The sequence below is a fragment of the Streptomyces sp. NPDC033136 genome (genome assembly GCF_055578235.1).
On sequence record NZ_JBVIPD010000006.1, the window covers coordinates 43,759 to 100,225 of the forward strand.

At 72.5% G+C, this 56,467-nt stretch carries 49 protein-coding genes and 4 pseudogenes (1 of these 53 cut by a window edge); 28 read left to right on the plus strand and 25 right to left on the minus strand.

All coding sequences use genetic code 11. The features are described 5' to 3' along the window. Positions 1-287 precede the first annotated feature (287 nt). On the plus strand, positions 288-503 hold the full coding sequence (locus tag ACZ5TL_RS13040; protein WP_468589603.1) for an I78 family peptidase inhibitor: 216 nt from the start codon (positions 288-290) through the stop codon (positions 501-503). A 125-nt stretch (positions 504-628) separates the two neighbouring features. Here ACZ5TL_RS13040 and ACZ5TL_RS13045 read toward each other — a convergent pair whose 3' ends face one another. Then, positions 629-1,612, minus strand: coding sequence for a phosphatase PAP2 family protein (locus ACZ5TL_RS13045; RefSeq protein WP_468589605.1), 984 nt, complete (start codon positions 1,610-1,612; stop codon positions 629-631). A 227-nt stretch (positions 1,613-1,839) separates the two neighbouring features. Then, positions 1,840-3,018, minus strand: coding sequence for a glycosyltransferase family 39 protein (locus ACZ5TL_RS13050; RefSeq protein WP_468589606.1), 1,179 nt, complete (start codon positions 3,016-3,018; stop codon positions 1,840-1,842). Between the two features lie 262 nt (positions 3,019-3,280). On the opposite strand from ACZ5TL_RS13050, the gene ACZ5TL_RS13055 reads away from it, so the two are divergent. Next, on the plus strand, positions 3,281-4,882 hold the full coding sequence (locus tag ACZ5TL_RS13055) for an MFS transporter (protein WP_468589607.1): 1,602 nt from the start codon (positions 3,281-3,283) through the stop codon (positions 4,880-4,882). A 289-nt stretch (positions 4,883-5,171) separates the two neighbouring features. Continuing rightward, positions 5,172-6,362 carry an acyl-CoA dehydrogenase family protein gene (locus ACZ5TL_RS13060; protein ID WP_468589608.1) on the plus strand — a complete coding sequence of 397 codons (1,191 nt, stop codon included), beginning with the start codon at positions 5,172-5,174 and terminating at the stop codon, positions 6,360-6,362. Between the two features lie 50 nt (positions 6,363-6,412). On the opposite strand, the gene ACZ5TL_RS13065 is transcribed toward ACZ5TL_RS13060, so the two are convergent. Continuing rightward, entirely contained in the window at positions 6,413-6,850 is a 438-nt protein-coding gene (locus ACZ5TL_RS13065) for a cell division protein SepF (protein WP_468589609.1), read from the minus strand. 290 nt (positions 6,851-7,140) lie between these two features. Between ACZ5TL_RS13065 and ACZ5TL_RS13070 the strand changes: the two genes are divergently transcribed. The 4 genes from ACZ5TL_RS13070 (at position 7,141) to ACZ5TL_RS13085 (ending at position 11,460) form a co-directional block, all read left to right on the plus strand. Next, positions 7,141-8,316 carry a DUF5685 family protein gene (locus tag ACZ5TL_RS13070; protein WP_468589611.1) on the plus strand — a complete coding sequence of 392 codons (1,176 nt, stop codon included), beginning with the start codon at positions 7,141-7,143 and terminating at the stop codon, positions 8,314-8,316. A 202-nt stretch (positions 8,317-8,518) separates the two neighbouring features. Next, a complete protein-coding gene (locus ACZ5TL_RS13075; RefSeq protein WP_468589612.1) occupies positions 8,519-8,779 on the plus strand; it encodes a hypothetical protein in 261 nt (86 codons plus the stop codon). A 263-nt stretch (positions 8,780-9,042) separates the two neighbouring features. Next, the gene (locus tag ACZ5TL_RS13080) at positions 9,043-9,948 is read left to right on the plus strand and encodes a S1 family peptidase (protein ID WP_468589614.1); all 906 of its coding nucleotides are present in this window, start codon (positions 9,043-9,045) and stop codon (positions 9,946-9,948) included. Between the two features lie 429 nt (positions 9,949-10,377). Continuing rightward, positions 10,378-11,460, plus strand: coding sequence for a S1 family peptidase (locus ACZ5TL_RS13085; RefSeq protein WP_468589615.1), 1,083 nt, complete (start codon positions 10,378-10,380; stop codon positions 11,458-11,460). Between the two features lie 335 nt (positions 11,461-11,795). On the opposite strand, the pseudogene ACZ5TL_RS13090 reads toward ACZ5TL_RS13085, so the two are convergent. Next, positions 11,796-12,138: pseudogene (locus tag ACZ5TL_RS13090) on the minus strand (DUF3533 domain-containing protein); the annotation flags it as partial. A 152-nt stretch (positions 12,139-12,290) separates the two neighbouring features. On the opposite strand from ACZ5TL_RS13090, the gene ACZ5TL_RS13095 reads away from it, so the two are divergent. Both ACZ5TL_RS13095 and ACZ5TL_RS13100 read left to right on the plus strand, forming a co-directional pair. Further along, positions 12,291-15,824 carry a DNA polymerase III subunit alpha gene (locus ACZ5TL_RS13095; RefSeq protein WP_468589617.1) on the plus strand — a complete coding sequence of 1,178 codons (3,534 nt, stop codon included), beginning with the start codon at positions 12,291-12,293 and terminating at the stop codon, positions 15,822-15,824. After that, complete coding sequence (locus tag ACZ5TL_RS13100) at positions 15,821-16,804, plus strand: DNA polymerase Y family protein (RefSeq protein ID WP_468589618.1); 984 nt, start codon at positions 15,821-15,823, stop codon at positions 16,802-16,804. The genes ACZ5TL_RS13095 and ACZ5TL_RS13100 overlap by 4 nt, the downstream gene beginning before the upstream one ends. A gap of 16 nt (positions 16,805-16,820) precedes the next feature. Here ACZ5TL_RS13100 and ACZ5TL_RS13105 read toward each other — a convergent pair. After that, positions 16,821-16,934 (minus strand): annotated as a pseudogene (locus tag ACZ5TL_RS13105) (cupin domain-containing protein); the annotation flags it as partial. On the opposite strand from ACZ5TL_RS13105, the gene ACZ5TL_RS13110 reads away from it, so the two are divergent. From ACZ5TL_RS13110 to ACZ5TL_RS13120, 3 genes are all read left to right on the plus strand, one after another. Further along, complete coding sequence (locus tag ACZ5TL_RS13110; protein WP_468590024.1) at positions 16,915-17,256, plus strand: MarR family transcriptional regulator; 342 nt, start codon at positions 16,915-16,917, stop codon at positions 17,254-17,256. The pseudogene ACZ5TL_RS13105 and the gene ACZ5TL_RS13110 overlap by 20 nt on opposite strands. 172 nt (positions 17,257-17,428) lie before the next feature. After that, entirely contained in the window at positions 17,429-18,289 is an 861-nt protein-coding gene (locus tag ACZ5TL_RS13115) for an esterase/lipase family protein (RefSeq protein ID WP_468589619.1), read from the plus strand. A 221-nt stretch (positions 18,290-18,510) separates the two neighbouring features. Further along, on the plus strand, positions 18,511-18,960 hold the full coding sequence (locus tag ACZ5TL_RS13120) for a GNAT family N-acetyltransferase (RefSeq protein WP_468589620.1): 450 nt from the start codon (positions 18,511-18,513) through the stop codon (positions 18,958-18,960). Between the two features lie 30 nt (positions 18,961-18,990). Here the strand turns inward: ACZ5TL_RS13120 and ACZ5TL_RS13125 are convergent, their stop codons facing one another. After that, on the minus strand, positions 18,991-19,125 hold the full coding sequence (locus ACZ5TL_RS13125) for a hypothetical protein (protein ID WP_468589621.1): 135 nt from the start codon (positions 19,123-19,125) through the stop codon (positions 18,991-18,993). 139 nt (positions 19,126-19,264) lie between these two features. Here ACZ5TL_RS13125 and ACZ5TL_RS13130 point away from each other — a divergent pair, with 139 nt between their 5' ends. Continuing rightward, positions 19,265-19,924, plus strand: a complete 660-nt coding sequence (locus ACZ5TL_RS13130; protein WP_468589622.1) for a class I SAM-dependent methyltransferase — start codon at positions 19,265-19,267, stop codon at positions 19,922-19,924. Here ACZ5TL_RS13130 and ACZ5TL_RS13135 read toward each other — a convergent pair. Together ACZ5TL_RS13135 and ACZ5TL_RS13140 are read right to left on the minus strand one after the other, a co-directional pair. Continuing rightward, on the minus strand, positions 19,883-20,383 hold the full coding sequence (locus ACZ5TL_RS13135) for a ribonuclease FAU-1 family protein (protein WP_468589623.1): 501 nt from the start codon (positions 20,381-20,383) through the stop codon (positions 19,883-19,885). The genes ACZ5TL_RS13130 and ACZ5TL_RS13135 overlap by 42 nt on opposite strands. Continuing rightward, positions 20,364-21,290 (minus strand): GNAT family N-acetyltransferase, encoded by a 927-nt coding sequence (locus tag ACZ5TL_RS13140; RefSeq protein WP_468589624.1) that lies wholly within the window; start codon positions 21,288-21,290, stop codon positions 20,364-20,366. The genes ACZ5TL_RS13135 and ACZ5TL_RS13140 overlap by 20 nt, the downstream gene beginning before the upstream one ends. A 71-nt stretch (positions 21,291-21,361) precedes the next feature. Here ACZ5TL_RS13140 and ACZ5TL_RS13145 point away from each other — a divergent pair, with 71 nt between their 5' ends. Then, a complete protein-coding gene (locus tag ACZ5TL_RS13145; RefSeq protein ID WP_468589625.1) occupies positions 21,362-21,730 on the plus strand; it encodes a GntR family transcriptional regulator in 369 nt (122 codons plus the stop codon). Between the two features lie 159 nt (positions 21,731-21,889). On the opposite strand, the gene ACZ5TL_RS13150 is transcribed toward ACZ5TL_RS13145, so the two are convergent. The 5 genes from ACZ5TL_RS13150 to ACZ5TL_RS13170 all read right to left on the minus strand — a co-directional run bounded on the left by ACZ5TL_RS13150 (position 21,890) and on the right by ACZ5TL_RS13170 (position 26,507). Continuing rightward, a complete protein-coding gene (locus ACZ5TL_RS13150; protein ID WP_468589626.1) occupies positions 21,890-22,660 on the minus strand; it encodes a DUF72 domain-containing protein in 771 nt (256 codons plus the stop codon). Positions 22,661-22,693: 33 nt separating this feature from the next. Beyond that, positions 22,694-23,788, minus strand: a complete 1,095-nt coding sequence (locus ACZ5TL_RS13155) for a DUF5925 domain-containing protein (protein ID WP_468589627.1) — start codon at positions 23,786-23,788, stop codon at positions 22,694-22,696. Positions 23,789-23,863: 75 nt separating this feature from the next. Then, positions 23,864-24,664 carry a polysaccharide deacetylase family protein gene (locus ACZ5TL_RS13160; protein ID WP_468589628.1) on the minus strand — a complete coding sequence of 267 codons (801 nt, stop codon included), beginning with the start codon at positions 24,662-24,664 and terminating at the stop codon, positions 23,864-23,866. Next, positions 24,661-25,689 (minus strand): glycosyltransferase family 2 protein, encoded by a 1,029-nt coding sequence (locus ACZ5TL_RS13165; protein WP_468589629.1) that lies wholly within the window; start codon positions 25,687-25,689, stop codon positions 24,661-24,663. Before ACZ5TL_RS13165 ends, ACZ5TL_RS13160 begins: the two co-directional genes overlap by 4 nt. After that, on the minus strand, positions 25,686-26,507 hold the full coding sequence (locus ACZ5TL_RS13170) for a glycosyltransferase family 2 protein (protein WP_468589630.1): 822 nt from the start codon (positions 26,505-26,507) through the stop codon (positions 25,686-25,688). The genes ACZ5TL_RS13165 and ACZ5TL_RS13170 overlap by 4 nt, the downstream gene beginning before the upstream one ends. Positions 26,508-27,302: 795 nt before the next feature. On the opposite strand from ACZ5TL_RS13170, the gene ACZ5TL_RS13175 reads away from it, so the two are divergent. Beyond that, positions 27,303-28,109: an SGNH/GDSL hydrolase family protein gene (locus tag ACZ5TL_RS13175; RefSeq protein ID WP_468589631.1), complete on the plus strand. Its 807-nt coding sequence runs from the start codon at positions 27,303-27,305 to the stop codon at positions 28,107-28,109. Positions 28,110-28,113: 4 nt separating this feature from the next. Here the strand turns inward: ACZ5TL_RS13175 and ACZ5TL_RS13180 are convergent, their stop codons facing one another. The 4 genes from ACZ5TL_RS13180 to ACZ5TL_RS13195 all read right to left on the minus strand — a co-directional run bounded on the left by ACZ5TL_RS13180 (position 28,114) and on the right by ACZ5TL_RS13195 (position 34,741). Beyond that, on the minus strand, positions 28,114-29,739 hold the full coding sequence (locus ACZ5TL_RS13180) for a serine/threonine-protein kinase (protein ID WP_468589632.1): 1,626 nt from the start codon (positions 29,737-29,739) through the stop codon (positions 28,114-28,116). Positions 29,740-29,818: 79 nt separating this feature from the next. Continuing rightward, positions 29,819-31,486, minus strand: coding sequence for a nickel transporter (locus ACZ5TL_RS13185; protein ID WP_468589633.1), 1,668 nt, complete (start codon positions 31,484-31,486; stop codon positions 29,819-29,821). After that, positions 31,483-33,108, minus strand: coding sequence for a tetratricopeptide repeat protein (locus ACZ5TL_RS13190; protein WP_468589634.1), 1,626 nt, complete (start codon positions 33,106-33,108; stop codon positions 31,483-31,485). Before ACZ5TL_RS13190 ends, ACZ5TL_RS13185 begins: the two co-directional genes overlap by 4 nt. Positions 33,109-33,208: 100 nt before the next feature. Next, positions 33,209-34,741, minus strand: coding sequence for a DUF4331 domain-containing protein (locus ACZ5TL_RS13195; RefSeq protein WP_468589635.1), 1,533 nt, complete (start codon positions 34,739-34,741; stop codon positions 33,209-33,211). Between the two features lie 227 nt (positions 34,742-34,968). Here ACZ5TL_RS13195 and ACZ5TL_RS13200 point away from each other — a divergent pair, with 227 nt between their 5' ends. The 3 genes from ACZ5TL_RS13200 to ACZ5TL_RS13210 all read left to right on the plus strand — a co-directional run bounded on the left by ACZ5TL_RS13200 (position 34,969) and on the right by ACZ5TL_RS13210 (position 36,719). Next, positions 34,969-35,511 (plus strand): sigma-70 family RNA polymerase sigma factor, encoded by a 543-nt coding sequence (locus ACZ5TL_RS13200; RefSeq protein WP_468589636.1) that lies wholly within the window; start codon positions 34,969-34,971, stop codon positions 35,509-35,511. Further along, on the plus strand, positions 35,508-36,326 hold the full coding sequence (locus ACZ5TL_RS13205) for an anti-sigma factor (protein WP_468589637.1): 819 nt from the start codon (positions 35,508-35,510) through the stop codon (positions 36,324-36,326). Before ACZ5TL_RS13200 ends, ACZ5TL_RS13205 begins: the two co-directional genes overlap by 4 nt. Before the next feature lie 126 nt (positions 36,327-36,452). Then, positions 36,453-36,719 carry a hypothetical protein gene (locus tag ACZ5TL_RS13210; protein WP_468589638.1) on the plus strand — a complete coding sequence of 89 codons (267 nt, stop codon included), beginning with the start codon at positions 36,453-36,455 and terminating at the stop codon, positions 36,717-36,719. 180 nt (positions 36,720-36,899) lie between these two features. Here ACZ5TL_RS13210 and ACZ5TL_RS13215 read toward each other — a convergent pair whose 3' ends face one another. Next, positions 36,900-37,676: an ABC transporter permease gene (locus ACZ5TL_RS13215; protein ID WP_468590026.1), complete on the minus strand. Its 777-nt coding sequence runs from the start codon at positions 37,674-37,676 to the stop codon at positions 36,900-36,902. Positions 37,677-37,678: 2 nt separating this feature from the next. Then, the gene (locus ACZ5TL_RS13220) at positions 37,679-38,644 is read right to left on the minus strand and encodes an ATP-binding cassette domain-containing protein (RefSeq protein WP_468589639.1); all 966 of its coding nucleotides are present in this window, start codon (positions 38,642-38,644) and stop codon (positions 37,679-37,681) included. Positions 38,645-38,707: 63 nt separating this feature from the next. On the opposite strand from ACZ5TL_RS13220, the gene ACZ5TL_RS13225 reads away from it, so the two are divergent. Beyond that, positions 38,708-39,448: a TetR/AcrR family transcriptional regulator gene (locus tag ACZ5TL_RS13225; RefSeq protein ID WP_468589640.1), complete on the plus strand. Its 741-nt coding sequence runs from the start codon at positions 38,708-38,710 to the stop codon at positions 39,446-39,448. On the opposite strand, the gene ACZ5TL_RS13230 is transcribed toward ACZ5TL_RS13225, so the two are convergent. From ACZ5TL_RS13230 to hmgA, 3 genes are read right to left on the minus strand one after another with little or no spacing between them, the layout of a single operon-like run. Then, positions 39,445-40,602 carry a type ISP restriction/modification enzyme gene (locus ACZ5TL_RS13230; protein ID WP_468589641.1) on the minus strand — a complete coding sequence of 386 codons (1,158 nt, stop codon included), beginning with the start codon at positions 40,600-40,602 and terminating at the stop codon, positions 39,445-39,447. The genes ACZ5TL_RS13225 and ACZ5TL_RS13230 overlap by 4 nt on opposite strands. A 55-nt stretch (positions 40,603-40,657) precedes the next feature. After that, positions 40,658-41,407, minus strand: a complete 750-nt coding sequence (locus ACZ5TL_RS13235) for a GntR family transcriptional regulator (RefSeq protein ID WP_468589642.1) — start codon at positions 41,405-41,407, stop codon at positions 40,658-40,660. A 26-nt stretch (positions 41,408-41,433) separates the two neighbouring features. Further along, positions 41,434-42,819 carry a homogentisate 1,2-dioxygenase gene (gene hmgA / locus ACZ5TL_RS13240; protein WP_468589643.1) on the minus strand — a complete coding sequence of 462 codons (1,386 nt, stop codon included), beginning with the start codon at positions 42,817-42,819 and terminating at the stop codon, positions 41,434-41,436. A gap of 150 nt (positions 42,820-42,969) precedes the next feature. On the opposite strand from hmgA, the gene ACZ5TL_RS13245 reads away from it, so the two are divergent. The 9 genes and pseudogenes from ACZ5TL_RS13245 (at position 42,970) to ACZ5TL_RS13285 (ending at position 54,215) form a co-directional block, all read left to right on the plus strand. Continuing rightward, entirely contained in the window at positions 42,970-43,650 is a 681-nt protein-coding gene (locus ACZ5TL_RS13245) for a hypothetical protein (RefSeq protein WP_468589644.1), read from the plus strand. After that, complete coding sequence (locus ACZ5TL_RS13250) at positions 43,647-44,267, plus strand: TetR/AcrR family transcriptional regulator (protein ID WP_468589645.1); 621 nt, start codon at positions 43,647-43,649, stop codon at positions 44,265-44,267. Before ACZ5TL_RS13245 ends, ACZ5TL_RS13250 begins: the two co-directional genes overlap by 4 nt. A 93-nt stretch (positions 44,268-44,360) precedes the next feature. Then, positions 44,361-46,628 carry a molybdopterin oxidoreductase family protein gene (locus ACZ5TL_RS13255; protein ID WP_468589647.1) on the plus strand — a complete coding sequence of 756 codons (2,268 nt, stop codon included), beginning with the start codon at positions 44,361-44,363 and terminating at the stop codon, positions 46,626-46,628. Between the two features lie 99 nt (positions 46,629-46,727). Further along, positions 46,728-48,230, plus strand: coding sequence for a CitMHS family transporter (locus tag ACZ5TL_RS13260; RefSeq protein WP_468589648.1), 1,503 nt, complete (start codon positions 46,728-46,730; stop codon positions 48,228-48,230). Between the two features lie 31 nt (positions 48,231-48,261). Continuing rightward, positions 48,262-49,542: an MFS transporter gene (locus tag ACZ5TL_RS13265; protein ID WP_468590028.1), complete on the plus strand. Its 1,281-nt coding sequence runs from the start codon at positions 48,262-48,264 to the stop codon at positions 49,540-49,542. Positions 49,543-49,654: 112 nt separating this feature from the next. Further along, positions 49,655-49,983, plus strand: a pseudogene (locus ACZ5TL_RS13270) (sugar ABC transporter ATP-binding protein); the annotation flags it as partial. Positions 49,984-50,112: 129 nt separating this feature from the next. After that, the gene (locus ACZ5TL_RS13275; protein ID WP_468589649.1) at positions 50,113-51,501 is read left to right on the plus strand and encodes an aldehyde dehydrogenase family protein; all 1,389 of its coding nucleotides are present in this window, start codon (positions 50,113-50,115) and stop codon (positions 51,499-51,501) included. 20 nt (positions 51,502-51,521) lie between these two features. After that, complete coding sequence (locus tag ACZ5TL_RS13280; RefSeq protein WP_468589650.1) at positions 51,522-52,604, plus strand: Zn-dependent alcohol dehydrogenase; 1,083 nt, start codon at positions 51,522-51,524, stop codon at positions 52,602-52,604. Positions 52,605-52,847: 243 nt separating this feature from the next. Then, a complete protein-coding gene (locus ACZ5TL_RS13285) occupies positions 52,848-54,215 on the plus strand; it encodes an MFS transporter (RefSeq protein WP_468589651.1) in 1,368 nt (455 codons plus the stop codon). Between the two features lie 7 nt (positions 54,216-54,222). On the opposite strand, the gene ACZ5TL_RS13290 is transcribed toward ACZ5TL_RS13285, so the two are convergent. The 3 genes and pseudogenes from ACZ5TL_RS13290 to ACZ5TL_RS13300 all read right to left on the minus strand — a co-directional run. Then, positions 54,223-55,209 carry a DMT family transporter gene (locus tag ACZ5TL_RS13290; protein ID WP_468589653.1) on the minus strand — a complete coding sequence of 329 codons (987 nt, stop codon included), beginning with the start codon at positions 55,207-55,209 and terminating at the stop codon, positions 54,223-54,225. Between the two features lie 75 nt (positions 55,210-55,284). Then, positions 55,285-55,997: pseudogene (locus ACZ5TL_RS13295) on the minus strand (ArsR/SmtB family transcription factor). Positions 55,998-56,053: 56 nt separating this feature from the next. Beyond that, a protein-coding gene (locus ACZ5TL_RS13300) for a TetR/AcrR family transcriptional regulator (protein WP_468589654.1) crosses the window boundary here: on the minus strand, positions 56,054-56,467 show its 3' portion. 228 nt of this gene lie beyond the right edge of the window; only the last 414 of its 642 coding nucleotides appear in the window; its start codon lies off the right edge, out of view; the stop codon is at positions 56,054-56,056.

Consider the following 56,467-nt stretch of genomic DNA (forward strand, 5'->3'; position numbering starts at 1 on the left):
CCTCTCACGGCGGGTTTGTGGGGTGGTGGGGGTTAGGTGGGGTGTTTTTTTTTCCCGGGCCCGGCATTTCACCCGGCGCTTTCCGCCGGGCCTTTCCATGAGCTCACGCAACCCGCGGGAATGACGATCGAATACCTGCGGAAGGCGTAGGGAACCCCTCGTCCGTGTGACGGGCCGTGCCGGAAACGCCTGTCGTTGTCTTGTGACAGAAGCGTGACCGGAGGCGGAGAGTGACGAGGCGACGGCCCGGACTTCCGCGGTAGCCGGGCAGGACATAGCGTGGCGCCATGGCACCGACTCCGACACCTTCCGCGGAACCCGACGACAGCCCGGACACCTATGTCGGCCTGGAGGCCGACCGGGCCGAACGCCTCGCGCGTGAGCGCGGCTGGCCGACGGTGCGCTCGCTGCCGCCGGGGGCGATCATCACGATGGAGTACCGCGTGGGCCGGCTGAACTTCGAGGTCAGGGGTGGCCGGGTGGTGCGGGCCTGGAAGGGCTGAGACAGGGCGAGGGCCCCGGTTCCGCTCCGGAACCGGGGCCCTCGCCCGTGCCGGGACGGGATGTGCGCACCTCGGACGGGATGTGCGCGCCGTTCACGCGGCTGTCCGCCGTGGTCAGCCGCCTCTCAGGGGCGGACCGACGACGTCGTGCCGCGCGGGTGGCGCTCCGGGTGCGGCGGGCGGCGGCTGCCGGCCGGGGCGGTCGGCGTGCGCTCCGCGCGGGATGTGTGCGGGCCCGGCGCCAGGCAGACCGGAGTACGGGGCGAGCGGGCCGCGACGTCCTCCCGGTCGGAGGGCAGCGGCGTGACCACCACGGGCGGCGCGCTGACGGGGGCGGTGGCGGCACGGCTCCAGCGCTCCCGCAAGTGGTCGCGCAGGTCGAAGATCCGGGCCTCGGCACGGGCGATCAGCGGCTCGAACCACGGCAGGGCGAGCAGGATCAGCAGCCCCGCGGCCCACCCCAGCAGCACATCGCTCAGCCAGTGCGTACCGAGGTAGACGGTGGCCATACCGACGCCGAGCGAGGTCACCGCGGACACGGCGGACAGCCAGCGGCGCGCTCTCGGGGTGGAGGCCATATAGGCCAGGATTCCCCAGGTCACCACGGCGTTGGCGGTGTGACCGCTCGGAAATATATCGCCGCCGCGCCACATCTCGTTCGAGCCGATCACGGTCGCGTAGTGCGGTCCCAGCCGGCCCATGCCGTACTTGGCGGCGCCGACCGTGACGTTCAGCAGCAGCAGCGAGACGCCGAGGGCGAGCAGCGGACGCAGGGTGTGCTGGCGCCAGGAGCGCCAGCCCAGCCAGGCCGCGACCATCACGGCGGTCGGGCCGCGCTGTCCGAGGACCACGTAGTAGTCGACGAACCAGTGGATCTCCGACCACTGCTGGTAGGGCCGGAAGAACATGACCTGCCAGTCGAGCCGGACCAGCCAGGACGTGATCACCACGGCCCACACGATCGCGCCGTAGAAGGCCAGGGTCGCCGCGAAGAGCACGACGCGGTGCCTGCTCATCTCCGGCGCATCGATGTGGGCCGGTCGTTCCGGCTCACGGTCCAGCCGGGCGAACACCCGGTCCAGACGGGTGAGCTTCGGTTCGGTACGCACCCGATCGACGTTACAGCGAGTGAGCTGGGATCCCGGTCGAATCAACGGCTTTGTGATGACGATGTGATGTGGGATTCCCCTCAGGAGCAGGATTATTTCCGGCGAATCTGCAATCCCCGGCCGCTGTGGCCTTCAATTCCTTTGATCATTCCGGATGCGGGTTTTGTTGACCTTTTGAATTCGTTCACCGGGGCATGGTGCGGAATTCTCCCGGCGCTCACAGCGGGTCAGGGCGGACCGGACCCGTTCAGCCAGAACGCCCCGTACCCCGCGCAGACGACCGCCACGCCCCCGAGCACCGCCGCTGACCTGCGGGGACGCAGCCCGGCCAGGGCCAGCGCGAGGGGCAGCAGCAGGGGGAAGGCGGGCAGCAGCAGACGCGGTTTCGAGCCGAAGTAGCTCGACGCGCACAGGGCGAGCGCGGTGACGACGCCGGTGTAGACCAGCAGCGGCAGCGGCTGGCGCTGACGTACGCCGGTCGCATACAGCCAGACGACTGACGCGACCCCGAGGACCAGCCCCACCCCGGCCAGGGCCGACGGGAACGACGTGAACTTCTCGGCGACGAACCGGGCGAAGGAGTAGCCACCGTCGAAGCCGTTGCGCCATCCGGCCTGCACGTCGAGATAGCCGAGCGGGCCCCGGCCCGTGTAGTGGCCGACCCAGAGCACGTAACCGGCGGTGCCGAGGGGGGCGAGGAGCATGCCGAGGACGCGGCGGTCCCGGGGAGCCGGGCCGGGCAGGCCGTCCGCCGAGGCCGCACGCCCGTCCCGCGTGAAGGAGCAGGCCGCCGCCACCCACACCGCCGCCACCACCGCCATCCCCACCGGACGGGTCAGGCCCGCCAGCAGGGCCAGCGTGCCCGCCGTCACCCAGCGGCCGGTCAGCACCGCGTACAGCGACCACGCGGCGAGGGCCGTGAACAGCGACTCGCTGTACGCCATCGACTGCACGATCCCGACCGGCAGGACGGCCCACAGCAGGACCGCGCACACTCCGGCCCGGCGGCCGTACACCCGGTCCGCCACCGCGAAGATCCCCCACGCCGCGGCGAGCGAGGCCAGCAGACTGACGAGGAAGCCCCCGTCCGCGTACGACAGCGGCGACACCGCCGCCACCAGCCGCTCCAGCCAGGGCAGCAGCGGGAAGAACGCCAGGTTCGAGTGGACGTCGCCGTTCGCCAGCCGCACCTCGTAGCCGTAGCCGAGCTCGGCGATCCTGACGTACCAGAGCGCGTCCCAGCGGGCGGTCAGCAGTGTGTACGCGCTCTTGTCCCGCGCCGCGCTCCACAGGAACAGGACCAGCAGGCCCAGGGCGCGGACGGCCGCGTACCCGAGGAGCGCCGGGGCCGCCCGGCGCAGCGCCCCGGCGCGGATCGGGGCCACGCGTGTCTCAAGATCGGTCACGGGCCCGATTATCGACCGGGGCGGGAACCGGCAGGCCGGCCAGGGCGTGACCGGGAGAGGGGAAAGTGACGCACACCACACCTCTGGGTCGAACGTGTGAGAGGTCCGCCACTGGGCTCCGGCGTGGATTCGCGTACGCTGACGTGTCACTCGCTGTTCGTTTGCGCGGGCCGGAGACCACCGCTCCTCTCCGGCCGAGTCGCGGGGGCGTCCCCCACTCCGTGAGCCCGCCGATCGCGAGGAACATCTGGGAGGTACGTACATGTCCGGGACGACCACGGCCGCCGCCGGGCTGCGCCGTCGGGCGGCCGGGGCCGGTGCCAACCGCTGGGTGGTTCTGGTCGTCCTCTGCGTCAGCCTGCTGCTGGTCGCGGTCGACGCCACCGTGCTGCACGTGGCGGTCCCCGCCGTCACCGAGGACCTCAGGCCCGGCGGGATGGAGCTGCTCTGGATCGTCGACGTCTACCCGCTGGTCTGCGCCTCACTGCTGATCCTGTTCGGCACGCTCGGCGACCGCGTCGGCCGCAGAAGGGTCCTGCTCCTCGGATACGCGCTGTTCGGCGTCGCCTCGGGGCTCGCGGCCCTGGCGGACAACGCGCAGCTGCTGATCGTGGCGCGGGCACTGCTCGGTGTCGGCGGCGCGATGATCATGCCCGCGACGCTGTCGATCCTGCGGCAGGTCTTCCCCGACCGGCGCGAGCGGGCGCTCGCGATCGGCATCTGGAGCGCCGTGGCCGCGGTGGGCGCCGCGGTCGGGCCGCTGCTCGGCGGCTTCCTGCTGGAGCACTTCTGGTGGGGCTCGGTCTTCCTCGTCAACATTCCGTTGATGCTGGTCAGTCTCCCGGTGGGGCGGCTGCTGCTGCCCGAGTCGAAGGGCGAGGGCGACGGGCCCTGGGACGTGGTCGGCGCGCTGATGGCGGCGGCCGGCCTGTTCGGCGTGGTGCTGGGTGTCAAGCGGCTCGGGAGCGGCGAGTCGGTGGGGAGCCTGCTCACCGTGCTGCCGCTGGTGGGGGGCGTGGTGCTGCTGGTCGCCTTCGTGCGGCGGCAGCGGCGGCGGACGCATCCGCTGGTGGACCTCAGGATGTTCGCGCGGCCGGCGTTCAGCACGTCCGTCGGGTGCATCGTGCTGGCGATGCTCGCGCTGGTGGGGCTCGAACTGATCGCGGCGCAGTACCTGCAGCTGGTGCTCGGGCTGTCGCCGCTGGAGACCGGTCTGCGGCTGCTGCCGCTGACGTTCGCGGCGATGGCGGCCGGGCTGGCCGGGGCGCGGATGCTGCGGCGGTTCGGGCCGCGGCGGATGGTGTGCGCCGGGTTCTGCCTGACCGCGTTCGCGGTGGTGCTGCTGACGGCGCTGGGCCGGACGGACGACTGCGCGCTGATGCTGAGCGGGTTCGTGCTGCTGGGCTTCGGGCTGGAGACGACGCTGTTCGGGGCGTACGAGTCGATGCTGAGCGAGGCGCCGCAGGAGCAGGCCGGTGGGGCGGCGGCGATCGGGGAGACCTCGTACCAGCTGGGAGCGGGCATCGGGATCGCGCTGCTCGGCACGGTGATGAACGCGGCGTACGCGCCCGGGTTGTCGGGTGTGCCGGGGGTGCCGGAGTCGGCGTCCTCCGCCGCGGGGCATTCGCTGGGGGAGGCGTACGAGGTCGCCGCGCAGCTGGGCGGCGCCGCCGGGGCCGCTCTGCGGCATGCCGCGCGGGACGCGTTCGTGCACGGGCTGCATGTGACGCTGCTGGTGAGTGCGGGGTTGTTGCTGCTGGGTGCGGTGATGGCGCTGCGGTTGCCGCGGGTGATGCAGTGCGAGCCCGGGGCGGTGGAGGTGCCTGCACCGAGGGACGCTGCGGAGTCGCGCGTCTCGGTGTGATCCTTCGCCCACTCACGCGCCACACTCACGCGCCACACCCGCGCGCCACCCGTGACTGTCGCTCGCGGGGTCAGGGTCGCCTGCAGGGGCGAGGCGCCGTCGGTGGCCTGCGGTTCGCGGATTGCGGTTCGCGGATGGCGGCGGGCCCGCGGGCAGCCGCCGATGGCGCGGTGCCGCCCGTGAGCGAGCCTCGCCTCTCAGTTCGTGGCTACGGGTGGTGCGTGGGTGTGCGGAGCCGTAGCGTCTTGGGCTAGCGGTGCTAGTTGAAGAGTCTCGGAGGATGTCGTTCATGTCCGGTTCGTCCAAGCTGCCTCCCTTCGATCCCGCCGATCCCCTCGGCCTGGACGACCTGCTGGAGCCGGAGGACCTCGGGATCAGGGACACCGTGCGGTCCTGGGCCGCGGACCGGGTGCTGCCGTACGTCGCCGAGTGGTACGAGAAGGGGGAACTGCCCGGGATCCGGGAGCTGGCCCGGGAGCTCGGGAGCATCGGCGCCCTCGGGATGTCCCTGGAGGGCTACGGCTGTGCCGGCGCGTCCGCCGTGCAGTACGGGCTCGCCTGTCTGGAACTGGAGGCCGCCGACTCCGGCATCCGCTCCCTCGTCTCCGTGCAGGGCTCCCTCGCCATGTACGCGATCCACCGCTTCGGCAGCGAGGAGCAGAAGCGGCACTGGCTGCCGCGTATGGCCTCCGGCGAGGTCATCGGCTGCTTCGGGCTCACCGAGCCCGACCACGGATCCGACCCGGCCTCCATGCGGACGTACGCCAAGCGCGACGGCACCGACTGGGTCCTCAACGGCCGCAAGATGTGGATCACCAACGGCTCGGTCGCCGGCGTCGCCGTCGTGTGGGCGCAGACCGAGTACGGGATCCGCGGGTTCGCCGTGCCGACGGACAGCGCCGGGTTCACCGCCCCCGAGATCAAGCACAAGTGGTCCCTCAGGGCCTCCGTCACCAGCGAACTCGTCCTCGACGACGTACGGCTGCCCGCCGACGCCGTCCTCCCGGACGTCACCGGCCTGCGCGGACCGCTCAGCTGTCTGTCCCACGCCCGGTACGGGATCGTCTGGGGCGCCATGGGCGCGGCCCGCAGCTCGTTCGAGGCCGCGGTCGACTACGCGAAGTCACGGGAGCAGTTCGGGCGGCCCATCGGCGGCTTCCAGCTCACCCAGGCCAAACTCGCCGACATGGCGGTGGAACTGCACAAGGGGATTCTGCTCGCCCACCATCTGGGGCGGCGGATGGACGCCGGCCGCCTGCGTCCCGAGCAGGTCAGCTTCGGCAAGCTCAACAACGTGAGGGAAGCGATCGAGATCTGCCGCACGGCCCGCACGATTCTCGGGGCCAACGGGATCTCGCTCGAATACCCCGTGATGCGGCACGCGACCAACCTCGAGTCGGTGCTCACCTACGAGGGCACCGTCGAAATGCACCAGCTCGTGCTGGGCAAGGCGCTCACCGGACTCGACGCTTTCCGTTAGGCCCTGTCCGGTGACCCCGCGCGGGGGCAGGGCCGGTGAGCGGTCCTGCCTCAGCTCTGGTTGAAGAAGCCGTCCGTGCGGTGCGCGGCCGGGTCGCCGTTCACGATCTCCGTGTTGGCGGGGGTCAGCAGGAACACGCGGGTCGACACTCTCTCGATCGAGCCGCGCAGGCCGAAGATCAGCCCGGCCGCGAAGTCGACCACGCGCTTGGCGTCGGCCGCCTCCATGGCCGTGAGGTTCATGATGACCGGCACGCCGTCGCGGAACAGCTCGCCGATGGCGCGGGCGTCCCGGAAGCTGTCGGGGGTCACCGTGCCGATGCGGCGGCCCTTCTCCTCGGCGACGTCCGAGGCCACCTTGACGCGCGGATCGGTGACCCAGGCCTCCCCGGGCTCGGTCCCGTCGGAGTAGTCGTCGTCGTAGTAACGCTCGTCTTCGTTGTCGTCGACGAGGCCAAGCCAGGCACTTGCCTTGCGTACCGATCCCATGGACGCCTCCTCTCACAGCGGTCTTTCTGCTTTCCGCATCCCTATGGTCGTCCATGATGCGGATGGCGCGCCAAGTGGATAGACGCCGCGCGGGGGGTTTGTGACGGTACTGGTGCACAGCGAATCCGTCGAGAGTCCGTATGTCCCAAGGGCCGTTTCCCAAACGGCTGCTGACTGTGAGTGAAATATGATTCTTCTCGGCGTACGGGTGACGGCCGGGGCGTACGGGTGAATGCGCGGCCCGATACGATGCCGCAGCTCAGCGTCGTAACGAAGCTCGGGGGAGCGCCGTGTTCGGAATCGTCAGGCCCTGCAGGCACCGTCTCGGAGAGAAGCTCAGCAGTCAGTGGATGGCGCATTTGTGCGGCCTGTGCCTCGCGCTGCGCGGAGAGCACGGACAGTTCGCTCGCATAGTGACGAACTATGACGGCCTTCTCATATCCGTTTTGACGGAGGCTCAGGCCGCGTCCGGCGGGGCCGCGCGGCGTACGGCCGGGCCGTGCCCGCTGCGCGGCATGCGCACCGCCTCCGTCGCCCAGGGCGAGGGGGCCCGGCTGGCGGCCGCCGTGTCGCTGGTACTGGCCTCCGCAAAGGTACGGGATCACGTCGCCGACGGCGACGGGCTGATGGCCCGCAGGCCGGTGGCGCGCGCCGCTCGCCGGGTCGCCGCTCGCTGGGACTCGGCCGGTGCCCGTGGCGGCACCGCTGTGGGGTTCGACACCGCCCTCCTGGTCGACGCCGTGGACCGGCAGACCGGGATCGAGGCGCTGGCCGGGCCCGGGACGCCGATCCTGACGGTCACCGAACCGACCGAGACCGCCACTGCCGCGGCCTTCGCGCACACCGCCGTCCTCGCCGGCCGGCCGCACAACGCCGTACCGCTCGCCGAGGCCGGACGGCTCTTCGGGCGGCTGGCCCATCTGCTGGACGCCGTTCAGGACCGGCACGCCGACGCCGCGTCAGGCGCCTGGAACCCGATCGCCGCGACCGGCACCTCCCTCACCGAGGTCCGGCGGCTGGCCGACGACGCGGTGCACGGCGTCCGGCTGGCACTGCGGGAGGCGGAGTTCACCGACGGGCGGCTGGTGCACCGGCTCCTCGTGCACGAGCTGCGCACCTCCGTCGACCGCGCCTTCGGTGTGGCCGCCTGCGCCCACGCCGCCGGTCCCTACGCACCGCCCGGCACCGGCGCCCCGGGCGGTCCCGGCGCTCCGCCGCCCCCCGAGCCGCCGCGCGGCAACCGGCGCGGGCTGCTCGCCGGGTGCGCGGTGTGGCTGGGGCTCGCCTGTACGTGCCAGATGTGCTGCGGCACGTATCACGATCCGTGGACGGGCGAGCGCAAGGAAGGGCAGTGCGGCAACTGCGACTGCGGCGGATGCGGGGACTGCTGCAGCTGCTGTGACTGCTGCGGCAAGTGCTGCGACAACTGCGGCTGCGACGGCTGCGACTGCGGCTGCAGCTGCTGAGGCACCGTCAGGCGAGCCGGCCGTCGTGGCCTCGGCCCTCTTCGTCCTCACGGCCGCTCCCTGCTGGTGCTCTACGTCGGCGCCCCGCTGGCACGGCGCGGGGCCCCAGGACCGAGGGTGATCCGGATGGTCGACTTCCGGACATCCCCGGGCTCTGGCGGGCCGACGGCGACGCGGTTTCTTGCCGACCACCGCCGAAGTCGTGCTGAGCACCACCGAAACGGACGACCTCGCGGTGGGCGGACGGCCTTTCGGCGGTGAGGTGCGGCTCGCGGCCGAGCCGGGCCCGGCGGGCGGGGCGCGGGTGGCGTACGGCGAGCGAAGGCCGGTTGCGCTGGTGCGCGAGGGGGCGTGGGGCGTACACGACTTCGACCCGGAGTCCGCCCGCGCGCCGGGGGTTCCGCGGCCTCCGGGGCACGCCGTACGCCCCGCGCCGGGCGGTGCCGGGGCGCTCGGGCCCTGAAGTGAGGCGGCTTCCGGGCCGGCGGGGCAACTGAGCCTGGCGGTGGGGCCGTGAGGCGCGGACGAGGGCACTCACGCACAGAACGCTCGAAGGGTGACGGCCGAAAGGCACCCTTGCGCCGACCGGCCGTTCGGCCGAATACTCCCCCTCAGCGCTTGTCAGGGGCACGACGTGTTCGGAATCCGAGCACCCGGTCCCAGGCTGCGCCTCACGGGCCTGAAACCCCACGAGGGCCCCCTACTTCCTTTGTGGAGGAACGAAAAGTGAGGATCAAGCGCACCACCCCCCGCAGCGGCATTTCGAGACGGACCCGGCTGATCGCCGTTTCCACCGGCCTGGTCGCCGCCGCAGCGATCGCGATCCCCAGCGCGAACGCGTCCGAGACCCCCACCGCCTTCAGTGCCGCCGAGCTCAAGAGCGCCAGCGGGTCCATGCTGAAGGCCGACATCCCGGGCACCGCCTGGGCTGTCGACAGCAAGACCAACCGGGTGCTCGTCACCGTGGACAGCACGGTCACCCAGGCCGAGATCGCGAAGATCAAGCAGCAGGCCGGCGGCAACGCCGACGCGCTCACGATCAAGCGGACCCCCGGCACGTTCAGCAAGCTCATCCAGGGCGGCGACGCCATCTATGCGAGTAGCTGGCGCTGCTCCCTCGGCTTCAACGTCCGCGCCAGCAACGGCACCCAGTACTTCCTGACCGCCGGTCACTGCACCGACGGCGCGGGCACCTGGTACTCCAACTCCGGCCGCACCTCGGTCATCGGCTCGACCGCCGGCTCCAGCTTCCCGGGCAACGACTACGGCATCGTCCGGTACTCGGGGTCCGTCAGCCGGCCCGGCACCGCGAACGGCGTGGACATCACGCGCGCGGCCACGCCCAGCGTGGGCACCACCGTCATCCGTGACGGTTCCACGACCGGTACGCACAGCGGCCGGGTCACCGCCCTCAACGCCACCGTCAACTACGGCGGCGGCGACATCGTCTCCGGCCTGATCCAGACCACCGTCTGTGCCGAGCCGGGCGACTCCGGCGGCCCGCTCTACGGCAGCAACGGCACGGCGTACGGTCTGACCTCCGGCGGCAGCGGCAACTGCTCCTTCGGTGGTACGACGTTCTTCCAGCCCGTCACGGAGGCCCTGAGCGCCTACGGCGTCAGCGTGTACTAGGCCTTCCCGGGCAGTAGTCCGAAGGGCTTCGAGCCCCCGCACGCACCGCGTGCGGGGGCTTTCCTTTTGGGTTGGGTCGAAGTGTTCGGTGGGGACTTCGTGGAGATGGTGCGATGGTCCATCAATGTACTTTTTCTGAGCATGAGTTGGGGTTGGCCGGAGGGAAGGTTTTCGGCCACGGTCAGACCTCTCGGAGTGCGCACATATTACTCGTGCGTAATGTTTGCAGTGTGAACGGGTGTTGGTTGAGCCCGATTTGACCGTGCGCGGTCAAAATGAGGGCCGTACGTCGCGTCATCTACGCGCGTCCTGAACTCGACCTTGTGTGCTCCCCGTTGTCCTCGGAATAGTGACGCTCGTCAACGAAGCCTTCCGGTCCGGTGAGGTCCCCACAACCTCCCGCACCGACCCCCCACAGGAGGACAGAAGTTGAAGCACCGACGCATACCCAAGCGGCGTGCAGCCGTGGCAGGTGCGGGCATCGCCGCACTGGTCGCCGCGGGAGTGACGTTCCAGACCGCGAACGCCAGCGAAACCCCTGAGGCGTCCGCACCCCGGACCCTGTCGGTCGCGGCGGCCGGAAAGCTCGCCTCGACGCTGGCGAAGGATCTGGGAGCCGACTCGGCCGGGACGTACTACGACACCAAGAGCAAGAGCCTCGTGGTGAACGTGCTCGACGAGGCCGCCGCGCAGGCCGTCGAGAAGGCCGGCGCCAAGGCGAGAATCGTGGCGAACTCGCTCGCGGAGCTGAAGAGCGCCCGCAGCACGCTGAAGCAGGACGCGACGATCCCGGGCACCTCCTGGGTGACCGACCCGACGACGAACAAGGTCGTCGTGACCGCCGACCGTACGGTCTCCAAGGCCGAGTGGGCGACGCTGACGAAGGTCGTGGACGGGCTCGGGGCGAAGGCCGAACTGAAGCGGACGAAGGGGGAGTACAAGCCCTTCATCGCCGGTGGCGACGCGATCACCGGCGGCAGCGGCCGCTGCTCGCTCGGCTTCAACGTGGTCAAGGGCGGCGAGCCGTTCTTCCTGACCGCCGGGCACTGCACCGAGGGCATCTCCACCTGGTCCGACTCCAGCGGCAACGAGCTCGGCACCAACGTGGACTCCAGCTTCCCGGGCGACGACTACGGGCTGGTCAAGTACACCTCGGAGGTCGCGCACCCCAGTGAGGTGAACCTGTACAACGGGTCGACCCAGAAGATCTCCGGTGCCGCGGAGGCGACCGTCGGCATGGAGGTCACGCGGAGCGGGTCGACGACGCAGGTGCACGACGGGAAGGTCACGGGGCTGGACGCCACCGTGAACTACGGCAACGGCGACGTCGTGAACGGGCTGATCCAGACCGACGTGTGCGCCGAGCCGGGTGACAGCGGCGGGTCGCTGTTCTCGGGGAGCAGCGCGATCGGGCTCACGTCCGGCGGTAGCGGTGACTGCACGTCGGGCGGGGAGACGTTCTTCCAGCCGGTGACGGAGGCGCTGTCCGCCACGGGGACGCAGATCGGCTGAGGCGGATCGGCCGGCCCGGATCAGCTGACCCAGCGCGGCCGGCTCGTGAGCTGGTGAGCCCCGCCCCTCGTGTGAGGGGCGGGGCTTTCGCCTGCGGGTGTGCGCCTGCGCCGGGGTGGCCTTCTTGTCGTACGGAGGTGCGGCCCGTCCGTGCGGCGGGGCTGCGGGGTCCTGCGGCGGGCTGCCGCTGCCACCGTGATGGCCGTTCCCGCTACCGCTTACGCCACCAGGGTCAGCAGTGATGTGGTCATCCGGGGCGGGGCGCCGCCCGCGCTGGGGTTGCCGAGGATGACCACCAGCAGGATGACCAGGCCGATGCCGATCGTGCCGAAGAGGCCCTGCAGGGCGAGGGTGGCCGCTCCCACGGTGCCGCTGGGGTCGACGATCAGGGCGGCGTCGATGTCGCGGTTCTCGATCTGGTTCCGGGCCGTCGCCTCGTCCGGCAGGGCGCGGGGGTCCAGGGGGTGCCCGGGAGCCGTTCCAGGCGGGTCATCGCCTGCTCGGACGCCGCCTGGGGGGCCACCAGGCCGAAAGGCACGTCCCTGGGTTTCGGGTCGTGCAGTGCTCCCACGTAGGAGGCGTGAACAGCAGCTGGAGCGCGATCACGCCGACGACCAGCAGGGTGGCCCGGGGTGTGACGGCGTCTTTCATCTCGGGGGCGAACGAGCGGTGCGGCATGCCTCCACGGTCGGGGGGTTCAGGGTGTTTCCGCAGGTGGGGCGGGGTCGAACGGATGTCGTACACACATTCGAAAATTGGTCTATGGTGGGGGTGAGGTAGCTGGGAACAGATGTTCGAGAGCGGGTTGCTCACAAGTGCGGGAGGTGCGTGTGCCGGGGTTCACGCATCTGCACACCGTCTCCGGATTCTCGTTGCGATACGGGGCCTCGCACCCGGAGCGGCTGGCCGAGCGCGCCTCCGAGCGGGGCATGGACGCCCTCGCGCTGACGGATCGCGACACGCTCGCCGGTGCGGTCCGGTTCTCGAAGGCCTGCGGGAAGGCGGGGGTCCGTCCGCTGTTCGGGGTGGATCTGGCGGTGGCGGGAGTGGAGCCTCAGGGCGGGACCGGGCGGCAGGGGCGGCGCCGGACGCCGGTGCGGGGTGGTGCCTTCGTCGACGAGTCGGCTCCTCGGGCGATCTTTCTCGCCCGGGACGGGGCCCGGGGGTGGGGGGAGCTGTGCCGCCTCGTCTCGGCCGCCCATGCAGGGGAGGGGACGCCCCTGCTGCCCTGGGACCGCAACCATGCCGAGGGGCTGACCGTGCTGCTCGGGCCCGACTCCGATGTCGGGCGCGCCCTGGCCGCGGGCCGGCCCGACCGGGCGGCGCGGCTGCTCGTGCCGTGGCGGGAGGTCTACGGCGACGACCTGCGGCTGGAGGCCGTCTGGCACGGCCGGAAAGGCACGGGGCCCGGGTCGCTGCGGCTGGCCGCCCGGACCGTCGGGTTCGCCGCCGAGCAGCGGATCCGCCCCGTGCTCACCAACGCCGTACGGTACGCCGATTCCGGGCTGGGTCCGGTCGCCGACGTCCTGGACGCCGCCCGGCGCCTGGTGCCCATCGACCCGGCCAGGGAACTGGACTCCGGTGAGGCCTGGCTCAAGGGGGCCGGGGCCATGGCGCAGGCCGCCGAGCGGATCGTGGAGGCCGCCGGGTTCCGGCGGGGCACCGCTCACCGGCTGGTGGAGCAGACCGAGGCGACGGCTGCCGAGTGCCTGGTCGATCCCGAGGACGACCTCGGGATCGGGACCGTCCACTTCCCCGAGCCGCATCTGGTCGGCGCCGGGCGCCGTACCGCCCAGCGGACCCTGGCCTCGCGGGCGGCGGCGGGAATGGTGCTGCGCGGGTACGGCCGGCGCCGGGAGTACTGGGAGCGGATGCACCATGAGCTGGACATCATCGCCCACCACGGGTTCGCCTCCTACTTCCTGACCGTCGCCCAGGTGGTCGACGACGTCAGGGAGATGGGCATCCGGGTGGCCGCCCGGGGGTCCGGGGCCGGGTCGCTCGTCAATCATCTGCTCGGGATCGCGCACGCCGACCCGATCGAGCACCGGCTGCTGATGGAGCGGTTCCTGTCGAAGGAGCGGGTCGTGCTGCCCGACATCGACATCGACGTGGAGTCCGCGCGCCGGCTGGAGGTCTATCGCGCGATCATCGACCGGTTCGGCACCGAGCGCGTCGCGACGGTCGCGATGCCGGAGACGTACCGCGTACGGCACGCCATCCGCGACGTGGGGGCCGCCCTGTCCATGGACCCGGCCGAGATCGACCGGGTCGCCAAGTCCTTTCCGCACATCCGGGCGAGGGACGCCCGCGCCGCGCTGGAGGAACTGCCCGAGCTGCGTGCGCTGGCGGGGGAGAAGGAGAAGTACGGGAGGCTGTGGGAGCTGGTCGAGGCGCTGGACGCCCTGCCGCGCGGGGTGGCCATGCACCCGTGCGGGGTGCTGCTGTCCGATGCTTCGCTGCCGGCGCGCACGCCGGTCATGCCGACCAGCGGCGAGGGCTTTCCGATGTCGCAGTTCGACAAGGACGACGTCGAGGACCTCGGGCTGCTGAAGCTGGATGTGCTGGGGGTGCGGATGCAGTCGGCCATGGCGCACGCGGTGCGGGAAGTGGAGCGGGTGTCGGGAAAGAGGGTCGAGCTGGACGCCCTGCCGCCGGGGGACCCCGCGGCGTACCGGCTGATCCGGTCCACCGAGACGCTCGGCTGCTTCCAGATCGAGTCGCCCGGGCAGCGGGACCTGGTCGGGCGGCTTCAGCCCGCCACCTTCCACGATCTGGTCGTCGACATCTCGCTGTTCCGGCCCGGGCCGGTCGCCGCCGACATGGTGCGGCCGTTCATCGAGGCGCGGCACGGGCGGGCGCCGATCCGCTGTCCGCACCCGGATCTGGAGGAGCCGCTGATGGAGACGTACGGGGTCGTCGTCTTCCACGAGCAGATCATCGACATCGTCGACATCATGACCGGGTGCGGGCGCGGCGAGGCCGACCGGGTGCGGCGCGGGCTGTCCGATCCGGAGTCGCAGGGGCGGATCAAGGTGTGGTTCGCGCAGCACGCGGCGGCGCACGGCTACGACGCGGAAACGATTCGGCGGACCTGGGAGATCATCGAGGCCTTCGGGTCGTACGGCTTCTGCAAGGCGCACGCGGTCGCCTTCGCCGTGCCGACCTACCAGTCGGCGTGGCTGAAAGCGCATCACCCGGCCGCCTTCTACGCGGGACTGCTCACGCACGACCCCGGTATGTACCCGAAGCGGCTGCTGCTGGCGGACGCGCGGCGGCGCGGTGTGCCCGTGCTGCCGTTGGACGTGAACAAGTCGGGGGTCGCACACCGTATCGAACTGGTGTCCGGTAAATGGGGTCTGCGACTGGCGCTCTCCGATGTGCACGGCATCACTGAGGCCGAGGCGGCGCGGATCGAGCAGGGGCAGCCGTACGCCTCGCTGGTCGACTTCTGGGAGCGGGGCCGGCCCAGCCGTCCGCTGGCCCAGCGGCTCGCACAGGTGGGCGCGCTGGACGCGTTCGGCGCCAATCGCCGTGATCTGCAACTGCATCTGACCGAGCTGCACCGGGGCGCGCGGGGTGCGGGCGGTGGCCAGCTGCCGTTGGCCGGAGGCCGGAAGACCGCCCCGGCCGGGCTGCCCGACCTCACCTCGTCGGAGCGGCTCAGCGCCGAGCTGGGCGTGCTGTCCATGGACGCCTCGCGCCATCTGATGGACGACCACCGGCAGTTCCTCGACGAGCTGGGCGTGGTCTCGGCGCGGCGGCTGCGCGAGGCCCGGCACGGGGAGACGGTACTGGTCGCGGGCGCCAAGGCGGCCACCCAGACGCCGCCGATCCGATCCGGCAAGCGGGTCATCTTCTCCACCCTGGACGACGGCACGGGCCTGGTCGACCTCGCCTTCTTCGACGACTCGCACGACGCCTGCGCCCACACCGTCTTCCACTCCTGGCTGCTGCTGGTGCGCGGGGTGGTGCAGCGGCGCGGCCCGCGCAGCCTCAGCGTGGTGGGCGCCGCCGCCTGGAACCTCGCGGACCTGCTCGAAGTGCGCCGGGAGGAAGGGCTGGAGGGAGTCGCGGCCCGGCTGGCCGGTGCCGGCGCTTCCGGTGGCTCCGGTGATTCCGGTGATTCCGGTGATTCCGGTGGTCCGGGTGAGGACGGTGAGGGAGCCGCGCCCCGACGGCTGGCCGGTTCGGACGGGGCGCCCGCGCCGGCGGGTTCCGCGGCCCGGGATCCGATGGAGCAGCGGAAGATCCGCATGGCCACGGGGTACGAGATGCACCCCTGGGCCGACCTGCGTCCCGCGGGTGAAGGACCCGCGGCGGGAAGAAAGTTGTGGCACCAGAGTCCGGGGAGTGCGGGATGACCATCCTCTGCGTACGTTTCCAGCTGCCTTCGGCGGGCGAGGCCGATCTGCCCCACCTGATCGGGATGCTCGAGGAGTTCACCCCGGTCGTCCAGGCCCTGCCACCGGACGGGGCGCTGGCCGATCTGCGGGGTGCCGAGCGGTACTTCGGGCGGGACGCCGTCGAACTGGCGTCGGTGATCCGGGTGCGGTCGCTCGCGCTGTACGGCGTCGACTGCGTGATCGGTGCCGGGCCCGGGCCGATGCTGGCGCGTGTGGCGTTGCGCGACGCCGTGCCCGGGGTGACGTGCGCGGTGCCCGAGGAGCCGGATGCCATCGCGGAGTTCCTCGCGGACAAGCCCGTCGCCGCGCTGCCCGGCGTGGGCGGCGCGACCTCCCGCACCCTGACCGACTACGGCCTCGACACTCTCGGCCGGGTCGCTGCCGCGCCACTGTCCACGCTGCAGCGGCTGATCGGCGCGAAGGCCGGCCGCGAACTGCGCGAGAAGGCGAGCGGCGTCGACCGTGGCCGGGTCGTACCGAACGCCGTCTCCCGGTCCCTCGCCACGGAACGCCCCTTCGAACGCGACGAGCTGGACCCGGACCGGCACCGGCGGGCCCTGCTGTCGGCCGCCGAGGAGATCGGTGCCCGGCTGCGCGCCCTGGAGAAGGTCTGCCGCACCCTCACCCTCACCGTGCGCTACGCCGATCGGTCCGCCACCACCCGCACCCGCACCCTGACCGAACCGACCGCACACTCACCGGCGCTGACCAGGACCGCGTACGGCATGTACGAGGCGCTCGGGCTGCAACGGGCGCGGGTGCGGGCGATCGTCCTGCGCGCCGAGGGGCTCGACCCCGCCGGCCAGGCCTCCCACCAGCTGACCTTCGACTCCGTGGACGAGAAGGTCCGCCGCATCGAGGAGGTCGCGGACCGCGCGCGAGCGAAGTTCGGGCCGCGGGCGGTGATGCCCGGGGGACTAGGAGGACTGGCGGCGTAGATCCTTCCGCGTGACGTCAGTTGGCCCACGGCGGCACGATGCGGGTGCCGTCGGTGAGCCGTGCCTCCAGACCGGTCGAGGTGGTGACCCAGGAGCAGGCGGTCCGGTCGGTGGGGTTCTCGACGCTCAGAACTCCGAGGCCATGGCCCTACCCCTTGCGGACCATCGTCCACGAGCTGACTGGCGGTCTGCTGGTCACCCCGAGGTGGGCGGCCAGGTCGGTGACCGTCGAGCCGTCCGGGGACGCCGAGCGGCGGCCGCATCCCGAGGACGCGCGGGCGCGGCTGGTCGTGCTGACCGGGCGGGGGTGGGGCTGTACGCGGGCGGCGGAGGAGGCGGCTGCGGATGCCGTGCGGGCGTGGGGGGACGTGCTGGGGGAGAGGGAAGCGCGGGCGCTCGGGCAGCAGTTGCTGCGGATCGCTCCGCGCGGGCCCATGCGGCCTGCCTGGTGAAGGGGTGTCAGGCGGGTACGCCGCCGTCGGTTACCACTGGATGTTTTTACTGACGCGTAACTTCCCAGTTTGACTACTCGCCCGTAACTTGACGAGTGAACAGCATCCTCGTGATCCGGATCACAGGGCGTCGTGCCGTCGCACCTCCCTTGAGCCGCAAGGAGATCACCCGATGCTGCCCTGGAAACGAATGCTCAGACCCCTGGCCGCGCTGCTGCTGACCGCCGCGGCCCTCACCGTCCCCGCCACCACCGCCCAGGCCGCCGGTGCACCGAGCGCCGGCTGGAACGACTACTCCTGCAAGCCGTCCGCCGCCCACCCCCGCCCCGTCGTCCTCGTCCACGGCACCCTCGGGAACTCCGTCGACAACTGGCTGGGGCTCGCCCCCTATCTGAAGGTCCGCGGCTACTGCGTCTTCTCCCTCGACTACGGGCAGCTCGAGGGCGTCCCCTTCTTCCACGGCCTCGGCCCCGTCGAGAAGTCCGCCGCCCAGCTGAGGGACTTCGTCGACAAGGTGCTCGCCGCCACCGGCGCCGCCGAGACCGACGTCGTCGGACACTCGCAGGGCGGCATGATGCCCCGCTGGTATCTGCGCTTCCTCGGCGGAGCCGCCAAGGTGAACGCCCTGGTCGGCGTCGCGCCCAGCAACCACGGCACCGATCTGAACGGCTTCACCCGCCTGCTGCCGTACTTCCCGGGCGCCGCCGACCTGCTGGCGAAGGCCACCCCGGCCCTCGCCGACCAGGTCACCGGCTCGGACTTCCTCAAGCGGCTCAACGCCGGCGGCGACACCGTGCCCGGCGTGCGCTACACCGTCATCGCCACCAAGTACGACCAGGTGGTCACACCGTGGCGCAGCCAGTACCTGAAAGGGCCGGACGTGCGCAACGTCCTGCTCCAGGACCTGTGTCCGGTCGACCTGTCCGAGCACGTGGCCGTCGGGCTGCTGGACCGGATCGCCTTCCATGAGGTGGCCAACGCCCTCGACCCGGGGCGCGCCAGGCCCACCACCTGTGCTTCGGCCTTCGACTGACACGTGTCTGCGAAACGATTCGGGGCCTGTCCGGCCTGAGCCGCCGGACAGGCCCCGAGTCAAGGGGTCAGCGGCCGTGCCGGCCGCCGATCGCGACGTACGGGGTGCTGCTGTCGCCGCACGAGGAGCCGGGAAATCGCCTGCTGAAGGCGGGTGAGGGAGATCCTTATGGCCCGCTTGAGGGAGTGCTCAGACTGGCATCAGGTAGGTAGCGTCATGGCATGACGGACGAGGAGATCCGGCCGGCCGGCGCCGCTGACGTACCGGTGGTCGAGGGCGTGATCGACGCGGCGTTCCGCCCGTACATCGCGCGCATCGGACAGGTGCCGCAGCCCATGGAAGAGGACCACGCGGCGAACGTGACCGCGGGCAAGGTGTTCGTGACGGGCGATCCCGTGACCGGCCTCGTCGTCGTGGAGGCCTTCGAGGACCATCTCTTCCTCGACACCATCGCCGTCCACCCCACCGCGCACGGCAGGGGAGTGGGGCGACGGCTGCTGCGGTTCGTGGACGCACACGCGCGTGCGCTGGGGCTGCCCGAGGTCAGGCTCTGCACGAACGCGCTCATGTGGGAGAACCGGAAAATCTATCCGAAGTACGGCTACGAGCTGGTGGAGCGCCGTACCGACGGACCCTACGACCGCGTCCACTATCGCAAGCGGCTGCTCTGACGCGTGCGTCTCATGACCGGCACCGGCCGCTCAGGCGTCCGGCCACCAGGTGCGTGCGATGTCCTTGCGGACCTCCGGGCGCCCGGCGGGGCGCTCGTCGGCCTCCTCGCGGATCCGGCGGACGTCCGGCTTCTTCAGGGGCTTCTGCACGGTCACACGGCGCATGGCTGCCTCCTTCAGGGTCTACCGGGTTCCGCGTTCTCACGGAGGTAGACCTTTCGGGGGAGGGTTACTCATCGCTCCTGGTCTGTCAGTGGCGGCAGTCACGATTCGAGTGTCAGTGGCAGGTGTCACTCTTGAGCCCATGGCACCTGACAGGGAACAAGTGACCTGCTCCGACGTGGACTGGGACGCGCGCGCGGCCTCCTTCGACGAGGAGCCGGACCACGGGCTGCACGACCCCGAGGTGCGCCGCGCCTGGGCCGGGCGGCTGCGCGGCTGGCTCCCCCGGCGGGCGGGAGACGTGCTGGAACCGGGCTGCGGCACCGGCAGCCTGTCACTCCTCGCCTCCGAGCAGGGGCACCGGGTGACGGGCGTGGACCTGTCCCCGGCGATGGTGGGGCTCGCCCGGGAGAAACTGGCCGGGCGCGACGCGGTGTTCCTCGTCGGGGACGCCGCGTCACCGCCCGTCGGGGAGCGGCGCTTCGACGCCGTGCTCGTCCGGCATGTCCTGTGGGCCCTGCCCGACCCCGGCCGCGCCCTCAGGCACTGGCACGGACTGCTGCGACCGGGCGGGCGGCTCGTGCTGGTCGAGGGCGTGTGGGGAAACACCGACCCGGTCGGCATACCGGCGGAGCGGCTCACCGGCCTCCTCGCCCCGATCGCCGGGCAGGTGCGCGTGGAGCGGCTCTCGGGTGACCCCCTGCTGTGGGGCAAGGAGGTGACGGACGAGCGCTACGCGGTGGTCGCGCAGGTCCGGGCCTCAGGCCAGGAGAGCGGTGAAGTCGCCGCCGCGGGCGCGTGACTCCAGTTCGTCGAGGGCGGCCAGGGCGGCTCGTGCCGCATCCGGGTCCGCTTCGGTGAGGCCGCTCTCGGCGAACTCGTCCTCGTCCAGGCGTCGTACGTCCGTGCCGTCCGCGGAGCGCCACAGGTCCAGGTCGAGGTCCTCCACGACGAGTTCCCGGCCCGAGAGGACGGCGGGGCGGGTGATGTCGCAGTACCAGCCCTTCACCGCGCCCGTGGGCGAGCGGACCTCCTTTACCGCGTACCAGCGGTCGCGCCAGTAGTGCTCCGTGAAGACGTCCCCGGGCTCGAAGCGGACGAACCCGAAGTCGCGGACGCCGCTGCCCGCCCACGGGGCGCGGACCGCGACACGCGTGCCGTCGTCCGTCAGCAGCTCCCCGGTGTAACGGATCTTCGTACGGCCCGCCTTGACGAGCACGACGTCCAGCCGGCCAGGCCGGTCAGCCGAGTTCGCGGACATGGCGCACTTCCTTCGCGCAGATCTCGTAGCCGAACCACTTGTTGATGGCGATCATCGGTTCGTTACCGGTGTCGTTGCCGGTGAACGCCTCCGTGTACCCCGCGGCGCGGGCGCGATGCAGGGAGTCGTTCTTGGCGAGCTTCGCCAGGCCCCGGCCGCGCAGCGCCCGGGCGGTGCCGGTCATGGCGGTGCCGTAGCGGAAGTCGCCGTCGGTGTACGCCACGCTGAAGGCGGCGGGGCGGCCGTCGACGAGGGCGACCGTGGTCAGCTCGCGGTTGAGGAGGGGATGCTTCCAGGTCTCCTCCAGCCACGCCTCGTAGTCCGTGAACTCGGTCTCGATGTCGCTCGGTTCGTCCGACATCGTCTCGGCGTCCAGTTCGAACAGCGGGCGCGGATCGTCCGCGAAGTCGGTGGCCGTGCGCAGTTCGACGCCGGCCGGCGGGTCCTGGCGGGACGGCAGAGTGCCGGTCAGGTCCAGGCGCAGGAAGTAGGCGGAACGGCTGGCCCGGAAGCCGTGCCGCTCGGCGAAGGCGCGGTTGGCCGGCTCGTCCAGCACCCAGGCGAACAGCTTCCGCACGCCGAGCCCCGCCAGGCGCTCCTCGGCGGTGCGCAGCAGGAGCGAACCGGCGCCCCGATGCCTGCGGTCGGGGCGGACGTAGATGTTGGCGGAGCCCTGGCCCGGCTCGGGGCTGTCGTGGGCGACGCTGATCTGCGCCGTGCCGACGATTTCCCCGTCCTCCTCGGCGATCAGCTGCCCGAAGTGCGCGTCCGGGTGGGCGTGCGTCAGGGTGTGCACCACGGACTCGGGCGTGGACAGCATGTAGGGCAGGGCGAGGCGACGGGTGTCGGAGAACCCCTCGGCGTCGGCTCGGACATCGGGTCGCAGGTCGCGCACGATCATGGTCATGGAGGCGGACGCTACGCGGGGACGCACCCCGGATGCCTCTCATTTTCCGGCGGGTACGCGACAATCGGGCTGTGACCTTGAAGATCGACATCGATGACAGCGCACCGCCGTACGAGCAGGTGCGGGCGCGGATCTCCGAGCAGGCGCGGTCGGGTGCGCTGCCGGTGGGGTACCGGCTGCCGACCGTGCGGGGGCTGGCCGAGTCGCTGGGCCTGGCGGCGAACACGGTCGCCAAGGCGTACCGCGCGCTGGAGGCGGACGGGGTGATCGAGACGCGGGGCCGTCACGGCACCTTCGTGGCAGCGGCCGGCTCGGCGGCGGACCGGGAGCTGGCATTGGCCGCGCAGGCCTATGCGGAGCGGGCCAGGAGGCTCGGACTGGACGAGGAGGTCGCGCTGGCCGCCGTCCGGGACGCGCTGCGGGCGGCTCACGGGCAGTGAGGCATCGAGAGGTCGGCTGAGCCGGGCTCGGCGCCGACGGACCGGGTCGCCGGGTGGAGGGCCGTCGCGGCGGGACACGGACAGCGGCGGTCATGTGCGGGCAGCAACGGTCATGGCGGTCATGCGCGGACAGCGGCGGTCGTGTGCGGACAGCGGCCGTCACGTCCCGACCAGGTGCTCCGGCGTCCGTGTGATCTCCAGGCCCGCCGACCTCCCCGCCCGGCCGAACGCCATCGCGTCCTGAACCGCCGCGCCGCCCGGGTCGTTGTTGAAGTACGCGTAGACGTCCTCGCCGTCGGGCCAGGTCGTGGCGATGCGGTCGATCCAGGTGGCGAGGGAGCGGCGGCCGTAGCGGGGCCACGGCCGGGCGCGGCCCTGGTGGAAGCGGACGTAGCCCCAGCCGGTGGTGCGCCACAGCGGCGTCGCGGGACGGGCCAGGATGTCGGCCCAGCACAGGGCGGCGCCCCGGGACCGCAGGACCGCGCGGACCTCGGGCGTCCACCAGGAGTCGTGGCGGGGCTCGACCGCGACCCGGGTCGAGGCGGGGAAGCGGGCCAGGCAGGCGTCCAGCAGTCCGGGATCGGCGCGCAGGGTGGGCGGCAGCTGGAGCAGGACCGGGCCGAGGCGGTCGCCGAGGCCCGCCGCGTGGCTCATCAGCCGGTGCACCGGCTCCTCGGGGTCCTTGAGCCGCTTGATGTGGGTCAGATAGCGGCTCGCCTTGACCGCGACCACGAAGTCCGGGGGCACCCGCCCCCGCCAGTCCTCGAAGGTCTCCCGGGCGGGCAGCCGGTAGAAGGCGTTGTTGATCTCGACGGTCGCGAAGTGCCCCGTGTACTCCTCCAGCCAGAGCCGCATCGGCAGCCCGGAGGGGTACAGGACGTCCCGCCAGTCCTTGTACTGCCACCCGGACGTGCCGACGAACAGGGTCATAGCCCCATGAAAGCACCGGCCCGCCCGGACCTCCTACAGATACAGCCCGGCGTCGACGCCCCCGCGCGGCTCCGGCAGGGCCGTCGGGGACGTGCCCCGGCGCAGCGCGTACAGCTCCGCCAGCGTCGCGCCCTCCCGGCCGACCCCTTCCTCCCGGCCCAGCCAGCCCACCGCCTCCTGGCGGGTCAGCGGGCCCACCTCGATGCGGGCGAGGCAGCGGCCGGGGCGGACCACCGCGGGGTGGAGGCGCTCCAGGTCCTCGTTGGTGGTGACGCCGACCAGGACGTTGCGGCCCTGGCCGAGCAGCCCGTCGGTCAGGTTCAGCAGCCTCGACAGGGCCTGGCCCGCCGTGTGCTTGGCCTCGCCGCGGATCAGTTCGTCGCAGTCCTCCAGGAGCAGCAGCCGCCAGCGGCCCTTGCCCGTGGCGTCCTCCTCGCCGATGGCGATGTCCATGAGGTAACCCACGTCGGAGAAGAGGCGCTCGGGATCCAGGACGCAGTCCACCTGGCACCAGTCGCGCCAGGAGCGGGCGAGGGTGCGCAGCGCCGAGGTCTTGCCGGTGCCCGGCGGGCCGTGCAGTAGGAGGAGGCGGCCCGCGATGTCCTCGGGCGTCGTCTTCATCAGCCGGTCCATGGCGTCCGCCACCGGCGCGGTGTAATTGGGCCGGACCTCGTCCCAGGTGCCCGCCGCGATCTGGCGGGTCGTGCGGTGCGGGCCGCGGCGCGGGGAGACGTACCAGAAGCCCATCGTGACGTTCTCCGGCTGCGGTTCGGGTTCGTCCGCCGCGCCGTCCGTGGCCTGGCCGAGGATCTTCTCGGCCAGTTCCGCGCTGGTCGCCGTCACCGTGACGTCGGCGCCCCGGTTCCAGCGGGAGATCAGCAGCGTCCAGCCGTCGCCCTCCGCGAGGGTCGCGCTGCGGTCGTCGTCCCGGGCGGCGCGCAGCAGCCGGGCGCCCGGTGGCAGCAACGTCGCGCCGGACCGTACGCGGTCGATGTTCGCGGCGTGGGAGTACGGCTGCTCGCCCGTCGCGAAACGGCCGAGGAACAGCGCGTCGACGACATCGGACGGGGAGTCGGAGTCGTCGACGTTGAGCCGGATCGGCAGCGCCTCGTGCGGGTTTCCAGACATGCCGCCATGATCCGGCACGGGGACGCCGCGTGCACCCGGTTTCCCCGTGCACGCGGCATGTTGCTCCCGCGCAGGTCAGCCCCCCGAGCGGGAGAGCAGCCCGCGCGCCCGCCGGGCCCCGCGGACCAGGGCGTATCCCTTGGTCAGGGCGCGGTCCCCGGCGAACGTACGGGCGATCGCGCGGCCCTCGACCACCCGCTCGAACTCCTCGATACCCGTGCTGCGGCGCACGGTCACCCGCCGCAGGGCGTACGGCCCCTGCGCGCGCCGCGCGAGGCCGTTGCCGACGGCGAGGGCCTGGGCGTACCCCGTCTCGCGCACCGTCTGCCGGACCCGGCGGCTGGAGTAGCCGTAGGGGTAGGCGAACGAGGCCGGTACGGCACCCAGCTGGTCCGAGAGGATCTCCTTGCAGTGGATCAGCTCGAACCGCAGAGTGGCGTCGGAGACCTGGTCGAGCTGCGGGTGGCTGTGGCTGTGCCCGCCGATCTCGACGCCTCCCGCCGCGAGTTCGCGGACCTGGTCCCAGTCCAGCATGGTGTCCAGGCCGCCCCCGGTGTCGTACGGCCCCTTCAGCCACCCGGTCGTGACGAACAGGGTGGCCGGGAACCCGTGCTTGGCGAGCGCGGGAAGGGCGTGCCGGTGCACGCCCTCGTAGCCGTCGTCGAAGGTGATGAGGACCGGCCGCTCGGGCAGCGGCCGGCCCGAGCGCCAGCACGCCGCCAGTTCGGCCGTGGTGACGGGCCTGAGCCCCCGGTCGGCTAGCACCGCCATCTGCTCGGCGAACGCCTCCGGGGTCACGGACAGCACGCGGGTCGCGTCGTTCGGGTCGGTCGCGACCGCGTGGTACATGAGGATCGGTACGGGGGCGTCGCTCACGGACTCGCCCCTTCCCTCGCCGCTCCCTCGCCCGGCCCGCGCGGAGCCGCCACCTCCACCTCGGGCACCGAGAACGTGGTTGCGCCCCGGCGCGCCCGGACACTGCCGACGACGTATCCCCCCGCCGCCGTCAGCACTCCCGCGACGATCGCGCCGGCCCGCCCCGCACCGCCCGGCCGGGCCAGCAGGGCGTCCCACAGGCCCCGGGCCACCCCGGCCGGCAGGACCCGGGTGGCGTACCGGCGTTCGGACTCCAGGCCCTTCTCCGCGCCGACACTCCGGGCGACCAGGGCCTTGGACAGGCCCTCGGCGTAGGCGCGCGTGCGGAAGTAGCGGAAGTGCTCGCGGGCCTCGGGCACCCGGTGGTGGATCACCGCCCGGTCGTCGATCAGCAGCACCGCGTCGGGCCGGGCGCGGCTGAGGCGGATGCACAGTTCCGTCTCCTCGCAGCCCAGCGGGCGTTTGTCGCCGTCCCGGCCGATGCCGGTGGCGAAGCCGCCCGCCGCGTCGAAGGCACTGCGGCGGAACGAGGCGTTGCCGCCGAGCACATTGCGCACCCGGACCCGGCCGGGCGGCAGGCCCCGGTACGTGCAGCCCACCACCCAGTCGAACTCCTCGGGGAACCAGTCCGGGCGCCGCCCCGACGCCCAGACCGGCACCGTACGCCCGCCGACCGCCATCACCCGCGGGTCCGCGTACGCCCCGGTGAAGTGCCGCAGCCAGTCGCGCTCGGCCACGGCGTCGTCGTCGAGGAACGCCACGATCTCGCCGCGCGCGGCCGCGATGCCCGTGTTACGGCCGGCGGACAGGCCGCGGGGGCCCGCGTTGGCGAGCACCCGCACGTCCCCGGCCTCCTTGTACTCCTTGCCCAGGCGGTCCAGGAGAGCCTGGTGGTGGTCGACGACCAGCAGCGTCTCCAGCGGCGGCCGCGACTGCGCCCGCACCGAGGAGACCGCCGCGAGGATGTCCTCCCAGCGGTCCTCGGTGTACGCGCAGATCACGACGGAGACGTCGGGACCGCTCAAGACACCTCTCCCCGCGTCGCGGCCGGCATCGGAGGCCGGGCCGAACGGCGGCGCAGCGCACGGCGGTTGGAGCGCTCCTGGAGGATCACCCTCAGCACGCGCAGCCCGTCCCGCACGGCCCGCAGATTGCTGGTGCCGTGGATGCGCAGGTATTCGTGGCTCGGGATCTCCTGCACCTTGAGCCCGGCCTTGACGACCCGGATGTTCATCAGCGTCTCGACCTCGAAACCGGTGCAGTCGAGGTCGATCTTGTCGAGGCAGTGCCGCCAGAAGGCGTTGTACCCGTAGCACAGGTCGGTGTAGCGGGCGCCGAACTTGCGGTTGACGACCGTGCACAGCGCCCAGTTGCCGAGCTTGCGGATGAAGGTCATGTCGTCGGTGCCGCCGCCGTTGGCGAAGCGGGAGCCCTTGGCGAAGTCCGCGCCCGAGACCAGGGCGGAGACGTACGAGACGATCTCGTTGCCGTCGGCCGAGCCGTCCGCGTCCACCATCACGATGATGTCGCCGGTGCACGCCTGGAACCCGGTGATCAGAGCGTCGCCCTTGCCCTTGCCGCGCTGCTCCACCACCTTGACCTCGGGCCACAGCTCGCGTGCCACCGCGACGGTGTCGTCGGTGGAGTCGCCGTCGACCAGGACCACCTCGTGGATCCAGTCGGGCAGGGTCTTGAAGACGTACGGAAGGTTGTCCGCCTCGTTCATGGCCGGGATGACCACGCTCACGGGCGGCGCTATGGCCAGGTGCGAGGAGACGGGCCGGTACTTCCCGGCGGTCGGCGGATGCGGGTCCGTCGCGGCCGGCTGCAGAACTGAACTCATGAGTCTGGTCCCTCTCGTCCGGTGGACCGCCCCCCCAGGGCAGTCCGGATCCAGTCCGGTTCGAAAGGGGGGTTCTCACCCGTGGCACGCCGAGATGGAGCTTCGGGCACGCCGGGTGAGCTGGCAAAGCTGGACGGCCCCGAAAAAGGGCAGCCGACCGCGCGGCACGGCCCGGAGACCGTTGCGGTCACCGAGCACGGCACCCCCCTACCGCGCCCCGCGCCGGTACGTCGCGGTCCTTGAGCCCTCCCCTGGAGCCGCGTACTGACGGACCGATGCGGGTGAGATGTATGACGGTATTGACGATTGAACCCGTATGGCAAGACCTGGAACGGCCTCTCACGTTTTTGTTGGTTTTGCCGGTGCGGCAGGCGCTCTGCGGGGCGCAAGTGGACAGGTTCCCGTCCATGAACGACCGTTCCCCGGAGGCGATCAGGGCCTCCGGGGAACGGGTGTTCACGTGCGTGTGCAATGGCGTCACTGCATGAGCTGCAGCAGCCGGTTCGGTGAACCCGAACCCGCGCTCGTGACCTTGCCGTGAGCGCGTGCCTGGGTGGGGGCGCGCCATGTGGGGGTGTGCGCATGCTCGCGCACGCGGGCGGGGAGGGTCGCGTTTCGTCCCCGGGCGGAGTAGAGCCTGCGCCGTCTACCGGCGTGGAACAAGAGAGTTGAGCACCCGTCGACAAACCTGCCACCCGCCCCGGAAAGGAACGGAATTCTTGGCATGGACACTTCCAGTCAACACGCGTAGCTGCTACGACGGTTATGGCAGAGATCCTGCTAAAGGGAGGTTCCATGAGACGTTCCCGACTTGTCGTCCTCGTGAGCTCGCTCCTCCTCGCCGTCGGCACCGCCCTCACCGGGGCAGCCGCGGCGCAGGCGTCCTCACTCGCCGCAACTGGCGGCTATGCAGCGCTCGGTGACTCCTACTCCTCCGGAGTCGGTGCCGGCGGCTACATCAGCTCCAGCGGCGACTGCAAGCGCAGCACGAAGGCCTACCCCTACCTCTGGGCCGCCGCCCACTCACCCTCGACCTTCGATTTCACGGCCTGTTCCGGCGCCCGAACGGGTGATGTTCTGTCCGGACAGCTCGGCCCGCTCAGCAGCGCCACCGCCCTCGTCTCCGTCACCGTCGGCGGCAACGACGCGGGATTCGCCGACGTCATGACGACCTGTGTGACCCAGTCCGACAGTGCCTGCGTCTCCCGCATCAACACCGCCCGCGCCTACGTCGACTCGACGCTTCCCGGCAAGCTCGACAGCGTGTACTCGGCGATCCGCTCCAAGGCGCCCAACGCCCGTGTGGTCGTCCTCGGCTACCCCCGCTTCTACAAGCTCGGCTCCACCTGTCTCGGCCTCTCCGAGACCAAGCGCAAGGCCATCAACAACGCCTCCGACCACCTCAACACCGCCCTCGCCAAGCGCGCCGCGAACCACGGCTTCGCCTTCGGTGACGTCCGCGCCACCTTCACCGGCCACGAGATCTGCTCCGGCGACTCCTGGCTGCACAGCGTCAACTGGCTCAACATCGGCGAGTCGTACCACCCGAAGGCCCCCGGCCAGTCGGGCGGCTATCTGCCGGTGCTCAACGCCAACGACTGACCGCTCAGCCGGAGTCCGTGCCCGACTCCGTGTCCGAACCCGTGACCGAAGGAGAAGGGGAGGCCCCGTCCGTCGGGGTCTCCGTCTCGCACGTGATCGAGAACGGCACCGACTCGGACGTCGTGCGCACCGGCTCCCGCACCTCGACACCGATCTCGTTCTCGAACCTCCCGGTCTCCTCCTTCGTCGTCACGGTCACCGCGTCCCGCTTCGTACGGCCGCCGCCCTCCGGGAACGACAGCGTCTTCCAGCCCCCGTCGAGCACCGAACCGTCCTGCGTCACCCAGCGGTAGCGCACCTCGGCCGGCAACCGCCCCACCGTGAACGTCGCCGTGAACCTCGGTGCCTGGGCGTTCGGCGGCGGACACGGGCCCGTGTACTCCGTGCGCGTGCCGTCCAGGCCGACCCGCACCGACTGCGGTGGCGGACTGCTCTCCTCGCTCTCGCTCTCACTCGGCGTCGGGGAAGGACTGGACTTCCCGCTCCCGGTGTTCTGCGGCGGACTCTTGGTCTCGGCGGGCGTGCTCGCCCCGGCACCCCGGTCGCCGTTCCCGTCTCCGTCCCCGCCGTTCAGCAGCGCGTACGTCAACCCGCCCACCGCGAGCGCCAGCGCGGCCACGCCCGCGACCAGCGCGCGGCCGGTCCGGCGGTCATGGTCCTGCCGGCTCGCCGTCGTCGTCGCCCCGGCACGGGACGACGACGGCTGACCGGGGAAGGGCATCGGGGGTGTGGGGGAGGGCTCGGCGTGGACCGCCGCCGTCGGCGGATACGGCACCGCCCGTGCGGTGTCCGCGCGGGGCGAGCCGCCCGCACCGATGACCCGCAGGTCCTGCTCGGCCCGCTCGGCCGGCAGCCGCTGCCCGGGATCCTTGCGCAGCAGCCCCTCGATGACCGGGGCGAGCGGACCGGCCCGGTACGGCGGCGGCAGCTCCTCGTCGACGATCGCGCGCAGCGTGCTCAGCGGGGTGTCGTGACGGAACGGCGAGTGACCCTCGACCGCCGCGTACAACAGCACACCGAGCGACCACAGGTCGGACTCCGGACCCGGCGTACGGCCGAGCGCCCGCTCCGGGGCGAGGAACTCGGGCGAGCCGATGACCTCCCCGGTCATGGTCAGCGCGGAGCTGCCCTCGACCATGGCGATCCCGAAGTCGGTGAGCACGATGCGGCCGTCGTTCGCGATCAGCACGTTGGCCGGTTTCACGTCCCGGTGCAGCACCCCGGCCTCGTGCGCGGCGCGCAGCGCGGCCAGCACCTCGGCGCCGACCTGCGCGGCACGCTGCGGCGGCATCGGGCCCTCGGCGTCCAGGACCTCGGCCAGGGACAGGCCGCGGACCAGCTCCATGACGATCCACGGCCGGCCGTCGTCCGTCGCCACGTCGTACACCGTGACCACGTTCCGGTTGGCGACCCGGGCCGCCGCCCACGCCTCCCGCTCCAGCCGCGCGTACATCCGCTGTACGTCGTCGCCCCCCAGCCCGGCCGGGGCGCGCACCTCCTTGACGGCGACCTCGCGGTGCAGCACCTCGTCACGGGCGCGCCACACCGTCCCCATACCGCCCTCGCCGAGCGGCGCGAGGAGCCGGTAGCGGCCCGCGATCACCCGCTCATGGCCCGCTTCTTCGGACACGGCGCCCCCGTTCGCAGCCGGGCGAATTCTCCATGAGGTCTGTTTTCCCCACGACGTCGGATTTCCTCACGAACGTAACTCAGCCGAGCGCGGATGCCGCCCCCTTGAACACCAGTCCGGCCCCGAGAACGACGACGGCGAAGGCCGAGCCGAGCGGCGCGGTCCGGCGCACCAGGGCCGCCATCGGGCCCGCCGTCCAGCGCGGGCGCCGGTCCATGAGCCGCGTCATGCCGCTGCCCGCCTTGACGACGGCGTACCCGGCGGCCGTGAGGGTGAGCGCCAGCCCGACGCCGTACGCGACGACGAGCAGCAGACCGAACCAGGCCTGCCCGAGGGCCGCCGCCCCGACCAGCACCACCACGGCGGAGGGGCTGGGCACGAGCCCGCCCGCGAAGCCCATGAGGATCGTGCCGCGGAGGGTGGGGGCGACGGAGTGGGAGTGGGTGAAGCCGCCGTGGGTGTGCTCGATCGTGTGGGGATGCGAGTGGGGGTGGGGATGGTCGTGTCCGTGGTCGTGATCACGGCCGTGTGCATGGTCGTGGCCATGGCCGTGTGCATGGTCGTGGTCGGGGCGGTGATCCTGCGCGTGGCTGTGGCTGTGGCTGTGGCTGTGGCTGTGGCTGTGGCTGTGGCTGTGCGCGTGGCTGTGGCCGTCGCTCTTGTCGGCGTGGGCGTGGCTGTGGCCGCCGTGGCCGTGTGAAAGGGCGGGCGCGCGGTTGCGCAGGGCGCGGCGGACCAGGCTCGCGCCGGCCAGGGTCACCAGGAGCCCGCTGGCGACGCCGAGCCAGGCGACCACCGAGGGGGCCGCCGCCGAGCCGGCCGTGACCAGGAGGCCCAGGGCGACCACGCCCAGGGTGTGGGTGACCGTCACCGAGGCGGCCATGGGCAGGACGTCCTTCATCCGGGCCTGGCCGCCCCGGGCCGCGGCCGTCGCGGCCATGATGGTTTTGCCGTGGCCCGGGGCGAGCGCGTGCATCGCCCCCAGGACGACGGCGATGCCGAGGGCCAGCGCGGCGAAACCGGCGGTGAGGTCGTGCCGGGCGACCAGGTCGTCCAGGGCGCGCGTCCAGCGGTCGGCGCCGCGCGGCAGCACAGAAGCCGCCGAGGCGTCCGACTCCTCCTCGGCCAGGGCCGGACCGCCGGGGCGCACACGCAGTGCGGCGGACGCGGTGTCGGCGGGGGAGGACAGCAACTCCTCGGGATAACGGGTCAGTTCACCGGACACCGACTTCTCGGGCACGTCCGACGCGGTGAGCGTCATCCGGTCGCCCCGCGCCGTGATCTCCCGCCAGCCCGGGCCGGAGGCGGCACCGGCGCCGCGGAAGCCGAGGGACACCGTCTCCTTCTCCGACGGCAGGGGGGCGGTCAGCTCGCACTCCACGCGGAGGGTGTCGAGGCCCGCCTGCCCGGGCCGCACGCGCGCGTGGCTGCGCTCGGCGGTCAGGGCCGCGGTACGGCCGTCGACGGTGACCCTGCTGTCCGCGGCCGCCTCGGCGCACCGCTCGCGCGCCCACATGCCGATGCCGAGCCGCTCGATGTCCGGCCCCGCCTGGGTCGCCGGGATCTCGGCGAGGTCCTCGACGTGGTGGACGCGTAGTTCGCCCGGCGCGGCGACGAGGCCGTCGTAGCGGTTGACGGTGAAGTTGCCCAGCGGATGGGCGCTCGCCGTGGCGGCGGGCAGCAGGGTGAGCGCGCAGGCGGCCGTGAGGACGGCGGCGCCGGACGCGAACAGCCGGCGCAGTGTCACCGGTTCCCCTCCAGGTCTTCGAGTGCGGTACGGGCCTCGCGCGCGCCGAGGGGCGAGAAGCCGGGGTTGAGGTCGAGTGCGGCCTTCAGGTGCTCGCGGGCCGCGCGCTCGTCGCCGGCGGCGCGTTCGATGATCCCGCGGTGGTAGAGGAAGGCGGCGTTGCGGTAGCCCGTGGCGGTCGCCCGGCGGGCGTACGGCAGGGCCTCCTCGGCACGGCCGTTGACGTGCAGGGCCCAGGCGAGGGCGTCGGCGGTGTGGACACTGTGCCGGCGGTCCCACTCGGCGCGGGCGGCGCGCAGGGCCGCCTTCTTGTCGCCGTGGTCGGCGGCGGCCATGGCCGCGTCGAGGTCGGCGTTGACACCGCCCGCGCGGGCGAGGGCCGTCCAGGCGTCCACGAGGGCGTACTGGTCGCCGGCCTTCGCCCGGTCGCCGTCGGCGCCGCGGTGCTCGTACAGCTCGCCGAGGGCTACGAGCGGCCCGGGCAACGGGAAGCGGGTGACGACCTGCTCCAGCCCCTTCACCGCGGCCGCGCGGTCACCGTTCGCGGCCTGGGCGCGGGCACGGCCCTCCAGGGCGGGCAGGTACTCGTCGTCGGCGGCGAGAGCACGGGCGTAGTGGCCGAGGGCCGTGTTGTACTCGCCCTGGTTCCAAGCGAGTTGACCCAGGGCGGTGGCGACGTACGCGACGTCGGCGGGCGCGTCGGCCGAGCCCAGGGCACGCTCCAGCACCTCACGCGCCGTGCGGACGTCGCCGCGCAGCTCGTGCACGTACGCGTACCGCGTGAAGACGGGCACGCCGGGACGCCTGTCGTCGGCGGTGCGGGCGGCCGCGGCGGCGTCGTCGTACCGGCCGAGCTCGACGAGGGCGTCGACACGGGTGCACAGGGCGCGCTCGTTGTAGGGGTTCTGCCGCAGGGCCAGGTCGGCGTGCTTCAGGGCGCCGGGGAAGTCGTGCCGGGCGGCGGCCAGGGCGGCCCGGCCGGCGAGCGCCTGGTCGTTGCCGGGCTTCAGCGTGAGGGACCGCCGCAGGGCGCGTTCGGCCTGCGGGTACCGGGAGGGGTCGCCCTTCGTCCGGGCCTGCTCGACGTAGGCGACACCGAGGGTGGCCCAGCCGCCGAAGTCCTTCGGCTGGGCGCGGAGATGCTCCTGCAGGGACACGATCCCCGTGTCGAGATCCCCCCGGGCGAGATCACCGGGCGACAACGCCCCGGCCGCCGACACGGGACGGGCCCCGCCGTCCTGTCCGCCCCCGACCGCGATGGCCCCACCGGTCACGGCGACCGCCAGCAGCACGGCACACGCGCCCAGGTGCAGCGCCCGCCACCGCCGCCCCCCGTCGGCGGCCCGCCGCAGGGCCGCGACTCGCCGGCCGGCATCCTCCGCGGCGGGCGCGTCAGCGGGGTCGGCGTCCGAATCCGCGTCGGAACCGACGCTGGTGCTGGTGCTGGTGCTGGTGCTGGTGCTGGTGTCCGTGCCGGCCTCCGCCTCTGTCTCCGCCTCCGCTTCAGCAACCGTCTCCCCGCCCACGGACCCCTGTCCGTCGGCCCCGGGCTCCGGGTCCGCCGACGACGGGCTGTCGTCGGCGCGCCTCTCCGGTGTGCTGTCCGTCGTACGCGGAGGCATGGGCTCTCCTCAATCGGCTGTGCTGAAGCGGGAGTCGGCGACGCGGCCCGCGCCGTGGGGGATGGGGAACGGGCCGCGCCGGTCGGGGGAGCGGAACGGGTCAGTACGCCCGGTTCCGCATGCGGCGCCACCACATGAGTGCCGCCCCGATCAGGACGATGCCGCCCGCCCCGGCTCCGGCGGACGCGGCGATCAGGCGCATGTCGTCCGAGCCCTGCGCACCGGCCGGCTGGAGCGCGTCGCCCAGCTGGCTGCGGACGTCGTTGCCGCCGTCCACGCCCTTGGCGAGCGGGCCGCGCGAACCCTCGGTCGGGTTGGCCAGATAGGGGAAGGACTTGCCGAACTTCTTGTCGTTCTTGTCGACCGCGTCACCGAGGTCGTTCTTGGCGCCGAGCAGCTCGCCCTCGACGACCTGGAGAGACGCGTCGATCACGTCGTCGGTGAGCCGCCGCCCGTTCGGGAAGCCCGCGGTGTCACCGTCCAGGACACCCAGCCGCTTGGGCTTGGCGGCCGGCTTGATGGAGGTGTTGAGCCGCAGCTGCTCCGACGGCGTCACGTGCGGCGGCTGGTTGAGGTCCTTGACGCCCTTGAGGAAGACGTCGACCAGGTCGTTGCGCGGCTCGGCGGGCGCCGGGATCTTGTAGATCGCCTCGATGAGCTTGGGCAGCTCGGGGTTGGTGACGTTCTCCAGGAACTGGGCGTCGTCCCGAGGCGCGGACGCGTTGAACGTGTCCTTGTCCTTGAGCGGGTTGACGACCTCGTTCACCAGCGGGTTGCCGAGGCGCGAGACCTGCCTGAAGTGGCCCTGGGCGTTCTTGCGCTGCGTCGTGGACCAGATGCCGACGATCGGCTGGTCGTGCGACTCGGTGATGAAGCTGTTGGGCACCTGCAGGGCGATCGAGTTGACGTTGTAGCCCTTGAGCGTGTCGTTGCCGACCTCGGAGAGGTTCCCGCCGTACAGCAGGTCGAAGACGCGCAGGTCCAGGAAGAAGGGGTCGTCGGCCTGCCCGGCGAACGTCTGGGCGCCCCCGGCGAGCTTGTGCACCGCCTGCTCGCGCAGGGTGTCGTAGTCCGGCATCGACGCCTTGCCGACGTTCGACGGCGCCACCGGCACGTCGTCGGCGACCTTGGTCTTCGACACCGCCTTCAGATTGCGCAGCTTGATCAGCTCGAGGTCGTACGTCTGCGTGATGTTGAGGTCGGGGTCGTCGAGGCTCTCGACCGGACCCGTGTTGTACAGGAACGTCTTGTCGTTCTTCGTGTGCGTCTTGAACGTGTACCGGAAGAGCAGGTCTTCCTTCGCGTCGCCGTCGCTGTCGATGCGCAGGTCGTACTGCGCGTCCTCGGCGAACGTGAAGAAGTTCGGCCCGCCGGCCGGTTCCTCGAACGGGATCCAGTTCGCGATGATGGTCGTCGTGTCCGGCTTGTCCGGGCTGACGAACGCGTACACGTCGGTGTTGTCGTACTGCGGAGTCCCCGAGATCAGCGGGGCCTCGCGGTGGCTGGAGGCGGAAGCCGCCTCAGGTTCCAGCGCGGTCACACCGGCGGCTGCGAGCCCGCCGGCGGCCAGCGCGCCACAGATCACGGTCGCGATGCTCGTGCGTCCCGCACCGGTCCTGGAGATAGGTGTCATGCCGTCCGTCCTCCGTGCCAACTTGCCTGACACACGCCATTCGGAGCGGTCGGCGAAGCGGATTGGTCGAATCTCAAACGTTCTTACGGCGGGTGGGCGAAGTTGTTTCATCGCGACCCGACCCGCGTTTTCGGCGCGTTGATCCGTAACCCCATCCGGAGGTGTGTGTGTTGCGGGTACCTCGGGTGAGGGGACAGGCCCGGTGCGGCCTCGGAGAGGGGGACCGAGTGGAGGCGGACGAACTGCTGCTGCTCGTGGCAGGAGGGGACCAGCGGGCCTTCGAGGAGCTGTACGGGCTGGTGTCCGGCCCGGTGTTCGGACTCGTACGGCGTGTCGTGCGCGACCTCGCCCAGTCGGAGGAGGTGGCTCAGGAGGTGCTGCTCGAACTGTGGCGGTCCGCAGCGAAGTTCGACCCGGGGCGGGGCAGCGCGATGTCCTGGATCCTCACCCTCGCCCACCGCCGTGCCGTCGACCGGGTGCGCAGCGCCCGTGCGGCCGGCGAGCGCGAGCAGCGTGAGGCGCTGCGCGCGAACCAGCCGGCCTTCGACCACGTCACCGAGGAGGTCGAGGCCGGTCTGGAACGCGAGTGGGTGCGCCGCTGCCTGGACCGGCTCACGGTCCTGCAGCGCCAGTCGGTCACGCTCGCCTACTACGAGGGCTACACGTACCGTGAGGTCGCCGAGCAGCTCTCCCTGCCGCTGGGCACGGTCAAGACGCGGATGCGCGACGGTCTGACCCGGATGCGCGAGTGCCTGGGAGGTGCGGCATGAGCCTCTTCCGCCGCGAGGACCCGCACTCGCTCGCCGCGCCCTACGCGCTCGACGCCCTGGAACCCCCGGAGCGGATCCGTTTCGAGAGGCACATGAAGGACTGCGACCGCTGCACCGCCGAGGTGCGTGCCCTGACCGAGGACGCCGTCCGGCTCGCCTGGTCCACGGCCGCCCCGCCCCCGGCCGCGATGCGCGACCGGGTCATGGCCGCCGTACGGGCCACTCCGCAGGACCCCGCGCCACAGGAGACGGCGCGTGACTCGGCACGCGCGCACGCGCCCCAGCTGCCGCCGCACGTGTGGGGCACCCGCCCGCCGCCGCGGCAGCGGGCGCGGCGCCGGATCCCGCTGTTCGCGCCCTTCGCCACGGCCACCGCCGCCGCGGCCCTCGTCGTCGCCTCGCTGTTCGCGGTGCAGGCGAACCGGGCCCAGGACGAACTGACCGCCGAACGCGACCGGTCACGTGAGATCGCCCACGTCCTGGCTGCTCCGGACGCCCGTGCGAGCAGCGGACAGGACGGACGGGGCCGCACCATCGGGGTGATCGCCTCCGCCACGGAGGGGAGCGCGGTGGTCACCCTCGGCGGATACGGCGCCCCGCCGGGCGGCCGCGTGCACCAGTTGTGGCTCATGCGCCCGGGCGCGCAACCACGCTCCCTGGGGCTCTTCGAGGGCGACACGCCCCTGGTCGCGACGGGTCTCGGCACCTCAGGGACGTCACTGGCCGTAACCGTCGAGCCCGACGGTGGATCGCCGCAGCCCACCACCCAGCCGATCGTCCAACTCGCCCTGAAATCTGTTGGATTCGGAGAGTAATCGGAGATACATCGTCAACCCCCTTATGGGGAAGGTGAATCCTGTGACCGCGATACATGTGTGCCCGGACGGGGCGATAGGGTTAACCTGCCCGGGCCGGGTGGACTCGTACGGGTGGGGAGTGACATGGAACAGATAACGATGCGCAGCAGGGCCAGGGTCCCTGCGATCACGTGCGGGAGCAGCGCGAGCAGTTCGCGCCTCGACCGTCACCTCTCGGTGTTGGGTGGCCCTGCCGTCCCGCAGGGGGAGACGGTCGAGGCGACCTCGCTGATGCGTGAACTGACCGCGCGTCAGCCGCACGACCGCAGTGGCAGGGGCGCGCGCGTGCGTCGCGTCTCGCTCTTCGCGCCGCTACGCCGGCTGCGCCGCTCACTGTTCGGCAGCAGGTAGGGGCCCGCGCTCGGGCGGTCACACCGCCCCCGGCGCCCGCCGCGCACTCGTCGTCCGTCATCCCCACGGCACGCAGCGGCGCCAGGTGCATCCCGAGCGCGGCACGCCCCCTGTCGGTGCCTCATCCCCGCCCGGCAGTGACCGGGGGCGTCGTCCGGATCCGGTGTCCCGGCCGCCGGTTCACCGCTCCCCGTGCGCGTACTGACGCACGGCCAGCGGCACGAACACCCCGAGCAGCACGGCGCACCACAGGAGCGACCCCGCGACGGGGTGGGCCACCGGCCAGGCCGCCCCGTCCGGCACCGGCGTGTTGCCGAAGAGGTCCCGCAGGGCCGTCGCGACCGCGCTGATCGGATTCCACTCGGCGACCGTCCGCAGCCACCCGGGCAGTCCGCTCGTCGGGATGTACGCACTGGACAGCAGCGGCAGCAGGAACGTCGCCCCGCCCAGCTGACCGGCAGCCTCCTCGTTCCGGGTGAGCAGGCCGAGGTAGATGCCGGCCCAGGTGCACGCGAAGCGGAACAGCATCAGCAGCGCGAACGCCCCCACCGCTTCGAGCGGACCGCCCTCGACACGCCAGCCCACCGCGAGACCCACCAGCAGGAACGGCACCGTCCCGGCGGCCGTCACCACCAGGTCCGCGGCGGCCTGGCCCAGCGGCACGGCCGCCCGGCTCATCGGGAGCGTCCGGAAGCGGCTGGTCACACCCCGGTGCGTGTCCTGGGCCGCCTGGAACATGCCGGTCATGATGCCGCCCGCGGCGGTCGCCACCAGCAGGCCCGGCACGAGGAACGACCGGTACGCCTCGCCCGGCACCGCCAGCGCGCTGCCGAAGACGTAGCCGAAGAACAGCAGCATGCTGACCGGCATCGTCTGGGTGAGGATCAGCAGCCCCGGGTTGTTCCGCAGCCGCAGCAGCTGGCGGCCCAGCATCGCGGTCCCGTCGTACGCCAGCATGCTCACGCGGCACGCTCCTTCACGTCGGTCGTCTCGGTCGTGGTCTCCGTCAGGCGCAGGAACACGTCGTCGAGCGTCGGGGGCCGCAGGCTCACGTCCAGCAGCGGCACGCCCGCGGTGTCCAGGGCGCGCACCAGCAGCGGGAGGGTGAGCGTCGGATCCTTGCTCACCGCGCCGACCGCGTTCCGCTCGGGGTCGAACGACGGCTGCGCGCCCGTGAGCCGGTCGAGCACGCCCGCGGCCGTCGCGAGCACGTCCGCGTCCGGCACGACGACCTCGGCGTGCGCCCCGACCAGCGCCTTGAGCTGCGCCGGTGACCCGGTGTGCGTCACCCGGCCCCGGTCCACCAGGGCGATGTCGTCGGCGAGTTGGTCGGCCTCCTCCAGGTACTGCGTGGTGAGCAGCACGGTCGTGCCCTCGTTGGTCAGGCCGCGCACCACGTCCCGGATGAGGGTGCGGCTGACCGGGTCGAGGCCGGTCGTCGGCTCGTCCAGGAACAGCACGTGGGGGCGGCGGATCAGGCTCGCCGCGAGGTCCAGGCGGCGGCGCATGCCGCCGGAGTAGGTGGACGCGGGGCGGTCGGCGGCCTCCGCCAGCCCGAAGCGGCCGAGGAGTTCCGCGGTTCGGCCGGCCGGGTCGCGCACCCGGTGCAGCCGGCCGAACAGCCACAGGTTCTGGCGGCCGGTGAGGTCCCCGTCGATCGACGTGTCCTGCCCCGTCACGCTGATCCGGCGGCGTACGGCGGCGGCCTCGCGGACCAGGTCGTGCCCGGCGACCCGGGCGGAGCCCGCGTCCGGCCGCAGCAGGGTGGTCAGCAGCCCTACGGCCGTCGTCTTGCCCGCCCCGTTCGGTCCGAGGACCCCGCACACCGTTCCCTCGGCCACCGCGAGGTCCAGCCCGCGCAGGGCACGGACCTCCCCGAACCGCTTCTCCAGACCCTCACTAAGTACAGCGTACGTAGAAGTCATGGCAGGACCATAGTGCACTACGTACGCTGTACGTAACTAGGATGGTGGCCGAGGTGATGACCGATGGCGGGCCGAGCGGCCGTACCCGAAGTGATCTGGGCGCGCCCCGAGCGCACCGGCCGTGGGCCGAAACCGGCGTTCACCCGCGCCGACATCGCGGCGGCGGCGGTGCGGATCGCCGACGCGGAGGGGCTCGACGCGGTGTCCATGCGGCATGTCGCGGCGGAGCTGGGCTGCGGCACGATGTCGCTGTACAACTACGTCCCCCGCAAGGAGGACCTGTACGAGCTGATGATTGACGCGGTCGGTGCCGAGCACGAGTTGTTCGAGCCCACGGGCGACTGGCGCGCCGACATGGTCCGGAACGCGGAGGAGACGCGGGCCATCATGTACCGCCACACCTGGGTGCCGCGCCTGATGCCGGGGGTGTTCGGCTTCAGCCCCAACACCCTGCGCTACCTGGAGCACTGCCTGGCCTGCCTCGAACCGCTCGACGCTCCGGCCGGCGTGAAGACGGAGCTGATCGCCCTGCTCAACGGGGTCGTGACGACGTCCACGGCGAACGACATCGCAACCGTCGAGCGCACCCGCTCCATGCCGTGGTCCGTGGAGGAGGAGAACGCGGTCCGGATGGCCTATCTGGGCAGTCAGGTGGCCACCGGCGCGTATCCGCGGCTGGCCGCCGCCTTCATGGAGCAGAGCGGGCCGGTCGATCTGGAGGCGGTGTTCAGACGGGCCCTCGAACGCGTCCTGGACGCCTTCGATCCCAGCCCCCTAGGGCCAGAGCAGCGCCTGGAAGGCTAGAGCAGCGCGAGCTGGCCCTCCGGGCCTTCCTCCGGGTCGTCCAGCACCGTGGCCGGGCGGTGGGCCGAGGCCGGTGCCGGGAGGACGCCCGCCCGGGTCAGCTCGGTCGTCGTGATCGGGTCGGGGAGTGCCGGCTCCTCACGGGGGTGCGGTTCGGCGAGCAGGGCCAGGACCGTGATCAGCTCCAGCAGTTCGGACGTCCAGGCCTGCGGCCACGTGGCCGGGCGGATCGCCGCGAGCGTGCCCGGCTCGGGCTCGGTGACGCGCGCCGCGAACCACTGTTCCAGGACGCGGACGCCGCCCGCCTCGAAGTCCCAGGCCTCCGGCGGCACCGGCGAGACGCGGCCCTCGTCGAGGAACAGGGCCTCCTCGTCCCGGTCGTAGCGCAGGGTCAGCGGGCGGGACGGCAGCGGGGCGCGGACGTAGGGGCGGCGGCCGCCGGGGAGTTTGGGGCGTTCGCCGTCGCGGCGCATCAGCCACAGCGTCCGGTGGCCCCGCTCCAGACCCCGCTCCCACGCCTCGGCGTTCCCGGTGAGCGGGACGGTGAGATCCGGGCGGGCCGTGGCCGTGATCCAGGCCAGCACGTCCAGCGGCGCGGGGGTGCGGCCCAGGCGGCTGCCCAGGTGCTCCAGCAGGCCAGGGGCCAGATTCGGTTCGCGGCCGCCCGGGCGCCGGAACAGCGGGCGGACCCGGCCGGGGCGGAGCAGGGGGAGCAGCGAGGTGACCAGCAGGGGCGGAGTGAGGGCCCTGGGGGCCTCCACAACGAAGACCTGCCGCTCGTCCGCCACCCGCCACAACTCGGGCCGGGCCGCGTCGATCAGCCGCTGGTCGGGGATCAGCCACTGCTCGTCGAAGGGGCCGTACAGCACGCGCACCGGCTCCGGGCACGGCCCCGAGGCACGGGTGAGCCTCTCCGTGCCGCTGCCGGCCCGGCCGGGCAGCCGACCGACCGCGGTGTGCGGCGTGCGCGAGCGCGTCGGCTCGAACAGGGCCTCGCGGTCGGGCCCCTCGGCCTTCAGCAGGGCGTCCCAACGGGCCTTCAGGGACGCCGGGTCGGGGCCCGCCGGCCACCCCCGGCCGAGCCGCGGCGGTGCGACGGACCACGGCATGAGGTCCGCCAGTGGCGGAGCGTCGTCGTGCGTCACGCCGGGCATCGTACGACGACCCCGAGGGGCGCGGGGCGGCCCGGCCCCCGCCCGTCCGCGGCGCTCACGTGGCGTCCAGGGTCACGGTGAAGGAGAACCGGTCCCCCCGGTAGTGGATGACGGCCACGTCCAGGGGCCGCCCCTCGGGGTCGTACGTGATGCCCGTGTAGTGCAGGATCGGGCTCAGCAGGGGAACCCGGAGCAGCCGGGCCGTCTCCGGGTCGGCCAGCCGCGCCTCGACGGTGTCGGTGATGCGGCTGATGTCCGCCCCCACCACGTCCCGCAGCACCTTGGTCATGGGCCACCGGACGAGGTCGTCCAGGCCGATGCGCGCTGCCAGTTCGGGACGGACGTAGTTCCGGGCGTGATTCGTCGGCTCCCCCGTCTTCTCGTCGCTCCGCAGCCGGTGGTACGTCGCGACCTGAGCCACGTCCGGGAAGAACTCGGCGAGTTCACCCGGCACGGGGGCGGCGCCGTGGTCCAGCAGTTCGGTCGCCATGCCGGACTGCTGGGCCACGATCGCGTCCACCGAGCCGAGCAGCCGCACCGGGGAACCCCTGCGCGCATGCGGCTCGATGAACGTGCCCCGCCGGCGGTGGCGGGTGATCAGCCCCTCGTCCTCCAGCTCCTTCAGCGCCTGCCGCATGGTCAGCACGCTCACGCCGTAGTGCCCGGCCAGCTGTTCCTCGGTGGGCAGGCGCAGCGGGTCCTGGGGCGAGCGGCCGAGGATCGAGGCGCGCAGCGACTGCGACACCTGGTACCAGAGCGGCAGCTTGCGGTTCAGAACGATCGAGTCCGGAGCGAAGGAGGTCACGAGCCATCCGTACCGGTAGGAAATGATCAGTGCAAGGGGCGGAAGTGCCGCTCCAGGCCCTGCCAGACGTCGTCGTAGCGCTGCTGGAGGTGCTCCGCCCGGGCCGCGTGCGGCGTCAGGGTCAGCGGCCAGCGCGTCTCGAACATGAACGCCAGGCCGTCGTCGACCTTCTGCGGCCGCAGCTCGGCGGCGCTCGCCCGGTCGAACGTCTCCCGGTCCGGTCCGTGCGCCGACATCATGTTGTGCAGCGAGCCGCCGCCCGGCACGAAGCCCCCCTTTCCGGCCGTCTTCGCGTCGTACGCGCCCTCGATCAGGCCCATGTACTCGGTCATCACGTTCCGGTGGAAGTACGGCGGCCGGAACGTGTCCTCGCCCACCAGCCAGCGCGGGGCGAACACCACGAAGTCGACACTGGCCAGGCCCGGGGTGTCCGACGGGGACGTCAGCACCGTGAAGATCGACGGGTCGGGGTGGTCGTAGGTGATGGTGCCGAGCACATTGAACCGGCGCAGGTCGTAGACGTACGGCACATGGTTGCCGTGCCAGGCGACGACATCGAGGGGGGAGTGGTCGTAAGTGGCCGTCCACAGGTTGCCGCAGAACTTGTTCACCACCTCCACCGGTCCCTCGACGTCCTCGTACGCTGCGACCGGGGCGCGGAAGTCCCGGGGGTTGGCGAGCCCGTTGGCGCCGATGGGGCCCAGGTCGGGGAGGCGGAAGGGCGCGCCGTAGTTCTCGCACACATAACCGCGGGCCGTCGGGCCCGGCCCGCCGTCGGACGCGGTGTCCAGCAGCTCCACACGGAAGCGGACCCCACGCGGAACGAGCGCCACGTGGCCCGGCTCCACGTGGAGCAGGCCGAACTCCGTGCGCAGCAGCAGCCCGCCGCGCTCCGGGACGATCAGCAGCTCCCCGTCGGCGTCGCTGAACACCCGGTCCATGGACGTGTCGGCGGTGTAGAGGTGCACGGCGATGCCGGTGCGCTGGGTGGCGTCGCCGTTGCCCCCCAGGGTCCACAGACCCGCCAGGAAGTCGGTCCCGGGCGCCGGGTCGGGCAGCGGGTTCCAGCGCAGCCGGTTGGGGTCGGGCACGGTCTGGGTGAAGGGAGCGGTGCGGATCGAGCCGTTGTGGCTCCGGGTGAACGCCGGGTGCGCGGCCGAGGGGCGGATCCGGTACAGCCAGGAGCGGCGGTTGTGGGCCCGCGGCTCGGTGAAGGCCGTACCGCTCAGCTGCTCCGCGTACAGCCCGAGCGGGGTGCGCTGGGGCGAGTTGCGGCCCTCGGGCAGTGCGCCCGGGACGGCCTCGGAGCTGTGCTCGTTGCCGAAGCCGGAGAGGTAGGTCAGCCCTTCGGCGGTCTTCCGCGCTCCCTCACGCTCGAACCCGCTCGCGCGGGTGGTACCCCCATCGCCCATGGTCGCTGCTCCCTTGCGGTCCGATTCCTATGCAACACCGTAGGATTGCGTTTTCTCCGACGCAAGTGGGGCGCGCTCCTCTTGACGGATGACTCGAACCCGACTTGAGGACGATCCGCCCAGCCGGACGCGTGTTCTACGCTCCCGGGCATGTCGTGGACACGGGGACTTCTCGCCGCGCTCGTGGTCTGTGTCCTTCTGGCCGGATCCGCGGGCTGCCGCTCCGGTGGTGATGCCCCGAAGGGCGGGGCGTCTCCCACGCCGGCGGGCAAGCTCCTGGAGGACCGGGACCCGGAAGGGCGGCCCTATCGCGAGGTGGCGCGGGAGGGCGCCCCGGACGTCGCCATCGAGGTGCAGCCCGATGCGGCGGGCGCCTGGGACGTACGGCTGGCCGTGCGGAACTTCCGGTTCTCGCCGGCCGGCGCGGCGGCCCGGGCGGTGGCCGGGCGCGGCCTCGCGCACCTCTACCTCGACGGCCGTCTCGTCGCCCGGCTCCGCGCCCCCGGGTACCGGCTGGCCGCCGACCTCGTCCCGCGCGGCACCCACCACGTCACGGCCCGCCTCCACGCCGACGACGGCACGGTGTGGGTGGTGGACGGCGAGCCGGTGGAGAGCACGGCCGACATCACCGCGTATCGGCCGGACCCGGGCGCGGCCCCGGACCTGGACCCGGGCGCGACACCGGACCCGGGCGCGACACCGGACCCGGGCGCGACACCGGAAGCGAGCGCCGGGCGGAAGGCGGGGCGGAAGGCGGGGCCCCGCGCGACGGACGGCCGGTCGCGGAACGGGGGGCGAGGTTCACCGGACCGCGCCGGAAGGGCATCATGAAGCCCGTGCCCCATGCCACATCGCTCCGTCGTGCGCCCGTGCAGCGGCGCAGCGCCGAACGCCTGACCAGGATCCTCGACGCCTGCGCCGACCTCCTCGACGAGGTCGGCTACGACGCCCTGAGCACCCGCGCCGTCGCCCAGCGGGCCGGCGTCCCCATCGGCTCGGTCTACCGCTTCTTCGGCAACAAGCGCCAGATGGCCGACGCGCTGGCCCAGCGCAACCTCGAGCGGTACACCGTGCGTGTGACCCGGCGCCTCGGGGAGGCCGGTGGCGGCGGGGGCTGGAGCACGGCCATGGACGCCGTGCTCGACGAGTACCTGGACATGAAGCGCACGGCGCCCGGCTTCTCCCTGGTCGACTTCGGCAACCAGATCCCGGTCGGTGTCCGCCACGACGAACCCAACCACCGCGTCGCCGACCGCCTCACCGAGCTGCTCTCCGGCTATCTCGGCCGCGAGCCTGACGACGATCTGCGCCGGATCTTCCTCATCGCCGTGGAGACCGCCGACACCCTCGTCCACCTGGCGTTCCGGGTCGCGCCGGAGGGGGACCGGAAGATCATCGAGGAGGCCCGGGAGATGCTGCGGGCCTATCTGGCCCGGGTGCTCGGCTGAGCTCACCCCGGCCAGGGCCTCCCCTCCGTTCATACCGGTCGGTATGCTCGGGCGCATCCGCGCGTCACCGTCGCCGCCGTCCCGGGAGGACCCGTGTCCCGCACCGCCCTGCGTATCTGCCCCCTGTGCGAGGCCACCTGCGGCCTGACCCTCACCATCGAGGGGACGCGCGTCACCCACGCCCGCGGTGACCGCGACGACGTGTTCAGCCAGGGGTTCATCTGCCCCAAGGGCGCCTCCTTCGGCGCCGTCGACTCCGACCCCGACCGGCTGCGCACCCCCCTCGTGCGCAGGGACGGCGAGCTGCGCGAGGCCACCTGGGAGGAAGCCTTCGACGCGGTCGCCGCCGGCATCCGGCCCGTCGTCGAGCGGTACGGCCCGAACGCGGTCGGCGTCGTCCTCGGCAACCCCAACGTGCACACCATGGCCGGTGCCCTCTATCCGCCGGTGCTGCTCGCCGGACTCGGCACGCGCAGCGTCTTCACCGCCTCCACGGTCGACCAGATGCCCAAGCACGTCTCCAGCGGACTGCTCTTCGGCGACGCCAACGCCATCCCGGTGCCCGACCTGGACCGCACCGACCATCTGCTCCTCATCGGCGCCAACCCGCTGGAGTCCAACGGGAGCCTGTGCACCGCCCCCGACTTCCCGGGCAAGCTCAAGGCCCTCAAGGCCCGGGGCGGCACCCTCGTGGTGATCGACCCGCGGCGCACCCGCACCGCCAAGCTCGCCGACCGGCACGTCGCCGTCCGGCCCGGCACCGACGCGCTGCTGCTGGCGGCGATGGCCCGGGTGCTCTTCGACGAGGGCCTGGCCGAGCCGGTGCCGCACGTGCGGGGCCTCGAGGAACTGTCCGAGGCACTGCGGGAGTTCACCCCCGAGGCCGTCGCCGGGGCCTGTGACGTCGAGGCCGGCGTCATCCGCGCCCTCGCCCGTGACCTCGCCGCCGCCCCCACCGCCGCCGTCTACGGCCGTATCGGCAGCTGCACCGTCCCGCACGGCACGCTCGCCAGCTGGCTCGTCGACGTGCTGAACATCCTCACCGGCAACCTCGACCGGCCCGGCGGCGCACTCTTCCCGCAGGCCGCCACCGACAAGACCCCGCGCCCCGCCGGACCCGGCCGCGGCTTCGCCCTCGGGCGCTGGCACTCCCGGGTGAGCCGGCACCCCGAGGCGAAGGGCGAACTGCCCCTCTCGGCCCTCGCGGAGGAGATCGACACGGCCACCGACGAGGGCGAGCCCGTGCGCGCGGTCATCGCCGTGGCCGCCAATCCCGTGCTGTCCGCCCCCGACGGCGACCGGCTCGACAAGGCGCTCGGCTCGCTCGACTTCATGGTCAGCGTCGACCCGTACCTCAACGAGACCTCGCGCCACGCCCATGTCGTCCTGCCCCCGCCCCCGCCCTCCCAGAGCCCGCACCACGACTTCGCCTTCAACGCCCTCGCCGTACGCAACCAGGTCCGCTACACCCGCCCCGCGATCCCGCTGGAGCCGGGCCGCATGGCGGAGACGGAGGTCCTGGCCCGGCTGATCCTCGCCGTGACCGGCATGCGGGGAGCCGATCCCGCCGCCGTCGACCAGATGGTCATCGACCAGACGCTCGGCAAGGCGGTCAAGGAACCGCACTCGCCCGTGCACGGCCGCGACCCCCGCGAGCTCGCCGCGCGGCTCACCGGCGACACCGGCCCCGAGCGCCGGCTGGACATGATGCTGCGCCTCGGCCCCTACGGCGACGGCTTCGGCGTACGACCGGACGGACTGAGCCTGGAGAAGCTGCTCGCCCATCCGCACGGCATCGACCTCGGCCCGCTCCGGCCCCGCCTGCCGCAGCCGCTGAAGACCCTCAGCGGCACGGTGGAGCTGCTGCCCGGCCCGATCGCGGACGACCTGCCCCGCCTGCGCGCGGCCCTGGCCGAACGCCCCGACGGGCTCGTCCTGGTCGGCCGCCGCCACCTCCGCTCCAACAACAGCTGGATGCACAACGTGCCCGCCCTCACCGGCGGTTCCAACCGCTGCACCCTGCACATCCACCCCGAGGACGCCGAACGGCTGGGCGTCGTGGACGGTGCACCGGTGCGCGTGAAGGGCGCCGGGGGAGCGGTGACCGCCCCCGCCGAGGTCACCGACGGTGTGCGCCGGGGTGTGGTGAGCCTGCCGCACGGCTGGGGCCACGATCGCCCCGGTACCCGCCTCGGCCATGCCGCGAAGGACCCCGGCGTCAACGTCAACCAGCTCCTCGACGGCCGTCTGCTCGACCCCCTGTCGGGCAACGCGGTTCTCAACGGGGTGCCGGTCGAGGTGGCCCCCGAGACGGTCCAGGGGGCCGGCGCCGAGCCCGAAAAGCGCACCGCTCTGACCTGAGCAAAGCTGTGACCAGCAGTTTTGCGCTTATTGCTCGCAGGTCAACGTCTTGTTAACGCTGCTTGACGGGACCTAACGTCTCGGACACCGCCGGCCCTGGTGGGATGTTCAAGGGCGAACGTTAGGTATCCACTCATGCTGACCATCCTCGGCTTCGCCATGATCGCGACCTTCCTGGTCCTGATCATGATGAAGAAGATGTCGCCGATCGCGGCGCTCGTGCTGATTCCCGCGCTGTTCTGCGTGTTCGTCGGCAAGGGCGCCGAGCTCGGCGACTACGTTCTCGACGGCGTGACCGACCTCGCCCCCACCGCGGCGATGCTCATGTTCGCGATCGTCTACTTCGGTGTGATGATCGATGTCGGTCTCTTCGACCCGATCGTCCGCGGCATCCTCAAATTCTGCAAAGCGGACCCGATGCGGATCGTCGTGGGCACGGCTCTGCTCGCCGCGATCGTGTCGCTGGACGGCGACGGCTCCACCACCTTCATGATCACCGTCTCGGCGATGTACCCGCTGTACAAGCGCCTGAAGATGAGCCTCGTCGTGATGACCGGCGTCGCCGCCATGGCCAACGGCGTGATGAACACCCTCCCCTGGGGCGGCCCGACCGCCCGTGCCGCGACCGCGCTCAAGCTCGACGCCAGCGACATCTTCGTCCCGATGATCCCGGCGCTCCTGGTGGGCCTGCTCTTCATCTTCGTCCTCTCCTACGTCCTCGGTGTGCGCGAGCGCAGGCGGCTGGGTGTGCTGACGCTGGACGACGTGCTGGAGGAGGAGAAGGAGGCCGAGACGGTCCTGGTGGGCGCCGGCGGCTCCGGCGACGGCGAGATCTCCATGCACAAGGGCGGCAGCAGCGCCGGCACAGGCGTCACGGGTGGCGCCGGCACGGACGCCCCCGAGGCCGCCGGGGGCTCCGGAGGTTCCGGGGACTCCTCGGACTCCGGGGACGACGGCAGTTTCCAGGGCCTCGACCCGAACCGGGCCACCCTGCGCCCCAAGCTCTACTGGTTCAACGCGCTGCTCACGGTCGGCCTGCTCACCGCCATGATCATGGAGTTGCTGCCGATCCCGGTGCTGTTCCTGCTCGGCGCCGCGCTCGTCCTCTCCGTGAACTTCCCGCACATCCCCGACCAGAAGGCCCGCCTGGCCGCCCACGCCGACAACGTCCTGAACGTCTCCGGCATGGTCTTCGCCGCCGCCGTCTTCACCGGCGTCCTCCAGGGCACCGGCATGGTCGACCACATGGCCAAGTGGATGGTGGACGTCATCCCCGGCAGCATGGGCCCGCACATGGCCCTGGTCACCGGCGTCCTCAGTCTGCCGCTCACCTACTTCATGTCGAACGACGGCTTCTACTTCGGCGTCCTGCCCATCCTCGCCGAGGCGGGAGCCGCGCACGGGGTCTCCCCGCTGGAGATGGCCCGCGCCTCCCTGGTCGGCCAGCCGCTGCACATGTCCAGCCCGCTCGTCCCGGCCGTGTACGTCCTGGTCGGCATGGCGAGGGTGGAGTTCGGCGACCACACGAAGTTCGTCGTGAAGTGGGCCGCCCTCACCTGTCTCGTCATCCTCGGGGCGGGCATGCTGTTCGGCATCATCTGACCGTTCGTCCGATCCAGCCGTGGAGGACATCGTGAGGCCCGGTGGGAACCGCGGCTGGCTGCTCCGCCTCGTCATCGCCTTCAGCTTCGCGCAGGGGGCGGTGTCGATGGCCCGGCCCGCCGTCTCCTACCGGGCCCTCGCGCTGGGCGCGGACGAGCGGGCGGTCGGTCTGATCGCCGGTGTGTACGCGCTGCTGCCGCTGTTCGCGGCCGTCCCCCTGGGTCGCCGTACGGATCACGGCCGCTGCGCGCCCCTGCTGCCCTTCGGGGTGGTCCTCATCTCCGGCGGCTGCGCGCTCAGCGGCGTCGCGGACTCCCTGGGGGCGATGGCCCTGTGGAGCGGGGTGATGGGCCTCGGCCACCTGTGCTTCGTCATCGGCGCCCAGTCCCTCGTCGCCCGCCAGTCCGCGCCGCACGAACAGGACCGCAACTTCGGCCACTTCACCATCGGCGCCGCGCTCGGCCAACTGGTCGGCCCCGTCGCCGCGGGCGCGCTGATCGGCGGCGAGGACATGGCGGGCACCAGCGCGCTCGCCCTGATCGTGGCGGGCGGGACCGCGGCCGTGGCGTTCACCTCGCTGTGGCGCACGGAACACCGCCGTATGACGTCCGCCTCCCGTGCGGACAAGGGCGACCGGGTCCCGGTCCGGCGCATCCTGCGCACCCGGGGCGTGCCGGCCGGCATCCTCATCAGCCTCGCCGTGCTGTCCGCGACCGACATCCTCACCGCCTATCTGCCGGTGGTCGGCGAGCACCGGGGCATCGCGCCCTCCGTGATCGGCGTCCTGCTGAGTCTGCGAGCGGCGGCGACGATCGCCTGCCGTCTGGTGCTGACGCCCCTGCTGCGGCTGCTCGGCAGGACCGTGCTGCTCACCGTGACCTGTCTGCTGGCGGCCCTGCTGTGCGCGGGCATCGCGCTGCCGGTGCCGGTGTGGGCGCTCGGAGTGCTCCTGGTCGCGGTCGGGTTCTGTCTCGGTGTCGGGCAGCCGCTGTCCATGACGACGGTCGTCCAGGCCGCTCCCGACGACGCCCGCTCCACGGCCCTCGCCCTGCGCCTGACCGGCAACCGGCTCGGCCAGGTCGCCGCGCCCGCCGCGGCCGGACTGATCGCCGGAGTCGCGGGCGTGGCGGCGCCGTTCGTGATGCTCGGGGTGCTGCTCCTGATGTCCGCCGGGGTCGCCGTGCGGTCTCCGAGGGAGCCGGGGGAGTTGGGGGAGCCGGGGGAGGCGGGGGAGGCGGGCGGAGAGGAAGCCCGGAGGGTGCCGCGGGCCCGCTGGTGCGGGGTGGCGCTGCGCCGGAAGAGCGGTTCCTGACGCGTCGCAGGGCGGGGCTGCCATCCTTTCGACGGGACGGTGACAGGGCATCCGCTGGCCCGGGCGGCCGCCGGCCGTGGCCGAATCAGGCCGTCCGCCTTCTCACCAGCTGCACCTGGAGGCCCCGCGTCCCCGCCCCGGCCGCCCCGTCCGGCGGCGCCGCCGCGAGGGCTCGGTCCTCACCCGGCTGCGGGAGCGGACCGGAGCCGGCCGGGCGGGACCCGTCGTGGCCCTGGACCACCCGGGGACGCCGAGCCCCGCCCCGCGGCGGCCGACCCCCGCGGGCCCGGCGACCTCATCGTCCGCACCACCCCGGACCTGGCCCTCCGCCACGGCATGCAGGTGCCGCTCCTGGTCGACCTCGCCCATCTGTTCGTCTTCGACCAGCACGGCGACCGCATCTGCCCGCACCCGGCGCGTCTGCCCGACCTGGAGGAGTGAGGAGCCGCACACCCGGACGGGGCCGGCCCCGTGCTGAGATGACCCGGGAACCCGGGACGTCTGGCGCCGGAAAACTATCGCCGCTAGTTTATGTGCCGGACGACGACGCCCCGCCCCGGAGGAAGCACGATGAAGGCACACGACGGCATGTACATCCAGGGCGCCTGGCGCCCCGCCGCCGGCCAGGACGTGATCGAGGTCGTGAACCCGGTCGACGAGCAGGTCATCGGCACGGTCCCGGCCGGCACCGCAGTGGACGTCGACACCGCGGTACGGGCCGCACGCGCCGCGTTGCCGGAGTGGGCCGCGACCCCGCCCGCCGAGCGCGCGGCCCGTCTGGCGGCCCTGCGGGACGTGCTCGTGGCCCGGGCGGACGAGATCGCCGAGACCGTGACGGCGGAACTCGGCTCGCCCCTGAAGTTCTCGCAGGCCGTCCACGCGGCCGTGCCGATCGCGGTCGCGGGCTCCTACGCCGAGCTCGCGGCCACGTACGCCTTCGAGGAGAAGACCGGCAACTCGGTCGTCCACCACGAGCCGGTCGGCGTCGTGGCCGCGATCACACCCTGGAACTACCCGCTGCACCAGATCGTCGCCAAGGTCGCACCGGCCCTCGCGGCGGGCTGCACGGTGGTCGTGAAGCCCGCCGAGGACACCCCGCTGGTGGCGCGCCTCTTCGCCGACGCAGTGCACGAGGCCGGTCTCCCGGCGGGCGTCTTCAACCTGGTCACCGGCCTCGGCCCGGTCGCCGGCCAGGCCCTCGCCGAGCACCCCGCCGTCGACCTGCTCTCCTTCACCGGCTCCACCGCCGTCGGCCGCCGGATCGCCGCGATCGCCGCCAGCCAGGTCAAGAAGGTCGCCCTCGAACTCGGCGGCAAGTCCGCCAACGTCATCCTCCCGACCGCCGACCTCGCCAAGGCGGTCAACGTCGGCGTCGCCAACGTCATGTCCAACTCCGGTCAGACGTGCAGCGCCTGGACGCGGATGCTGGTCCACCGCGATCAGTACGACGAGGCGGTGGAGCTCGCCGCGACGGCCGCCGCCAAGTACGGCGACCGCATCGGCCCGGTCGTCAACGCGGGGCAGCAGGCCCGGGTGCGCGGCTACATCGAGAAGGGCGTCGCGGAAGGCGCCCGCCTGGTCGCCGGCGGGCCCGAAGCCCGGCGCGAGACGGGCTACTTCGTCAGTCCGACCGTCTTCGCCGATGTCACCGAGGACATGGCCATCGCGCAGGAGGAGATCTTCGGCCCGGTCCTGTCGATCCTCAGGTACGAGGACGAGGAGGACGCCCTGCGCATCGCCAACGGCACGGTCTACGGGCTGGCCGGCGCCGTCTGGGCCGGGGACGAGGCCGAGGCGGTGGCGTTCGCGCGGCGGATGGAGACCGGCCAGGTCGACATCAACGGCGGCCGGTTCAACCCGCTCGCTCCCTTCGGCGGCTACAAGCAGTCGGGCGTGGGCCGCGAACTCGGCGTGCACGGCCTGGCCGAGTACCTCCAGACCAAGTCCCTCCAGTTCTAGTCAGGGGAGTCCCTTCCGCCATGGCTGTTCGCGCCGCCGTCCTGCCCGCCGTGGGCTCCCCGCTGGAGATCACCGGCATCGACCTGCCCGACCCCGGACCGGGCCAGGTCCGCGTCCGGCTCGCCGCCGCCGGGGTCTGCCACTCCGACCTGTCCCTGTCCAACGGCACCATGCGCGTGCCCGTCCCCGCCGTCCTCGGCCACGAGGGCGCCGGCACGGTCGTCTCCGTCGGTGAGGGGGTCACCCACGTCGCGCCCGGCGACGGGGTCGTCCTCAACTGGGCCCCGTCCTGCGGCGCCTGCCACGCCTGCTCGCTCGGCGAGGTCTGGCTGTGCGCCAACGCCCTGAACGGCGCCGCCGACGTCTACGCCCGCACCACCGAGGGCACCGCCCTCCACCCCGGGCTGAACGTCGCGGCGTTCGCCGAGGAGACGGTCGTCTCCGCCTCCTGTGTCCTGCCCGCCCCGGACGGCGTCCCGCTCGCCGACGCGGCCCTCCTCGGCTGCGCGGTCCTCACCGGCTACGGCGCCGTCCACCACTCGGCCCGGGTCCGGCAGGGCGAGACGGTCGCGGTGTTCGGCGTCGGGGGAGTGGGCCTCGCGGCCCTGCAGGCGGCCCGGATCGCGGGCGCCTCGAAGATCGTCGCGGTGGACGTGTCCGCGGAGAAGGAGGAGCTGGCCCGGGCGGCCGGCGCCACCGACTACGTCATCGCCTCCGAGAACACCGCCCGCGAGATCCGCGCCCTCACCGGCAAGCAGGGCGTTGACGTGGCCGTCGAGTGCGCCGGCCGCGCGATCACCATCCGCACGGCCTGGGACTCCACCCGCCGCGGCGGCCGCACCACGGTCGTCGGCATCGGCGGCAAGGACCAGCAGGTCACCTTCAACGCCCTGGAGATCTTCCACTGGGGCCGAACCCTCTCCGGCTGCGTCTACGGCAACTCCGACCCGGCGCGGGACCTTCCGGCCCTGGCCGGACACGTCCGGGCGGGCCGCCTCGACCTGAGCGCCCTGGTGACGGAACGCATCTCCCTCGACGGCATCCCGGCGGCCTTCGAGAACATGCTGGCGGGCAAGGGCGGCCGCGCACTGGTCGTGTTCTAGTGCCGCGACGGGGCGAACGTCGCCTGTCGCGGCGTTAGCCCAGGCGCAGCCCCACTCCTCCCGCACCCCGGCCTCCCCGCGAGGCCGGGGTCTCGGGCATGCCCGGACCCGCACTGAGTGCCACGTACAGGCAAAAGTCCTCGTGCACGACCCGTTGACGGCCATACCGTCCGGTCAGTATGTTCCCCGGAACCCGAGCCACCCCCCGGTTCAGTCCCCGCACCCCCGGAGCGTGTGCACCGCATGGACACGGCACCTTCCGCTCAGCCCGCCACCACCACGCCAGCCGTCGGCAACCGCCGCCGGGTGGCCACCGCCGCGGCGCTCGCCTCGGCCGTCGAGTGGTACGACTACTTCGTCTTCGGCATCGCCGCCGCCCTCGTCCTCGGCGATCTCTACTTCCCCGCCGGCAGCGCCACCGCGGGCGTCCTCGCCTCGTTCGCCACCTTCGCCGTCGGCTTCCTCGCCCGCCCCATCGGCGGCATCGTCGCCGGCCACCTCGGCGACAAGCGCGGCCGCAAGCCGATGCTGGTGCTCGCCCTCACTCTCATGGGCGTGGCCACCACCGGCATCGGCCTGCTGCCGACGTACGACACGATCGGCGTCGCCGCCCCGATCCTGCTGGTCCTGCTCAGGATCGCCCAGGGCGTCGCCGTCGGCGCCCAGTGGGGCGGCGCGATGCTCCTGGCCACCGAGTACGCCCCGGAGGGCAAGCGCGGCGTCTACGGCAGCGTCGTCCAGCTCGGCGTCCCCATCGGCGTGGTCACCGCCAACACCGTCTTCCTGGCGGCCGGCGCGCTCACCACCGACTCGGCGTTCGCCGCCTGGGGCTGGCGCGTGCCGTTCCTGGTCGGCCTGCTCGTCCTCGGCCTCGCCTGGTACATCCACACCCGCGTCGAAGAGACCCCGGCGTTCCGGGAGGCCGAACGGGCGCTCGCCGAGAAGGAGAAGTCCGAGCAGAGCTCGCCGCTGCGCACCATCCTGCGCGGCCACCTCGGCACGGTGCTCCTGGCCGGCGGCTCCTTCGCCGTGAACACCGCGACCTTCTATATCCTCATCACCGGCGTCCTGGACTACACGACCCGCGAGCTGGGCATGGCCAAGGGCCCGGTGCTCATGGTCTCGCTCTGCGTCAGCCTCACCCAGCTCGTGCTGATCCCGGCCGCCGCCGCGCTCTCCGACCGCGTCGGCCGCATCCGGATCTACGCCTTCGGCGCGGCCGGCATCGCCCTGTGGGCCGTACCGCTGTTCCTGCTGATCGACACCGGCTCGCTGCTGTGGCTCGCGGTCGGCACCTTCGTCGCCAGCTGCTTCCTGAGTATCATGTACGGCCCCCAGGCCGCCCTGTTCGCCGAGCTGTTCACGCCCGAGATGCGCTACACCGGCGCCTCCCTCGGCTACCAGATCGCGGCCGTCGCCGGCGGCGGGCTCGCCCCCTTCGTCATGGTGCTGCTGCTGGAGGCCACAGGCACCTCGATGGCGGTGTCCGGCTACATCATCGCGCTCTCGGTGATCGCCCTGGTGTCGATCAAGGTGCTCGCGGACCGGGCGCGTTCGGCGGAGCCGGAGGCCACGCCCGAGGCCGAGGCGGACGCCGAACCGGCGGGCTGAGTCCGGCTCAGCGGGCCGAGTCCGGCGTCCGCCCGGGCCGGGGATCCGGAACCGCTCCCGGATCCCCGGCCCCGGTGATGGCCCCGGTCCCGGCCGCCGGCCGCGCCCGGGACCGGGAGACCGCCACGCCCGCCAGGCACAGCACACCGCCGATCAGCGTGAGAACCCCTGGCACCTCGCCGAGGAACAGCCAGGACATCAGGACGACCAGCGCGGGCGCCGCGTACGTCGTCGCGCCCATCCGGCTCGCGGTCGTCCGGGACAGCGCGTACGCCCACGTGGTGAAGGCCAGGGCGGTCGGGAAGACGCCCAGGTAGACCATGTTGAGCGTCGCTGAGGCCGGCGCGGCGGCGGCCTCCCGGACGAGCTGCCCCGCGAACGGCAGGCACACCACCGCGCCGACCAGGCAGCCGAACGTCGTCACTTGCAACGGGCTCGCCGTGCCGAGCGCCGGCTTCTGCGCCACGACACCACCGGCGTACGCGACCGCCGCCAGCAGGCACAGCACCACACCCAGCACCGAGGAGCCGCCCTCGCCGGACATCGACAATCCGACGGTCACCGCGCCGGCGAACGACACCGCCATTCCCGCCAGCAGCCGCGGCGGCATCGGGTCACCGAGCAGCCGGGCCCCGAGCAGCGCGATCAGGATCGGGCCGGTGTTCACGACCAGGGCGGCCGTACCCGCGTCGACCTGCTGCTCGCCCCAGTTGAGGGCGATCATGTAGAAGCCGAACCAGAGCAGGCCGGATATCGCGATCCCGCGCCAGGCCGGGCGCGGCGGCCAGGTCTCCCGCCGCAGCAGGCAGATCACCCCCAGCGTCAGCGCCCCCGCCAGCAGCCGCCCGAGCGCCAGCGCGCCCGGCGAGTACGCGTCGCCCGCGCTGCGGATCGAGACGAAGGCGGACGCCCACAGGACGACGGTGACCGCTGCCGCACCGGCGGCCAGCAGCTCACCCCGGCGGGCGGGACGGGACGAGGAGTGGTTCATCATGCTCCTGAGGCTGGGAGGGGAGGCCTTGCGGACACTCGCGGATGTCGGACGGGACGCGCCGCCCCGCGGACGGGGTCAGCGCAGTGCTGTCGCCTCCACGCCCAGGAGGGCGAAGAGGTCCCGCTCACCGGCCGCCGTCACCTTCACGGCCCGCTCGGAGCCGACGCGTACGCACCACCCCGTCTCCAGGGCGTGCCGGCACAGGGCCGCGCCCGCGACGCCCGCGAGATGGGGCCGGCGTTCGGTCCAGTCGAGACAGGCACGGGCCAGGGGGCGCCGGCCACGCCGGTCGAGGCCGATGCCGGCCGACTCGAACCACGCCAGCCCGGCGTCGGTGAGCGCGAACCCGGTCTCCTGCTGCAGCAGCCCGCGCGCGGTCAGCGCGTCCGTGACCGCGATGCCGAGCCGCCCGGCCAGATGGTCGTAGCAGGTGCGGCCCCGGGCCATCGCCGAACCGGCGCTCGACTCCCGCAGGTTCCGCGGCCGCGGGGCCGGACCCGGGGAGACCTGCGCGGCCAGGTCCTCCACCAGCTGCGCGACCCGCGTGCCGGCCAGCCGGACGTTTACCGGTGCCGGCCCTGCCGCTCCTCGGCGAGCAGCCCGCCCGCGACGAGCCTGCCGAGGTGCTCGCTCAGCGTCGACGCGGCGACACCCGCGTGCCGCGCCAGTTCGCTCGCGGTCCAGGCCCGCCCGTCGAGCAGCGCCAGCAGGCACGCGGCGCGGGTCTCGTCCGCGAACAGCGCGGCGAGCCGTGCCAGGGCCGTGGCCCGCGGGTCCGTCGTCGTCATGCCCTCAGCATGGAACACGGACTCTTCGGCCGTCGCCGAAGTGTCCCCGCCGGGTGCTACGCGCTCCGCCGCACCTGCTCGTACTGCCGCGCCAGCCCGTCCAGCAGGGCCGTCAGCCCGGTCTCGAAGGCACGCTCGTCGATCTTCTCCTGCTGCTCGGCGAGCAGGTGGGCCTGCTGGAGGTGGGGGTAGTCGGCCGGGTCGTAGGCGCTCGCGTCGTTCACGAAGCCCCCGGCGAAGGAGCCGAGCGCGGAGCCCATCACGAAGTACCGCATCAGCGCGCCGATGGAGGTGGCCTGTGCCGGCGGCCAGCCCGCGTCGACCATCGCGCCGTAGACGGCGTCCGCGAGGCGCAGGCCCGCCGGGCGGCGGCCGGGGCCGCTGGCCAGTACCGGGACGATGTTCGGGTGGTCGCGCAGCGCGGCCCGGTAGGAGACGGCCCAGTCGTGCAGCGCGGTCCGCCAGTCCCG

Bases quoted from the DNA above. Each gene is read 5' to 3' on its own strand.
- ACZ5TL_RS13220 (WP_468589639.1), bottom strand. From the start codon at position 38,644: ATGACTTCTACGTACGCTGTACTTAGTGAGGGTCTGGAGAAGCGGTTC.
- ACZ5TL_RS13065 (WP_468589609.1), bottom strand. From the start codon at position 6,850: ATGGGATCGGTACGCAAGGCAAGTGCCTGGCTTGGCCTCGTCGACGAC.
- ACZ5TL_RS13230 (WP_468589641.1), bottom strand. From the start codon at position 40,602: ATGCCCGGCGTGACGCACGACGACGCTCCGCCACTGGCGGACCTCATG.
- ACZ5TL_RS13170 (WP_468589630.1), bottom strand. From the start codon at position 26,507: ATGAGTTCAGTTCTGCAGCCGGCCGCGACGGACCCGCATCCGCCGACC.
- ACZ5TL_RS13205 (WP_468589637.1), top strand. From the start codon at position 35,508: ATGAGCCTCTTCCGCCGCGAGGACCCGCACTCGCTCGCCGCGCCCTAC.
- ACZ5TL_RS13130 (WP_468589622.1), top strand. From the start codon at position 19,265: ATGGCACCTGACAGGGAACAAGTGACCTGCTCCGACGTGGACTGGGAC.
- ACZ5TL_RS13190 (WP_468589634.1), bottom strand. From the start codon at position 33,108: ATGCCTCCGCGTACGACGGACAGCACACCGGAGAGGCGCGCCGACGAC.
- ACZ5TL_RS13120 (WP_468589620.1), top strand. From the start codon at position 18,511: ATGACGGACGAGGAGATCCGGCCGGCCGGCGCCGCTGACGTACCGGTG.
- ACZ5TL_RS13140 (WP_468589624.1), bottom strand. From the start codon at position 21,290: ATGACCATGATCGTGCGCGACCTGCGACCCGATGTCCGAGCCGACGCC.
- ACZ5TL_RS13100 (WP_468589618.1), top strand. From the start codon at position 15,821: ATGACCATCCTCTGCGTACGTTTCCAGCTGCCTTCGGCGGGCGAGGCC.
- ACZ5TL_RS13215 (WP_468590026.1), bottom strand. From the start codon at position 37,676: ATGCTGGCGTACGACGGGACCGCGATGCTGGGCCGCCAGCTGCTGCGG.
- ACZ5TL_RS13060 (WP_468589608.1), top strand. From the start codon at position 5,172: ATGTCCGGTTCGTCCAAGCTGCCTCCCTTCGATCCCGCCGATCCCCTC.
- ACZ5TL_RS13040 (WP_468589603.1), top strand. From the start codon at position 288: ATGGCACCGACTCCGACACCTTCCGCGGAACCCGACGACAGCCCGGAC.
- hmgA (WP_468589643.1), bottom strand. From the start codon at position 42,819: ATGGGCGATGGGGGTACCACCCGCGCGAGCGGGTTCGAGCGTGAGGGA.
- ACZ5TL_RS13055 (WP_468589607.1), top strand. From the start codon at position 3,281: ATGTCCGGGACGACCACGGCCGCCGCCGGGCTGCGCCGTCGGGCGGCC.
- ACZ5TL_RS13150 (WP_468589626.1), bottom strand. From the start codon at position 22,660: ATGACCCTGTTCGTCGGCACGTCCGGGTGGCAGTACAAGGACTGGCGG.
- ACZ5TL_RS13275 (WP_468589649.1), top strand. From the start codon at position 50,113: ATGAAGGCACACGACGGCATGTACATCCAGGGCGCCTGGCGCCCCGCC.
- ACZ5TL_RS13250 (WP_468589645.1), top strand. From the start codon at position 43,647: ATGAAGCCCGTGCCCCATGCCACATCGCTCCGTCGTGCGCCCGTGCAG.
- ACZ5TL_RS13285 (WP_468589651.1), top strand. From the start codon at position 52,848: ATGGACACGGCACCTTCCGCTCAGCCCGCCACCACCACGCCAGCCGTC.
- ACZ5TL_RS13195 (WP_468589635.1), bottom strand. From the start codon at position 34,741: ATGACACCTATCTCCAGGACCGGTGCGGGACGCACGAGCATCGCGACC.
- ACZ5TL_RS13280 (WP_468589650.1), top strand. From the start codon at position 51,522: ATGGCTGTTCGCGCCGCCGTCCTGCCCGCCGTGGGCTCCCCGCTGGAG.
- ACZ5TL_RS13290 (WP_468589653.1), bottom strand. From the start codon at position 55,209: ATGATGAACCACTCCTCGTCCCGTCCCGCCCGCCGGGGTGAGCTGCTG.
- ACZ5TL_RS13135 (WP_468589623.1), bottom strand. From the start codon at position 20,383: ATGTCCGCGAACTCGGCTGACCGGCCTGGCCGGCTGGACGTCGTGCTC.
- ACZ5TL_RS13125 (WP_468589621.1), bottom strand. From the start codon at position 19,125: ATGCGCCGTGTGACCGTGCAGAAGCCCCTGAAGAAGCCGGACGTCCGC.
- ACZ5TL_RS13245 (WP_468589644.1), top strand. From the start codon at position 42,970: ATGTCGTGGACACGGGGACTTCTCGCCGCGCTCGTGGTCTGTGTCCTT.
- ACZ5TL_RS13155 (WP_468589627.1), bottom strand. From the start codon at position 23,788: ATGTCTGGAAACCCGCACGAGGCGCTGCCGATCCGGCTCAACGTCGAC.
- ACZ5TL_RS13210 (WP_468589638.1), top strand. From the start codon at position 36,453: ATGGAACAGATAACGATGCGCAGCAGGGCCAGGGTCCCTGCGATCACG.
- ACZ5TL_RS13115 (WP_468589619.1), top strand. From the start codon at position 17,429: ATGCTGCCCTGGAAACGAATGCTCAGACCCCTGGCCGCGCTGCTGCTG.
- ACZ5TL_RS13225 (WP_468589640.1), top strand. From the start codon at position 38,708: ATGGCGGGCCGAGCGGCCGTACCCGAAGTGATCTGGGCGCGCCCCGAG.
- ACZ5TL_RS13175 (WP_468589631.1), top strand. From the start codon at position 27,303: ATGAGACGTTCCCGACTTGTCGTCCTCGTGAGCTCGCTCCTCCTCGCC.